Origin of the sequence: methanotrophic endosymbiont of Bathymodiolus puteoserpentis (Logatchev), assembly GCF_900128525.1 — a bacterium.
Classification (GTDB): domain Bacteria; phylum Pseudomonadota; class Gammaproteobacteria; order Methylococcales; family Methylomonadaceae; genus Methyloprofundus.
The window spans coordinates 1-57,671 of record NZ_FQTQ01000063.1; the positions used below are offsets into that span (position 1 = coordinate 1).

Here is a 57,671-nt window from a genome sequence, read left to right on the forward strand (position 1 = left end):
TATTTGTCGTGGCATATCTTGCTCATTTTTGACTAAAAACAAGCAAAATATGAGGGCAAGCCATTAAAATTCAAGGGGAAACCACGAAACGGCAACAGCCCCTAGTATAGACTTAAAATTTTTTAGTTTAACTTGAGATTCTGGCGCGCCATCCTCTCTCATGAAATATTTGGGGTTCCTGGCGTCAAATATTTATTCATATACGGAGCGATTGGATAAGCCTCAGTACGCCCTGCGTCCGCTTCATAAAAGCACAAAAGCCGCTACGTTAAAACTCCACAAATGGCTTGACGGCTGTCTGGATAACCACTAGCCTCCCTCGTGCACTACTATCGTAGTACACTTCGGATTGGTGAAGGTGTTTTTTGAAGGTAATTAATTTTAAATACTTAGCATTCTACGTGCGATAAAAAACTTTATTTTTTGTATTGGATTGCGGTTTCCCATCCACAAATAGCCTTTTTTTAGTTTATTTAGCCTAGCATCGTAACAAGTGTAATGGGGCAGGGGTTTTAGTTCGCTGGGGTGTAAGATTGCCAATAAGGTCTGTGTGATAACCATGCCTGTTGCTAGTTTGCAACCGCTAGCAATACTCGGCGCTTTACGGTTAGCCAAATCGACTGTTGTTGAATCAACATATTTAAGGTGAAACCCAGCAGGCGCACAGCCTAAGGACATTTTTAGAACCTGCAGCTCTGTAGAGGCATTGTAATCAAGGTCAAAATATTCATCAAATGACATTCCTTCTGGTGTGTACACCAGCATGCCTACACCAAAACCTAACGGGACTCCAAATATCGCGGGTATCCCTTGTTCCATACAGGCGTTTATAATCATGCGGTGCACACTGATTTCAAAAAATTCTACTGCATCTACAAATACATCCACATTAGCTAAAAAATCATCAACATTATCTTCGTTAATGCCTTCTCCGTAGGTTTTTATATTTGCCTCAGGATTTATATCTAAAGCAAGCTCATGCATAACATCCATTTTTTTTCGATTGACAGTCGATATGGTCGCGCCATATTGTCGATTAAAGTTACCTATTTCAAACTCATCGAAGTCTGATATTTTAAAATTACCTACTCCAGCACGTAGTAATGTAATCAAGTAATCGCCACCTACGCCCCCCATGCCTGCAATGGCAATAGTGGAATTTTTCAAGCGTTGTTGCTCTTCAGTACTTGTAATGCCATGATTTCGAGAAAATGCTAAGTTATAATCAAAATTTTCCATCGTATTACCTTAATCTATATTATTGGAAGAGTTTCTTGTCATTGTGTTCATATATCCAGAGCAGGCTACAAATCACATAGAGCCGAAAAGTTATGGCATCTGATATTAAGTCTAAGACCTCCCTTACATTGAGAAGCTACAGTGTAAACTGAAAATCAAAAATGCCGATATATACTTCGCGTTATTATGACTACAAGTGACCTAATGCCTAATTTTCTTCCAATTTTTTCAAAAGAGCTATTGCGGCATTTTTTTCTGAAAAAATTTGATCAGCGTTTACTATTTGATTCAGAATGTCGATGGCCTGTTTTTTGTCGCCGTTAGTAGCGTATGCTTCGGCTAGATGATACTTAATATCATAAGCCATGGGGGGCAGTTTACTTGCTTTTTCAAGAATATCAATGCCTTGCTGTAAGTTGCCAACTTTAGTTAGGACTACACCGTAAGTATCTGCAATAGCGGCAGAATTCGGTGCTAATTTATAAGCTTGTTCGGCAAGCTTTAAAGCCTTAGGGTTGTTTTGTTGATGATAAGCCCATGCTAGGTTATTGAGTACGAGAGCATTGTCAGGCATGACAGCAAGTATACTTTTATAATGCTTTTCAGCTTCGATTAAGTTGTTTTGTTGCTGATAAAGAGTCGCTAGTTTGAAATGGGCGGCTAGGTTTTTATTATTCTTTTTTAACTCTTTATTAAGGAAATTGACGGCCTCAGATTGCTTTCCTTTTGAGACCATTATATCTGTAATAATATTGAGTATTTTCTCCGTAGGTTTTATTTGGTAAGCTTGTTGAAAAGCCGATAGTGCTAGATCTGGATTTTTTTTAGATAGGTAAATTTCACCTTCGACTAGATGTAAAAATCCAGATTTTGGAGCCAGTCTATTAACCTTAGCTGCTACTTCTTTTGCTTCTCGATAATGCTTAAGTTTAATTAAATAAACAGTCTTTTGAGATAGGACTTGTAAATTGTCAGGAGCGATTGATGATATTTCGTCAAGTAACTTAAGTATATTTTTTTCTTTTTCGGGTTGACCTACTAGTAACTTAATGAGGAGCAGGCGATCAGGGATATTTTGTTTATCTTGATTAATCAGTTTTTTTAAAGTTTTCTCAGCTTCTTTTTTTTGATGATTGATAAGTTGTGCATTGGCTAGTAGTGAAAGGGCAGAGCTTTCTTTTGGGTAGCGAGTAATAATATCTTTTGCTAATGGGAGTAGTTTCTGGGGTTGCTTCTGAGTGATATAGAATTTTCCAAGATTATTTGCAAGCGCTACTTCTATTTTAATATTTCCTTGATTTCGTTGTTTGGCCGTTAATAATGCTTTTTCTGCTGCTAATGGTTGATTTTGTTTGAGCGCAATATCAGCTAATATATAAAAAGCATAAGGTGTTTTATTATTAATACTTAGAGTTTTATAGGCATATTCTTTGGCACGTTTGAGATTCCCTGTATCAAGTGAAATCTTGGCGATAGTAAGATGTGCTTTTAGATTCTTTGGATCTAGATCAATGGCTTTTTGGTAGCTTTTAAGCGCATGTTCTGGTTGTTTATTGGTGGATTCTAATAGTCCTTGTAAATTATAAAACTCTGCTTCTTTAGGATTATTTTTTAATAAGGTATTTATTTTTTTTTCTGCTTCTTGAAATTTTTGATTTTTAATGAGTTCGAGTGCTTCAAGATAGTCTCTTTTCTGATCGTTGATTGCTTGCTGTGGTGTAGGGTCAAGGGTAAAGAAAGAATTGCCGAGTTGGGTGTTTGGGAGAAGAAGTTGATCAGTTTTTTGCTCCTCTAATAAATCATAAGTAGCGCTTTCGACTGTGAAGCTTAAAAGCAGTAGGCTGACGGTTGTAAGACTTTTCTTGATGATGTTCTTAATCATTAGAGTACCTTTATATTGAGGTTTGAATTTTTATATTCTTCGTATTATCTTGTTTAGTCTAGCAGTAGCTTATAAAAACAATAAACTGTATATTCAATTTTTATCGTTCCCTATTTTTATTAAACCATTAAATTGAATACTGAATTCAGTATTTGTTTTAGATTATACAGAATACTGACTAGGCGATAAAACCTTCTCTGGGGCAAGGTTGGATTTAATCGTGCATGGTATCAACTTATTTAGATTTTGGTAGCTAATCTACTGACTGCAGCCCAAGGCGATAAGGGGTTAGTCAGGGTGTGTCAGTTTTTTTAACAGTTTGTCATGACGGGCTTTGTCACGTCTTCTCTGCCTGCTATCCAACCATTTTAAATAGGTAGTACCTAAACGAACAAGTCTTTTTATCGTGCGGTATTTTTTTTCCAGAATGACGCGACGGTTAATTTAATCAATTTGTCGTTTAGCATGCTGAGTTAATAAGGGAGACTCAAGTAGTTGTTAGTTAAAGGCATAATGCGTTATTTTTAACATAACTTATAGGCGTTTTGAAAATTCTATTAATACTGGACTGGGCGAATATTGAAGCCCGTACTATATCATAAGTATTTGTTTTATCTGATATTAGTTGGTTTATTTTCCTGAGATAAGTACAGGTTTTGCGTGTGTAAATAATTAAACTATGTTATTTAACGAATGAAATTAGCTATCTACCATAGTTTTTTATATACTGCCAGACAGTCGCAGCGGCATAATATAATATTTTCATTACTTTAGTTTACATAGATTAATCGGTATTGATAAGTAAAATGAAAGTATAGGTCGCGTGAATATTTTTTGTGTTCTGGAGTCAGGTTATGAGCTTATCATTACAGATTTTTCCTCAAATTAAACACAGTGGTAATTTAGGGTCTGCTCTATTGAGTGGACATGATGAAGAAAGTAAGCAAGAAGCGCTAGAGGCTATTGATATATTAGTAAAATATAAAACAATCGTCCATGAATTTACAGATGAGATTGTTAGTTTCTGGCCATTGCCTCGAAGAGTAATGGATCGTTATCAATTTAGTGATGTTGAACAGTTTAATGATTGGTTAGATGACCAACGCTAAGATGGCTATTTTCTTTGTGTAAACTTAAGGTCTTCATTTTTAGCTGAGCTTATTTATTTGGGATGAGCAGATTCCTTGCTTTGAAAAGTCAATAGGCACAATGATAGATAAGGTAAGCTGAGATTAATCATGCAGTATCCTAGCTTACGACTTATGTCTTTAATTTGAGTATTCATGGCTTAAGCATTAGTCCATACTTAAATAGCGCTCTCCTGTATCATGCATCATCGTGACGACTGTTTTGCCTGCACCGAGCTTTTGGGCAATACGCAGTGCAGCACAAACACTTGCTCCTGTTGAAATTCCCGCTAAAATGCCTTCTTCTTGAACAAGGCGCAGGCGCATAGCAAACGCTTCTTCGGTGCTGACTAACTCAATACCATCGATTAAATCGACATCTAGATTTTTAGGGATAAATCCAGCGCCTATGCCTTGTATTTTATGTGGGCTATGCTGCCCGCCAGAGATGATTGGTGATTCTGTAGGTTCAACCGCAATCGCTATAAAATCATCTTTCCTTGACTTAATAATCTCGGAAACACCTGAGATAGTTCCCCCTGTACCGACACCACAAACAAAAGCATCAATATTGCCATCAGTTGCTGACCAAATTTCTTGAGCTGTTGTTTTGCGGTGTATATCTGGATTAATCGGGTTTTCAAATTGTTGTGGCATAAAGGCATTATCGGTTTGCGCTATAAGTTCCTTAGCTTTTTTAATTGCGCCTGTCATGCCTTCCGGGCCTGGTGTTAATACAAGTTTTGCACCGTACAGAGCTAATAATTGACGGCGCTCTATAGACATGGTTTCTGGCATGGTTAAAATACACTTATAACCACGCGCTGCGGCAACCATAGCTAAAGCAATCCCCGTGTTACCAGAGGTAGGTTCAATAATAGTCCCACCTTCTAATAATTCCCCTGATTTTTCTGCTGCGATAATCATCGCTAAGCCGATACGATCTTTTACTGAACCGCCAGGGTTATTGGATTCAATCTTTAAAAAAACAGTGGCTGACCCTGGAAGAACAAGGCGATTTAATTTGACTAAGGGGGTATTGCCGATGAGTTGTGTGATGTCATGTACTGATGTCATATTTTACCTTTATATTACTGATAGTTAATATGTGATTACTTACTATACAATTTTATACGCTATAATGCTCGATTAGTCATTTTTTTCATTGGCAATTGCTGTATGGATTGCTAATATAGATAAATTATTTGATCGATCGTTTAGTGACAATGCTGTTAACTATCAATTACACCCATTCAGGTATAAGTACACTGTGAGCGGGATCAAGTTAAATTAATTCTATATTTTATGCAGGAACTAAGGTATGCCAAGGAAAGCTACGTAGAAATACGAGCTTTTTTTTTGTCTGAAATCTTAATTTATAAAAATATAGGCTGCGAGTTGAAAGCAAGGCACTGATTGTTACCGCTATATTTCCATGTAAACATGGACATGAGCAGCTCTTGGGTGTCCGGTTATGAGTCGCTAATATATTACTAACCTTTTTTTGAGGAACGAGCTTATGCAAGACTATTTACCTAAAATTCAAGCCCTGCTTTCTGACTGGTATTTACTGACGATAAACAATCCCTTGTATGCTGGGGCATTAGTGTTAACTGTTTGGTTGTGCTTAGTCTTTTTTTATAATATCAAAATTCTTTTTTTAAAAAAGAAACAAAAGCTAAGTGAGCAGGGACGTATTGATTTACAAAGTCAGTTAGAAACGACTCAGCAAGCATTAAAGCAAAGTGAAGAGAAGTTAGCTGATAGCACCCAACAAGCAGAGCAAAATACACAGGCTGCCGCTGACTTTGTTGAACAAGTGAAGGAGAGAAATCTTGCGATTGTTGCTGCAATTAGATCATTAGCAGCGAAATTTGATTTAAATGAGCAGTTAGTTGGTTCTGATAGCGATATGAAAGCTGAATTTATTTGGCAACAACAAGATAATATTGTGGCTCAGCTGGCTGAGCGTTTAGAAGCAGCACAACAAACGAATAATGAGCGTGAAACGATTCATCAGCAAGAAATTGACCAATTGCAGGAAAAGGAAGCTTTAATTAATTCCTTGCATGCAACATTAGATGCGCAAACTAAGCAATTTGCACAATTAGAGCAAGCCTTAGAAGTGCAAAAGTTAAGACAACAAGAGCAACAAAATGAAGCGCAGCAGTTACTAGCGAATACTTTGGAGAAACACCAATTAGATTTCACTCGACTTCTGAATGACTTAAAAAATCAAAAAAGTGTACAAACTCAATCTGTTAAAGAGGTACCGGTTGCCGAGTCTACAAAACCAGAACCTGTCGTTGTCGAGGAGCTAGAACTTGTAAGCGAGCCTGAGGCACCTATTTCAGAGCCTATTATTCAGCCAGTTAGTCCTATAAGCACTGATATTCAGGTTGACACGGTGACTCCTGAAGTTATTGAGCCTTTAGTTAATGAAGCGCCAGAAGTAGATATTCCTGCTGCAAGCCCCACCCCAGATAAAATAGACGACCAAGCAGCAAAGATTGAACCAGTCGTTCCACCTAAGCCTGTAAGCGCGCCAGACATTGTTCAGCCAGACATTGTTAATATTATACGAAAAGAAACGCCTGTTGTTGATAAAATGGAGCCTGAAGAGATAAATTATAATGCTTCTAGCCTACATTTAGGGGGGGCTTTTAAAGGGCTATTAGGGAAAATAACAGCTAAGAAAAAATCGAAAGATAAGCCAGCAGTAGAGCTAAGTGAGCAAGTCGAAAAGAAAGCTAAAAAATCTCCACTTAAATTAAAAGGGCTTTATAATAAACTAGCTTCTAAAGGTAAATAGTCGCCTTATTTTCTCTTGATGATCTATTGGAATAGAATAGATCATCAATATATTTCACAACGTTCGTTTTTAAAGTGAACTATGTCACGCTGGAAAGCCCCTCTCCCGAAATCCTCTCCTTATATAACGCCTGCAGGCTATCAACGTTTAGAACTGGAATTAAAAAACCTCTGGATTAAACGCAAAGAAGTCGTTGAGGCTTTATCAGCTGCAGCTGCGGAAGGTGATCGTTCAGAAAATGCGGAGTATATCTATCGAAAAAAAGAATTACGTGGCCTTGATCGGCGTATACATTTTTTACAAAGGCGTATGCCGCTATTGAATATTATTGCTGATAGCCCCGCTGATCAAGATAAGGTGTTTTTTGCTGCTTGGGTATTGTTGGAAAATGATAAAGGGGATGAGCTACTTTATCGAATTGTTGGAGCAGATGAATTTGAGGTGGATAAGCGTTATATCAGTTTAGACTCGCCATTAGCACAAGCTTTATTAAAGAAAACCTTTGATGATGAAGTGCTGATTCGTAATGAGCATCAGGCAGTGCGTTATTCAGTATTGGATATTCAATATGGGAATGAGTTTGTTGTGGATTAATTTTTTGGGTAGTTGGGAGTGAGAATTCAATAATACCCTCGTTCCTTATCAGTTTTTTTGAATCATTTTTTATAAACGTAATGAATAAGGAATGTGCATGAAATAACTTAGGCAACTTATAAAGTTGTTGCGTCAGGAATGGCAGTATAATTCCATTGCCTTATAATTCTTAAATTGAACTTGCCTAAATTAATTTGTGCTCATTCCTAAGATATTTAATAAGAGTTTTATCACTAATTTTTTGGCAGCACTCTTAATTGCAGCAGGCTATTTTTCACCGGTTTATCCAGAATTAATTAAAGCCATTGGTTTTTTTGCTTTATCAGGTGCTTTGACTAATTGGATAGCCATTCATATGCTATTTGAAAAAGTGCCTTTACTTTATGGTTCCGGTATTATCCCTAACCGTTTTGAAGAATTTAAAGAGTCTATCAAGCATTTGATGATGCATCAGTTTTTTACCTTAGAAAATGTTGAGCAGTTTATAGAAAGTGAAGAGCAAGAAGGAGAAAAGATCTTGAATCTTGACCCTTTATTGGCGGCCGTTGATTATGATCGTATCTTTGAAGGTTTGATTTCTTCCATTATGGAATCATCTTTTGGTGGTATGTTACAAATGATGGGAGGGCAGGAAGCACTTATCCCTTTAAAAGAGCCGTTTACTGAAAAGATGAAGGTGACTTTAACAGAAATGGTCGAGTCAGATAAATTTAAGGCAGCCTTAAAACAAGGATTAAATGCGCATCAAATTGGTGAAGATATTTTAACTAAAATTGAAACAGTGATTGATAAGCGTCTAGCAGAATTAACGCCTCAGTTAGTTAAAGAAATGGTACAAGCTATTATCCGCGAACATTTAGGATGGCTAGTCGTTTGGGGCGGTTTTTTTGGTGGTGCGATGGGAGCTGGTTTTTACTTTGTTTAAAGCGGAGAGTAGGAGAGAGATGCTGTTGAATTTAAGCCCTCTTGCTGGATAAATCCGTCAGGAATCAGTTTAACTTTATTGAGTTTAGTCTCTCTCAATAAGCTCTTAGGCATAAATATGGAGCATTGTTACCTGAAATCTTCGTTCAAAGGATGTTGAGAAATTAGTAGTTTACTATTTCAATGCGAATTAAGAGCTGAAATTTATAGATATTTGATATCAAAAGGTGAGACACCTGCGCTTGCTCTTCAATCGTTTGCTATATTCTAAGTATTTGATTTTACAATTCCGGTTTAGCTCTTAATTTATATTTAAAATAGGTTCAGAATGTATAGAAATAAACGATAATGTTACAAAGTAAATCAAGCAATACCAAGGATGTACCCTGTCGAGCTGTATGTATTGCTCCTATGCTCGACTGGTCTGACCGACACTGTCGCTATTTTCATCGTTTACTGTCTAAGGAATGTGCATGAAATAACTTAGGCAACTTATAAAGTTGTTGCGTCAGGAATGGCAGTATAATTCCATTGCCTCCTATGCTCGACTGGTCTGACCGACACTGTCGCTATTTTCATCGTTTACTGTCTAAGCACATTGTTTTATATACTGAAATGGTGACTACCGGCGCTTTAATAAATGGCGATGTGCAGCGACACTTAGATTATTCTCCACAAGAACATCCACTTGCTTTGCAATTAGGTGGTAGTTCTGTACATGATTTGGCCTTATGCAGCAAAATGGCAGAAGATTATGGTTATGATGAAGTAAATTTAAATGTTGGCTGTCCGAGTGATCGTGTACAAAATGGGCGTTTTGGTGCCTGTTTAATGGCAGAGCCTGAGTTAGTAGCGGAATGTGTTGCTGCAATGCAGCAGGTGGTTAATATCCCGGTCACGGTAAAAACACGTATAGGTATTGATGATAAAGATTCTTATGCAGAGCTAGTCAATTTTATTAGTAAAGTGGCTGATGGTGGTTGTGGTACTTTTATTCTGCATGCACGTAAGGCTTGGTTGTCGGGCTTATCACCTAAGCAGAATAGGGATATTCCTCCTTTACGCTATGATATTGTGCAGCAAATTAAACAAGATTTTCCACGTTTAGAAATTATTATTAATGGCGGCATTAACTCCTTAGAACAAAGTGCCTTGCTAATGCAGGGCGTAGATGGTGTCATGATTGGTCGAGAGGCTTATCATAACCCTTACTTGTTAGCGCAAGTAGATAAACTGGTTTACCAGCAAAATACCCTTGTTAAAACACGGGAAGAGGTAGTCTTTGCTTTATTGCCTTATATACAAGAGCAATTGGCGGCTGGAGTGCGCTTGCATAGTATAACGCGGCATATATTAGGTTTATTTCATAGTGTTCAAGGAGCAAGAGCATGGCGTAGACACCTAAGTACCTTTGGACCAAAGGCGGGTGCAGATGAGAATGTTGTCTTACAGGCATTAGAATTAGTGCAGGGATGATGTATACTTAATAATTATTTTATTTTAGAGACGAATAATGGAAGAACATTTCAGCAAAATTATTGAAGCAATTGGCGAAGATGTCACACGAGAAGGTTTAGTTGATACACCTAAAAGAGCTGCCAAAGCTTTTGAATTCTTAAATAATGGCTATAACAAAACCTTAGAAGAAGTTTTGAATGGGGCTATTTTTGAAGCCGACACGGAAGATATGGTGATCATAAAAGATATTGAGCTTTATTCTTTATGTGAGCATCATTTATTACCTTTTGTTGGTAAATGTCATATTGCGTATTTACCACAAGGTAAAGTATTAGGTTTATCTAAGCTAGCTAGAATAGTTGATATGTATGCACGTCGTTTGCAAATTCAAGAAAAGTTGACTAAGCAAATTGCGGATGCGGTTGATACAGCTGTGGGGGCTAAAGGTGTAGCTGTTGTGATTGAAGCAAAGCATATGTGTATGATGATGCGGGGTGTTGAAAAGCAGAATTCAGTCATGACAACATCCGTAATGACGGGTATTTTCCGTAAAGAAATGAGTACCAGAGCAGAATTTTTAAGTTTAATTAATCGCTAAAGGAATCGCTGTTGTGGCTCAAAAAAAGCGTGGTATTTTAATTGTTAATTTAGGCTCTCCTAAGCACTTAACAGTGCGCTCTGTTAGGCGATTTTTACGTAAATTTTTAAGTGACCCCCGAGTCGTTAATTTACCGCGCTCGCTTTGGTGGGTAATTTTAAACTTTTTTATATTACCTTTTCGACCTTTTAAGTCTAAAGCTGCTTATGCTGAGGTTTGGACGGATAGAGGCTCGCCACTCACTTTTTTGACGCAAGATTTAACCGATAAAGTTTCTGCACATTATCAGAGAAATCCACATGTCACTGTTGCCATGGCGATGAGTTATGGGGCGCCGTCACTAACAGCTCAATTGCATAAATTACAAAAAGCGGAGTGTGAGCAGGTCACTATTGTGCCTTTGTACCCACAATATTCTTCAACCACGACTGCCAGTGTGTTCGATGCCGTTGCAACAGAATTAATGCAGTGGCGCTATATTCCTGAATTACATTTTATTAGTGATTATCATCAACACCCTTTATATATAAGTTCAATTGCTGGTTCTATTCAGCAAGTGTGGGAAAAACAACCTGCTAACGAGCTTTTATTAATGTCATTTCATGGTCTACCGGATGTTTTAACTAAAAAAGGCGATCCTTATTATTATCAATGTATTAAGACAGCGGAATTAATTGCTCAACAGCTGAACTTGGAAGAGGATAAATGGCGCGTGGTATTTCAATCGCGTTTTGGTAAGGCAAAATGGTTACAGCCTTATTGTATTGAAACCTTAATGGCTTTGCCTGAGGAAGGCTTTAAATATATTGATATTATTTGCCCTGGCTTTGCGATTGATTGCTTAGAAACTTTAGAGGAAATTAATATGACTAATAAAGAAATTTTTCTTGAAGCAGGAGGGGAGCAGTATCGTTATATTCCCTGTTTAAATGATTCAGAAGAAAATGTGCAACTTATGGTCGATTTAATAGAAAATAAGGCGAATTAATTATGCGTGCTTATGATCCAGATAATTGCGCTTTCTGTCGTTTAATGCGCAGCCTAGCTTTTACCGGTGTAGGTATGGGAATTGGCAGTGGCACAGCCTATCTATTAGGTGCTACGCAGGAAAATATTATGATGTCGGGAATAGTGGTCTCTGCCATTATTGTTTTTGGTCTATTAGATAAAAATAAGAAGAAAAAATAATATGACTATTTTAAAAGCGTGGAATGGGCAGTGGCCTGAAGTTCGAATTAGCCAACCAGCAAAAACAGGTGCAGGCGTACTAGATGCCGGCGCATTTAAAAGTATTGAGGTTGATCATGTTTTCAATACCATTAATTATGCGCAAACGACGATTGGGCAAGCGGTATTGTATCGCTCTTTAGCGCAACCCTTGGATAGTTTACAAGCGATTGTAGATAAGCAAGAAGCACTTAAAGAAATACAAGAAAATTCTGAGTTAAAAGCGACTTTCCAGCGTTTAGTGGCAAATGCTAAAAAAGATGAAAAGTCTTTTTATCAGCTGTTATTTGCTAAATTTTTAGGTACAGGTGGAACAGCGAGAGATGATGTAGAGATTGAGGGTTATGGTTATACGCAATATAGGCGCGGAACTCGTTTTATATTAGGTTTTGTCGCTGGCTTATTGGCACTTGAGAAACCGAAAAGTACTTATCTTGATACGCTGCTGAACGAGGTTAAAGCATTTACTAAAACACGTGCTTATTCATTAATGTCAGGTCCTGCTTATATTACTGAAAAAGGAATACAAAGCAAATTAGATAGAAAACGCTTAAGTCCAGCTATTATTTTTAAACCGCGTATTTTTAAGCCATTATTAATTGGCTTGATATTTGCCTCTTTAATTGTCGTTAATTTATTCGTGCCGATTGGTTTACTAAGCTTTTCGCCGATGTTCGCTATTTTTCTTGTGCCGCTCGCTTTAGTTTATTTTCCTGTTATTGGCGGCTTTGATCGGGACAGTTGCATTAAACCTTTGCGTGAAGAATATCGGCAATCGGATGACGTAGCTAAGGTGTTAGATGCTCTAGGTAAGGTTGATGAGCTATTATCCTTAGTGCAATATGCGGAGTCTAATATTAAGTCTATGGTTTTGCCCGAGTTGATTGCTGCAGAGCATCATAAAATCAATTTGAAAAATGCTAAAAACCCAGTCTTAAGCAAAGTTGACCCTACTTATGTGGCTAATGATTTTTCTATTGATACTGAAAAATTAGTGTTCATTACCGGCCCGAATAGTGGTGGTAAAACGGCATTTTGTAAAACCTTAACGCAAATTCAGGTGCTGGCACAGATTGGTAGTTATGTCCCCGCGACGCAAGCAACACTAACGGTTGCAGACAGGATTTTTTATCAAGTCCCTGAAATTAGTCAGTTAGATGATGGTGAGGGGCGTTTTGGTACAGAATTAAAACGTACTAAAGATATATTTTTAGCAAGTACAGCGAAAAGTTTAGTCGTTTTAGATGAGCTATCTGAAGGGACAACTTTTGAAGAAAAAATGGAAACTTCAGCGAATATATTGAATGGTTTCTATCAAAAAGGTAACAATACGATTCTCATTACCCATAATCATCAGTTAGTTGATTACTTTCTTGCAGAGCATAAGGGGGTCGCTTTACAGGTTGAGTTTGTTGGTGAAAATCCAACTCATAAGCTAATTCCAGGAATCTCACGCGTTAGTCATGCGCATCGAGTGGCAAAGAAAATTGGTTTCTCCAAGGAAGATATTGCGGGTTATTTGGCGGATAACTAAGCAAATGCGAGCGTTGTTAATTTTTATTAGTTTGTTGGTGGTTGCATCTGCTGTTTCGGCTGATGTCTATAAATATACTGCTGCTGATGGTAGTGTTTATTATACTGATGAACCTAAGCATAAAAAATATAAACTGATTATTCGTAGTAAACCTAAGGGTTATGCGGGTGCATTTAAACATTTACAAAAAAACAAAAAGAAATATACGCCTATCATTGCGGCCGCAGCTAAAAAGCATGGTTTAGATCCAAAATTAGTACATGCAGTTATTCATGCAGAATCGGCTTATGATGCAAAAGCTATTTCTAGTGCTGGGGCAGTGGGTTTAATGCAGCTAATGCCAGCGACGGCACGTCAATATGGTGCCACAAACCGTAAAGATCCGAAGCAAAATATTTTTGCTGGCACTCGATATTTAAAGTATTTGTTGGGTTTATTTGATAATAATTTAAAGCTTTCTATTGCTGCCTATAATGCGGGGGAAAATACGGTCAAAAAATATCATAATCAAGTCCCACCGTATCCCGAAACTCAGAAATATGTAAAGCATGTTCTAAGTCTGTATAAGAAAAGTCATGGTTGATGCTAATGTCACTTTGACAGCTGAATCTTTAGTGCAGGGCAGTATTACTTTGTTCTCTTTGCCTGATATCTATCATCAAATAGAAAAAATGGTCAATGACCCAAGGTTTACTGCACTTGAGATAGGTCAGGTTATTGCTAAAGATCCTGCGCTTAGTATGCGTTTACTTAAATTGGTTAATAGTTCTTTTTATGGTTTTCAATCGCGTATTGATACGATTAGTCGGGCGGTTACGATAATTGGTATTAAGGACTTACAAAGCTTGGTCTTAGCCACTTCTGTGGTAGATGTGTTTAATGATATACCTAGCGATTTGGTAGATATGACTGATTTTTGGTTGCAAAGTGTTCAGTGTGGGGTAGTCGCTAAATTGTTAGCGAAAGAAAGTTCGGTTTTGCATGCAGAGCGTTTATTTTTAGCTGGTTTATTGCATAAAATTGGTACCCTAGTTCTCTATCAGAAGCTTCCTGAGTTGTCGTCAAAAGTGCTTAAATTGGCTGATTATAATGCCGAGCTAGTGCCTGTTATTGAGCAAGAAATGATCGGCTTTACTTTTGCTGATGTTGGGGGTGAATTAGCTAAGTCTTGGGCTTTGCCTGATTCTTTGCATGAGGCGATTGCTTATCAATTAACGCCTGAAGTAGCTTTAGCACACCGCTTAGATGCTCAAATACTGCATATAGCGACTATTTTTTGTACGGCGCTGGTGTATGACCAAGATTTGGTTAGTGAGTTGTGGGAAGCCATTCCTTTTGAGCGTAAGTCGCTAATTAGCTTAGATCAGAAGCAGTTTTTCACTCTGTTATTGCAAGCACAAGAAGATGTCAGGCAATTCTTTGAGTTATTGGCGTCAGGAAAGAAGTTTTATTAATTTTAAGCGTCTAAACTTGCTATAATAAGCGGCTGCTGCAATTCATGTTGATCTGGTTATAAAAGGCTAGATTATTTAAGAAACACTTGCCGATAAATCGAATTATTAGCTTTTTTATATAGATGGACCCATGTCAGAATTTGCCAAAGAAATTACCGTAGTTAATCTCGAAGACGAGATGCAGAAGTCATATCTTGATTATGCAATGAGCGTTATTATAGGACGTGCACTTCCTGATGTCAGGGATGGTCTGAAGCCAGTTCATCGACGCGTTTTATATGCGATGAGTGTATTAGGTAATGATTGGAATAAGCCTTATAAAAAATCTGCCCGTGTCGTTGGGGACGTGATCGGTAAATATCATCCTCATGGTGATACGGCGGTTTACGATACGATTGTACGTATGGCACAACCGTTTTCTTTACGCTATATGTTGATTGATGGTCAAGGAAACTTTGGCTCGGTTGATGGTGATTCGCCTGCTGCAATGCGATATACCGAAGTGCGTATGGCAAAAATTGCGCATGAAATGTTAGCAGATTTAGATAAAGAAACGGCAAACTTTGCCTCTAACTATGATGACTCGGAATCAGAGCCTGTCGTTTTACCTGCAAAAGTTCCCGCTTTATTAGTGAATGGTTCTTCTGGTATTGCTGTAGGTATGGCAACCAATATTCCCCCCCATAATTTGGCTGAAGTTATTAGTGCCTGTTTGGCACTTATTGATAATCCTGATGTTAGTATTAAAGATTTAATGGAATATATTCCAGGGCCTGATTTCCCAACGGCTGGGATTATTAATGGTATTTCTGGGATTTATGATGCCTATACGACGGGGCGAGGGCGAGCACATATCCGTGCGCGCAGTCATTTCGAAGATTTCAAAGACGGCAGTAGGCAAGCGATTATTGTTACCGAGCTACCCTATCAAGTTAATAAAGCCCGTTTATTAGAAAAAATTGCTGAATTAGTTAAAGAAGCTAAAATCGAAGGCATTTCAGGTCTGCGTGATGAGTCTGATAAAGATGGTATGCGTATGGTTATTGAGCTACGTCGTGGTGAGGTACCTGAAGTTGTGTTGAATAATTTATATAAACAAACACAGCTGAAAACTGTATTTGGTATTAATATGGTTGCCATTTTAGATGGTCGGCCAAAGTGCATGAATTTAAAAGAAATTCTGCATGCGTTTGTGGATCATCGTCGTGAAGTGGTGACACGTCGTACCATTTACTTATTACGCAAGGCGCGTGAACGTGCGCATGTATTGGAAGGCTTGGCTGTCGCTATGTCCAATATCGATGAGATGATTGCTTTAATTAAAGCGGCTGCAAATCCTGCAGAAGCTAAAGCCGGGCTTTTATCTAGAAATTGGGATGCTGGTTTAGTTGCTATTTTATTAGAAAATGCTGATGAAAGTCGTTCGAGACCGGATGGTTTAGAGTTAATCTTTGGTATACATGGGGCTGAATATCGTCTTTCTGAGGCGCAAGCTTCGGCTATTTTAGATTTACGTTTACATCGCTTGACAGGTTTAGAACAAGAGAAAATCGTCAACGAATATAAGCAATTATTAGAATTAATTGATGGCTATCTGGAAATTATAGGCAGTGCAACTCGTTTAATGGAAGTGATTCGTGAAGAATTAGAAAATATTAAGGAAGAATATGCTGATGAGCGTCGTACTGAGATTGTCAGAGATGTTTTAAGCTTGTCTGAAGAGGACTTTATTACTGAAGAAGATGTGGTTGTTACTATGTCACATGAAGGTTATGTGAAAACCCAGCGACTTGAGGATTATCAGGCACAACGTCGTGGTGGTCGTGGTAAATCTGCAACAGCGACTAAAGAAGAAGACTTCGTTGAAAAATTAGTAGTTGCTAATACACATGATACGATTATGTGCTTTTCTTCTGCTGGTAAAGTTTACTGGCTAAAAGTGTACCAGCTGCCGATTGCAAGTCGTGCCTCGCGCGGTAAGCCGTTTATTAATTTATTGCCTTTAGAAAAAGATGAGCAAATCAGTGCCATGTTGACGGTGCGTGAGTTTAGTGAAAACCAGTTTGTATTTATGGCAACAGCAGCCGGAACCGTTAAGAAGACACCTCTAAAAGAATTTGAGCGTCAAAGATCTAACGGTAAAATTGCCATTGATTTACGTGAGGGTGATAGCTTAGTCGGCGTTGCTGTGACTGATGGCGAACAGAATATTCTGTTATTTAGTAGTAATGGTAAAGCAAACTGCTTCAGCGAAACGGATGTTCGCTCTATGGGGCGTACGGCAACGGGTGTTCGTGGTATGCGTCTTGGTGAGGGGCAGAAGATTATTTCTATGATTACATCTTCGGAAGGTACAGTACTCAATGTTACTGAAAATGGTTATGGTAAGCGTACTAAATTAGAAGAATTTACGCGTCATAAGCGTGGCGGTCAGGGCATGATTGCAATGCAAACGTCTGAACGAAATGGCAACGTAGTTGGGGCTGTTTTAGTTTCAGATAATGATGAAATTATGCTAATTACGAGTGGTGGTGTATTAGTGCGTACCAGAGTTAATGAGATTTCAATTGTAGGTCGTAATACCCAAGGTGTTAAAGTTATTCGTTTAGATGCGACGGAAAAATTAGTAGGTGTTGATAAAATTGATGGTTTAGTTGAAGAACTAGATGAGTCAGTTGATACTGAGGCTCAGGAAATAATAGATGAGCCACTAGATACTCTAGACCCTCATAAGGGTGAGCCTGAAAATGAGTAAAACCTATAATTTCAGTGCTGGGCCCTCTATGCTGCCTGAATCTGTTTTACAGCAGGCTCAAGCTGAAATGCTTGACTGGCAAGGCTCGGGTATGTCGGTGATGGAGATGAGTCATCGTGGCCCTGAATTTATGGGTGTTGCTGAGGTTTTACATCGTGATTTAAGAGAGTTAATGGCAATCCCTGATAATTACAAAATATTGTTTTTACAAGGTGGTGCTACTGCACAGTTTTCATTTATTCCGACTAATATTTTAGGCGACAAAAATAAAGCTTGCTATGTTAACACAGGCGCATGGTCGGGAAAGGCGCTAAAAGCAGCTAAAAATTATTGTGATGTTGTTGTTTCCGCTAGTGCTGAAACGAAGAATTTTACTGCTATACCTGATCCATCAACATGGAATATAGATCAGCAAGCAGCTTATTTGCATTACACATCGAATGAAACCATTCATGGTCTTGAGTTTGCCAATATTCCTAATGTGGGTAGTTTGCCCTTAGTTGCGGATATGTCGTCTAATATTTTATCGCGTCAGATTGATGTCAGTAAATTTGGCCTGATTTACGCGGGTTCTCAGAAAAATATGGGGCCTGCCGGGGTAACGGTTGTCATTGTTCGAGAGGATTTACTGGGTAAGGCGCAATCAACGCTGCCTAATGTGTTTAATTATCAACAGCAAGTGAAGTATGAGTCCATGCTTAATACGCCAGTAACGTATAGTTGGTATTTAGTCGGTTTAGTTTTGCAGTGGTTAAAGGCGCAAGGTGGAATTGCCAGTATCGAACAGGTCAATCAACGCAAAGCACAAAGTTTATATGCGGCTATCGATTGCTCTAGCTTGTATAACAACGCTGTTGCTATTGCTGACAGGTCGCGTATGAATGTCCCTTTTATTCTTGCTGACAAGGGGCTAGAGTCTGTTTTTCTTAAGGCCGCTCAAGAACAGGGATTTTTGGCATTAAAAGGACACCGCTTATTAGGCGGGATGCGTGCAAGTATTTATAATGCCATGCCTGAATCAGGCGTGGAGGCTTTAGTTCAGTTTATGGCTGAATTTGAACGAACTCACTAAATTACTTTATATTGACGCTATGAGTAACGTAACTCCCCTTTCTGAGTTAAGAGATCAGATTGATGCTATTGACCAGGAAATATTGCAGTTAATTAATCAGCGCGCTGCGTTGGCCGAAGAGGTTGCAAAAACAAAGATAGCTAACGGTGAAGAAACTTGTTTTTATCGTCCTGATCGAGAAGCCTTAGTGCTTAGGCGTATTCAAGAGTTAAACCCAGGGCCTTTAAGCGATGATACAGCAGCCCGGTTTTTTCGTGAGTTAATGTCTGCCTGTTTAGCCTTGGAAAAGCCTTTACACGTAGCTTATTTAGGACCGGAAGGTACATTTACTCAGCAAGCTGCGTTTAAACATTTTGGTCAAGCAGTAAAAGCTGAGCCAGTATCTACAATTGAAGCAATTTTTGAGTCGGTAGAAAGTGATCATTGTCAATTTGGCGTAGTACCTATTGAAAACTCCACTGAAGGGATGGTAACGCATACTTTAGACCGCTTTGTCACATCGCCATTACAAGTTTGTGGTGAAGTTGCACTTAGAATTAATCATAATCTATTGTCTAATGTTGAAAATTTAAGTGAAATTACTGAGGTTTTTTCGCATAGACAATCATTAGCACAGTGCCGTAAATGGTTAGAAGAAAACTTACCCAATGTTCGTTGTACGGAAGTCAGTAGTAATGCAGAAGCTGCTAGAATTGCATCATCACAACAAGGTGCAGCAGCCATTGCAGGGGAATTGTCGGCAGAAATTTACAGTGTTAATTTGCTAGAGTGCAATATTGAGGATGAGTTAAATAATACTACCCGTTTCGTTATTGTCGGTAATTTAACAGCTAGCTCTACAGGGCAAGATAAAACCTCATTATTGATTTCTACAAAAAATAATCCTGGGGCTTTATATAGTATTTTAGAGCCGTTTGCTAAACATAATATTGGTCTCACTAAGATTGAGTCTCGCCCGTCGCGCCAAGGATTGTGGGATTATCTGTTTTTTATAGATATTGATGGACATAAAACGAATCAGAATGTTGTTCTAGCATTAGATGAATTGCAGCCTCGCGTTACTATGATTAAGGTTTTAGGGTCTTACCCTAAGGCAGTTTTATAGCTAATAGTTAATCTATAGGACGGATTTTTATCCGCCTTTCCCCCAAACAATATCAATAAATATATGCAAAGCATCAGTGCATTAGCCACTTCTGGCGTACAAAAATTAGTTCCTTATCAAGGCGGAAAGCCTGTTTCTGAGTTACAACGTGAATTAGGGCTAAGTGAAATTGTTAAACTGGCTTCTAATGAAAACCCTTTAGGCCCGAGTACAAAAGTGCTGGCCGCGATACAGGCAGGTTTTTCGGAATTATCGCGCTATCCTGATGGCAATGCTTTTGCATTAAAAGCGGCCTTGTCAGAAAAATATAAGCTAACAAGCGAGCAGATTACTTTAGGTAATGGCTCTAATGAAATTTTAGAAATTTTAGCGCGAGCTTTTTTAACCACAGATTCAGAAGTAGTTTTTTCGCAACATGCGTTCGCTGTTTACCCTATAGTAACGCAATCGGCTGGCGCAACGGCTAAAGTAATTCCTGCGATTAATTATGGCCATGACTTGTCGGGTATGCTTACGGCAATGACTGATAAAACGCGCTTAATTTTTATTGCCAATCCGAATAACCCTACTGGAACTTACCTGACCGAGCAGGCTTTAAGTAAGTTTTTGGCGGCAGTGCCTGAGCAGGTTATTGTCGTTTTAGATGAAGCCTATTTTGAGTATATTTCTAAAGAAGATTATCCCAACTCAATTGCGTGGTTAGCGCAATATCCCAACCTAGTGATTACGCGTACCTTTTCTAAAGCCTATGGTTTAGCAGGCTTACGCATAGGCTATAGTTTATCGAGTCCTGAAATGGCAGATATTCTTAACCGCGTACGACAGCCATTTAATAATAACGCTTTAGCCTTAGTGGCAGCAGAAGTTGCATTAAGTGATACTGATTATTTGCAACAAACAGTAGCGCTTAATAATGCTGGAATGAAGCAATTAACAAAGGCCTTTGTCGATCTAGGATTGTCTTGGGTTGCATCAGTAGGTAACTTTGTCTCGGTTGATTTAAAGCGTGATGCGAGTGCAATAAATACCGCACTATTGCATAAAGGTGTGATTGTTCGCCCTGTCGCTAATTATGAAATGCCTCATCATTTGCGTATTAGTATTGGTACTCAAGCTGAAAATGAATTTTTTATTCGGGCTTTAAAAGCTGTTTTAGCCGATGTTTAATAAACTCTGCATTATTGGTGTAGGGCTGATTGGTGGCTCTATTGCGCGAGCAGCAAGAAAGCATAAACTATGCAAAGAGATTAGTGCTTATGGTCGTGAGCAAGACAGTGCTAACTTATTACGCGCGCAAGAATTAAAAGTTATTGATAGCTATAGCTTTGATTTGGCTGAGGCTGTCACAGGTGCGGATTGCATTATGATTGCTACGCCTGTGGGAGCGATGCCTGTTATTTTTAAGCAATTAGCGCCTTGCTGGTCTGATGAGGCATTATATATGGATGCCGGCAGTACTAAAGGTAATGTCGTTGCAGCACTACAAGACGTATTTGGCTTTATTCCCACTAATTTTATTCCGGCGCATCCGATTGCAGGTGCGGAAAACAGTGGTGTAGAAGCCGCTTTAGATGATCTATTCCAAAATAGACGCTTGATTTTAACGCCTGCTGAGCAAGCTGATCCTGATTTTTTATGTGTAGCACAAAACTTTTGGCAAGCCATTGGCAGTGATGTTTCACTGATGAGTGTAGAGCAGCATGATGCCGTATTAGCCGCGACTAGCCATTTACCGCATATTTTGGCTTTTTCTTTAGTTGATTTATTGGGTAAAAAAGATGAAACGGTGGATATTTTTAAGTATGCTGCCGGTGGATTTAAAGATTTTACCCGTATAGCATCAAGTGACCCAACCATGTGGCTGGATATTTGTATGGCCAATAAAGCACACATAATGCCTTTGATTCAAGAGCTATGCATGGAGTTGCAAGGCATAAAGCAAATGCTTGAGCAAAACCAAACCAAAGAATTGTACGATACTTTTACATACGCCAGAAATGCGCGCCAACGTTTTTTAGATCAATACCAAAAATTATGACTCAATCGATTACTTTTACCGTTCAACCAGGCGGTCATTTGCGCGGTGAAGCGCGTGTGCCTGGTGATAAATCAATTTCCCATCGCTCTATTATGTTAGGCTCATTGGCTGAAGGCATCACTCATGTATCTGGCTTTTTAGAGGGTGAAGATGCCTTGGCAACTTTGCGCTCTTTTCAAGCAATGGGAGTTGAAATTGAAGGGCCTATTAATGGTAATGTGACAATTCATGGTGTCGGACTAGATGGTTTGACAGCACCTAAAGACCCTCTATATTTGGGTAATTCAGGTACTTCAATGCGTTTGTTATGTGGTTTGTTAGCCGGTCAAAAATTTGATGCGGTATTAACGGGTGATGAGTCATTGTCAGGCCGCCCTATGAAACGTGTTATTGACCCTTTAAGTCAAATGGGTGCAGTGATTGAGAGTGCCGATCAAGGTAGGGCACCATTAACAATACGAGGACAAGCTGGTTTACATGGCATTCATTACGATATGCCTATTGCAAGTGCTCAGGTTAAATCTTGTTTATTATTGGCCGGTTTATATGCAGAGGGCGTTACCTCGGTTGTGGAGCCGGCGCCAACGCGTGATCATACGGAAAGAATGCTTGTGGGCTTTAGCTATCCAGTTAAGAAAGAAGGCAGTCAAGTATCAATATCAAGACAAGTTAAATTAACGGCAACTGATATTGATGTGCCTAGCGATATTTCTTCGGCGGCTTTCTTTTTAGTGGGTGCTTCTATTGCTCCGGACTCAGACTTAACCTTAAAGCATGTGGGTGTAAACCCAACTAGGACTGGGATAATTGATATTTTAAAGCTCATGGGGGCGGATATCGAATTAAGTAACCAACGTACAGTTGGCGGTGAACCGGTGGCTGATATTCGGGTACAAAGTGCACAACTAAAAGGTATTGCCATTCCAGAAAACTTAGTAGCATTGGCAATTGATGAGTTCCCCGTGATATTTGTTGCGGCAGCTTGTGCAGAAGGCGAAACAGTTTTAACAGGTGCAAAAGAATTACGAGTCAAAGAAAGTGATCGTATTCAGGTAATGGCAGATGGGTTAAAAACACTCGGTGTTAATGCGAAACCTACAGAAGATGGCATGATTATTCAAGGTGGAGTGATAGGTGGAGGAAAAGTCATTTCTCATCATGACCACCGTATTGCTATGGCATTTGCAATTGCGGGTTTGCGTGCAAACGATGCTATTCTTATTGATGACTGTGCTAATGTAAATACTTCTTTTCCAGGCTTTGTTACCTTAGCAAGTCAGCTCGGGCTAGATATAAGCAGTGAGGAAAAAGTATGACGATTCCTGTTTTAACCATTGATGGGCCTAGTGGTGCTGGTAAGGGGACGGTAAGTCGTGCAGTTGCCAAAAAACTAGGCTGGAATTATTTAGATAGCGGTTCAATTTATCGCTCACTCGCTATTTCGGCTATGGATAAGCAAGCTGATTTAGCTGATAAGGCAGCCATTGCGCAAATCGCACAAGAAATGCAACTAGCATTTGAGTGCAATGATTCGCTCACTGTGAAGTTGGATGGTGTCGATATTACCCATAGATTACCTAGTGAAGAAACGGGGGCAGTAGCTTCCACTATTGCAGCGTATCCTGAGGTGCGAGCAGTTTTATTGCAAAAACAAAAAGATTTTCGTCGGTTACCGGGCTTGGTCGCTGACGGCAGAGATATGGGGACTGTGGTTTTTTCTGAGGCTCCTTTTAAAGTGTTTTTAACGGCGAGTGCTGAAGAAAGAGGCAAAAGACGATTTAAACAGTTGAAAGAAAAAGGAATTGATGCTAATCTTGATCAAATTACTCGAGAGATAGAGTTGCGTGATCGTCGTGATAGCGAACGAAAAGCAGCTCCGTTATCCATCGCTGAGGATGCTTTATATTTGGACTCATCTGCTTTAAGTATCGATGAGGTTATAAATAAAGTCCTGGCTTTGATTATTAAGTAATACTTTTGGTGGTTGTGTGATGATATACAGCTATTTTTTTAACTACAGAGATAGAGATCAGGATTACATATACTGGTCTGGGACATAAATACAATGAGCGAGAGCTTTGCTGAATTATTTGAAGAAAGTGTAAAACAAACGGAAATGCGCGCAGGCGCAATGCTAAAAGGTACAGTCGTCGATATCGATAACGATAAAGTTATCGTTAGTGCGGGGTTAAAATCTGAAGGTGTCATTCCAAGGTGGCAGTTTTTAAATGCTGAAGGTGATCTTGAAGTTGCTATTGGTGATGAGGTTGAAGTCGCTTTAGATTTAATCGAAGATGGATTAGGTGCAACTTTACTTTCACGTGATAAAGCGAAGAAACACCAAGCTTGGGGTGATCTTGAAAAAGCCTTTGAAGGCGAAGAAACTATTGTTGGTCGTATTAATGGTAAAGTTCGTGGTGGTTTCACGGTTGCTGTTGGTGCACTACGTGCTTTCTTACCAGGCTCATTAGTTGATGTTCGTCCTATTCGAGATACTACGTTCCTTGAAGGACGCGATCTTGAATTTAAAGTTATCAAAATCGATCAAAAACGTAATAATGTTGTCTTGTCTCGTCGAGCTGTTGTAGAAAAAGAATACAGCGCAGAAAGAGATGAGTTACTGAAAACACTGGAAGACGGTGCGGTCATCAAAGGTATTGTTAAGAATTTAACAGACTACGGTGCATTTATCGACTTAGGTGGTATTGATGGTTTATTGCATATTACTGATATGGCATGGCGTCGTGTTCGTCATCCTTCTGAGTGTGTTGAGATTGGTCAAGAAATCGAAGTTAAAGTTCTTAAGTTTGACAAAGAAAAAACACGTGTTTCATTAGGTATGAAACAAATGGCAGAAGATCCATGGCATGATATTGCTACTCGCTACCCAGCAGGTACACGTGTAACGGGTAAAGTTAACAACTTAACTGATTACGGTTGTTTTATTGAAATTGAGGAAGGTGTTGAAGGTTTAGTGCATGTTTCTGAAATGGATTGGACTAACAAAAATGTTAACCCATCTAAAGTCGTTGCTTTAGGTGACTCTGTTGAAGTTATGATCCTTGAAATCGATGAAGAAAGACGTCGTATTTCTTTGGGTATGAAGCAGTGCCGTACTAATCCTTGGGATGAGTTTGCTGCTACACATAACAAAGGTGATAAAATTTCAGGTAAAATTAAATCAATTACTGATTTCGGTATTTTCATCGGTTTAGATGGCAATATTGATGGGTTGGTTCATATGTCTGATATTTCTTGGTCAGATACACCTGAAGATTCTATTCGTAATTACCAAAAAGGTGATGAAGTAGAAACCGTTATTTTAGCAGTTGATGCTGAACGTGAGCGTATTTCTCTAGGTATCAAACAACTAGAGCAGGATCCTTTCCAGAATTACATTGCTATTAATGAAAAAGGTAGTATGGTAAAAGGTGTTGTTAAAGAAGTTGATGCTAAAGGTGCTGTTATTACTCTAGCGGAAGGTATTGAAGGTTACTTACGTGCTTCTGAAATTCAACGTGATCGTGTTGAAGATGCGACTAAATTGCTTTCTGTAGGCGACGAAGTTGAAGCTAAATTTATCGGCGTTGATAAGAAAAATAAATCTATTTCTTTGTCTATCAAAGCAAAAGATTCTGATGAAGAAGCAACAGTTATGAAAGAGTACTCAGAAGCTGCAGCTGGTACACCAACTATGGGTGATTTATTCAAGCAATTGGATAAATAATACCTAAAGGGAGGGGCTTAGTTATAAAAGATTAAGTCCCTTTTTTTTGCCTGAGTTTTAAGGCAATAGTAAACCTGACATAGGGTTTATTGAATTGGTTTTAAAAGTCAATTGAATATTTTAGGACATAGCGTGACAAAATCTGAATTAATTGAGCAATTATCTAAAAAACAACCCCACCTTGCCTTGCAGGATGTTGAGCTGGCAGTAAAATGTATCTTAGAACAAATGAGTCAATCATTAGCCACTAATGAGCGTATAGAAGTGCGTGGTTTTGGTAGTTTCTCTCTGCATCATCGTAAACCAAGAATGGGGCGTAACCCTAAAACGGGCGATGCGGTTTCTTTAACGGAAAAATATGTGCCACATTTTAAGCCGGGTAAGGAATTGCGAGATAGAGTTGATGAAACTCGGCATAAATATAAAATAACTGACTAATACTGAGTTTGAGAGAGATGTTATGATGCGGATTATAGTGCTAGCTTTTTTTTTATTAATTGCGGTTATCGCACTTGCCTTCTCATTACTTAATTTTCATTTAGTAGAAATTAATCTTTATATTACAAGTATTAAAATCCCTTTAGCGGTAGCTTTAACGATAGAGTTATTTGCCGGTATTTTTATTGGGTTTTTAGCTGCATTTATTCATATTTTGAAGTTAAAATCTCAATATAGAGTATTAAGTAAAAAAATCACCAAAACGAAAACAGGCAAATAAAATAATATAAATCACCCACGTTCCTAATTTTGTGGGTGATTTATAATGTATTTTAAATTAAAATTGAGCGGCAATTGTCGCTTGGATTTTATCAGCCATTACTTTACTGTTTTCGGCATCACGAATAGGCCGGCCAACGACAATATAATCTGCGCCATTCTGAAAGGCTTGTTCGACACTGACCACGCGTTTTTGATCATCATCAATACGGTTATCAACAGGACGTACACCTGGAGTAATTACAAGTAATTTGTGATCTAAATTTTCGCGCAATAAAGGTACTTCTAGCCCAGAAGAAACAATGCCATCGCAGCCTATGCTTAATGCACGTTTAGCACGTGATAAAACTAACTGTTGAACATCGCACTGAAAGCCTAAATCATCTAAATCACCACGATCCAAGCTAGTTAACGCAGTGACTGCTAATACTTTCAAATTACCTTTTTCCTTTGCCGCTGCTTCCATAATCGAGTCATTACCATGAATCGTCGCCATATCAACACCTTTACTGCTGAGAGCTTTAATTGCGCGAGCTACAGTTTCTGGAATATCAAAAAATTTTAAATCGACAAATATTTTCTTATTTTTAGATTTTAGCCATTCAATAAACGCAAAATAGTCACCGGACATGAAAATTTCCATACCGACTTTATAAAAAACCACTGAGTCTCCTAGCTTTTCAACCATCGCTTGCGCTTCAGGGATGCTGGGAAAATCAAGCGCCATAATCAGTCTTTCGTTAGTTGGAATGGGTTTAGTTGAAATAAATTCTTGAGTCATAATTACTGTTCTAATAGGGGGGTTATAAAAGTATATAATGCAGGTTTTTTTACGCGTAGGGAATCAATGCTAGCGCTCTATCTAAGTTATCTTTGGTGTTGTAAAAATGCGCAGAGAAACGAATACCACCGCCTCGTATAGCGCAAATAACATGGTTAGCTTGTAAATGGCTATATAGGGTTTCGTTGGCTATCGTTTTATGTTTGAATACAACGATACCGGATTGTAATTGTGCATTTTTCTGGGTCAACAGCTCTAAGTCAGCACGGCTTTGAATAGCACTCATTAGGTGTTGTGCATTAGCTAATATTTTTCGCTCAACTTCGGACATACCTATTTCGAGTAATAAGGATAAGCTAGCAGATAATGCGTGTATGCCAAGCATATTAGGACTACCACATTCAAAACGCTGTGCTGTCGGGTGAATTTTCCAAGGTTTATTTTCATAGTTATGGATATTTTCCATCATATGCCAGCCGTATTGAGTGAGCTTTAGTTTTTCTCTTGCTGTGGCTGAACTATAAAAAACACCTAAACCTTCTGGGCCAAGCATCCATTTATGACCGTCAGCCATAACAAAGTCAGCCTGGCACGTTTGTACATCAAATTGCACCGCACCTAAGCTTTGAATAGCATCTATACAGAATAAAATATTATGGTCTTTGCAAAATTGACCAATTTTAGCTATATCTAAACGCAGACCGCTGGCGAATTGTATGGAACTAATGGTAATTAAACGTGTATTCTGATCAACTAAAGCAAACAATGCATCTTCGGGTGATTTTTCACTGCTTAAATTAGCCTCACGGAATTCGACACCTTGATTAGCTAAAGATTGCCAAACAATACGGTTAGAAGGGAACTCCTCATTACTGGAAACAATATTATCACTGACTTGCCAATCTAAGCCATAAGCTACGAAAGACAAAGCTTCAGAGGTATTTTTGACTAAAGCAATATCATTTTGACTGGGAGCGTTCAGTAAAATCTGTAATTGCCTGCGTAATTTGGTTTCTTTTTTTAGCCAGTCTAGGTAAAAAGAAGATCCATATTGGGCGTTTTGTTCTGCAAAATTTTTGACTGCTATACTAGTTCGTTTTGGCCAAGGTGCAACAGCAGCATGATTTAAGTGTATAAGTTCAGGTGATAGTGGGAATTCAGGATGATTCATAGGGGTTAGATTTTAGGTGAACGCGGTAAGTATCATATAGCGAATCTGGTAGGCATTCAAAAAATCCTAACTAGAAATTTTAGAGCTAGATACCATTTGTTATTCTAGCATGTGATATAACACGCATATTTTACCAATAAACTAAAATTATACTCAATTTGAGCTACACTTTATCAAATTGAACGAGGAATACAGATGCAAGAAATTAATTCGTTGGTCGTAAGTGGTAAGGTTCTCACCTTGAACTTTTCGGATGATATTTTTAATGAGCCGAGTTTTTTATTGGAAAATAATAAGCAACTTTATTTTTATGGTGCTAATGATGATATATTAAAGCATTTGGTTTATACCATTATAAAGCAACCTCGAAATTTACTTGTCCATCTGCAACGAATCATATTGTGTTATGAGAACAATAGTGAAACGCAATTGTCGGCAGCTTTAATGGATTTCTTTATTGTTTTAGAGGGAAGGGGGAGTGCTATTAAACAGAGAATGTTAGCTGGGGCAAGAAAACATTTATCCCCTTTACTGTTTGGGCAATTACAGACTTATCTCAATACAGCTCAATTAATTCAAGGTAATATGTATAGCGTTTTAACTCCAGGCCGAGAATCTAACAATAAATTGATTTTGGTACAAGGGAATGAAGGCGATAAAAATGAAAACCATGACCCCTTACAAGTTGCACGTGATTTTGTTGAATATAGTCAGTTAGGGGAGGCAGTTAAAGTGTTAGAGTCGGCGATAATAGAAACACCACAGCGTAGCGAACTACATGCCGACCTGATTGAGTTATACCAGTCCACTGATGACCTAGAAGGTTGTAACAAAATGCAACTTGCTTTGGCAAAAATTAATCATCCTATGCAGATACAATGGGATGCTCTAAATTCTTACTTTAATCAATAAAATGAAAAGTAAACCGATTGATCGCTTAGCTGTTGCACTTTATGGGATGGATGGTAGAACTCATAAAACAATGGCTCTGTTTATTCAGGGGCCATGTAAAAGTATCGCTCAAATTGTTGATGAGCCTGAAGCTAATGTTGATATTATTGATGCAGATGCAATGGATGCGAGAGTGACTTTAGATCATTGTTTAGCGCGCAAGCCTTTAAGGCCTATTATTATTTTATCCCTAGAAAAATTAAAGATAGAACATACAATTTTTGTCGAAAAGCCTGCTAAAACTGAAACTATGCTCGCGGCTTTTAAAGAGGCTAATGATTGGCTAAAAAAGGAAAAGAAAAAAACCACAAAATTAAACCAAACAGAAGAATCTACCTATCCAGAAGTAAAGCTTGAACAAGCTAAAGTTAGTAAGGTTAAACCTCCTACAGAAAAACAAGCCCCTTTTGAATTAGCCACTGAGAAAAAAATTTTTACTAATCCTATAGAGCAGCAGAAAACGGCAAAACATAAAGCTGCCATGATGATTGATGAGCAGAATTTTTCCAGTTTTATCGGTATAATAAGAGGGGTTGACTTTAATGATTCTGAACAGTGGCGTAACGCAAGGTACAACCCCAAGCGGTACTATCAAGGCTATGTGCAATCCTCTATTCAAGTGGCTTATGAAAAAAAGCAGGTTATTAAACTTAACTCTGGCTGGAAGCCGCTTATTATTTTTCCATATAGTCATGAACTTTGGTTGAATGCGGATGACCAACAATTGCGTGCTTTTGCGGCTGTAGAGGTTAATCCGACGCCTGTATCGGGTGCTAAGGTTATGACTTTGTCGAAAGTTAATCCAAAAAAAGAAGATTGTTCCAGTGAATTAGATAAATTTCAGGAAATGAATTCCTTTATCTGGAAGTTGGCATGCTGGACATCTAAAGGCCGTTATCCGCAGGCACTAAATTTAACTGAGCCTGTTTACCTTAAACAGTGGCCTAATTTTACGCGCCTTTTGATTACGCCACATGCAATGCGTATAGCTGCCTTATTAACTACGGGGCCTAGGTCAGTGCTAGAGATTATTCATGGCCTTAAAATTAAGCCGCAATATGTTTTTATCTTTATAAGTGCAGCTTATGCTATTGGTATTTTAGATCAATCTAAGAGACTGGCAGATGAAATTATTACAGCTGAAGTGCCAACAAAAAAATCAGTAAAAAAGAAAAGTATTTTCAGTCGTATTTTAAATAAGCTTAGAGGATAGTAAGTAAGCATGAGTCAATATAAAATAATTTTTACTGGTCCCGTTGGTGCAGGAAAAACTACAGCCATTAGTTCTCTCAGTGATGTGCCACTGGTGAAAACCGATGAGGCGGCTAGTGATATGACCAAGGAACGAAAGGCTGAAACTACAGTTGCTATGGACTATGGCATTATGCATATAAACGAAGGTGAAAAAATTCATTTATACGGCACACCGGGTCAAGAACGTTTTGATTTCATGTGGGATATTTTAACGGCCGGAGGCATTGGCTTAGTTTTATTATTAGATAATTCACGCACTGATCCTTTTAAAGATATGCAGTTTTTTTTAAAGTCTTTTGCGGGCTTTATTCAGAAAACAGGCGTTGCCATTGGCGTAACTCAAATGGATATCAGTACACAGCCAACGATTGATAATTATCATCAGCAATTAAAGGAACTTGATATGAGCATTCCTGTCTTTTCTGTAGATGCACGAGAGAAAAAGGATGTATCTATTTTAGTGCAAGCTTTAATGTTTTCTTTAGATCCTGGCATAGAGGAGTAGCTTAATGAGTGATACTAAACTGGCAGAGGATTTATATATCTATTTGACGCCTGCAGGCTGTTATTATGCAGTCTCTGCAGTAGAAGAGGATTCAGTTAGAAAGTTTTTGCGCAATTTATTAGTACAATCTAAAACGCCAAAATTAGATATGTCGAGTTTACAAGGATTAATGAATAATGATAATTCTGAAAAATGTATTGCATTATTGCAGCGCTGTCAGCAATTAGGTTGGGTACAAGGTATTAAAGAAGAACGTGAAGTTCCCACAGGCGCATTAGAAGATTTATTACCTGAGTTATTGAGTAAAATTTCAGAAGAAGGAAAAGTGTTATTAGCGGATGACCAAGGCTTTTATTTGGCTTGTAATGGCTATGCACATGAGGTTGCAGAAGAGATTTCAGCTCTAAGTGCCGAAATCTCTATGGTCCATGCACGACGTACTGGACTATTAATAAAAAATTTAGGTTTAAATAGTCAAGCTTGGGGGGTTATTAATGCATCAGGTCATAGCCAATTAGGTTTGTGGCCTTTATTTATTGGTGATACCCGTTTTGTTATTGCTATTTCAGGTGTACCACATTTTAATCAACCTGAGTTTATCAGTTTGGTTTGGTTTTTAAGTGTTCGTTATGTCAAAAATAAATAATTTATTATTTAAGAAAAGGAAAGGAAAAAATTATGCGTGAAGAAATGTTAACTTCTACATTAAGTGAGTTAAATGGTACTTCTGCTGATATTGAAGCATCGGGTATTATTTCTACCGATGGTTTAATGATGGCTTCGGTATTGCCCGCTAATTTAGATGAAGATAGAGTCGGGGCAATGAGTGCGGCTATGCTATCTTTAGGGGATAGAACGGCACAAGAATTAGCCCGCGGGACTTTAGAGCAAGTATTAATTAAAGGTGATAAAGGCTATGTTTTAATGACCTATGCGGGTGATGAAGCAGTACTAACGGTACTTGCTAAATCTAATGCAAAATTAGGTTTAATTTTTCTGGATGTTAAACGTGCAGCGGAAAATATTGCTGAATTATTAAGTTAAAAGGTGGGCAGGCTATTTCACTGCAGCACTCTTTTTATCAATAATAAAATAAGGCATAACTATGTTGCATGATATGAAAGCAGAAGATATTACTGGCGACTTTACCGAAGTAGTACTCGAGCTATATGGTGGCTTAAGTAGGAAAATTTTATATACTGAAATTGAAACACCTTATCCTGACGGTAAACTGATCGTTTCTACTACGGATACAAAAGGACATATTATCCATGTTAATCGTTCATTTGTAGAGATGTCTGGCTATGAAGAAAATGAGTTAATTGGTGCGCCCCACTCAATTTTAAGGCACCCTGAGATGCCACCAGCGGCTTTTAAAGATTTATGGGATACGGTAAATAAAGGCGTGAAGTGGCAAGGGTTTGTTAAAAACTTACGCAAAGATGGTGGCTATTATTGGGTTAAGGCAACTGTTATTCCAAATGTAAGAAATGGTGCAGTGGTAGGCTACACATCCGTGCGTCGAAAACCATCCAAAACCAAAGTAGAAGAGTGTATTAAGCTCTATCCTACTTTATTTTAAAGGCGGAGAGGCTTATGTCTTATCAATTTACGGTTAGTCCTGATTTTACGCCAGACCACCTTTCTGGCTGGTATATTTTTAATACTTGGTTACAAAAACAAACAGACAATGCGATTCATTTGGAAATGTACAATGATTTCCATGATCAACGTGCAGCCATTCAACAAAATAATGTCGATTTGATTTATGCCAATCCTTTTGATGCAGCTATGCTGGTGCGAGAAAAAGGATTTAAGCCTCTAGTTAGACCTGTAGGTGTGTCAGATGAAGCGATTATTGCCGTGAATGCTGATAATCACGTTGAAGATGTTGCACATTTAAGTGCTGGTACTAAAGTTGCAGTGACAGAAGACCCTGATGTACATATGATAGGTATGATAATGTTAGAGCCGGGCGATTTAGATACAAGTAATGTCGAAATGGTACCTTGCGATACCTATGTCTTAGTTGCTAAGCATTTATTGCAAAAAAATGCCGATGTAGGGATCTTTTTGGCTGAGGCATACGATGACTTATCTAATATGATTAAAAAACAACTACGAATATTAGTGCGCAGTCAAATCAGTGTTATTCATCATTCTATAATGATTGGTCCTAGGTTATTAGATCAGCATGAAAACATACAAAAAACTTTAGTACAAATGGCTGCTGATGAAAAAGGTAAAAATGTGTTAGATAGCTTAGGTTTTACAGAATGGCAGGTGGTTGATGATGAAGAAATGGAATTTATGATTGATCTTATGGATACATTGACAATGTAATGGAATTTAAAGACAAATTAGTCGTAGCGGTTTCTTCAAGAGCTTTATTTAATCTTGATGAATCCCATCATATTTTTGAAGCAGAAGGTAAAGAAGCTTATTGTGCTTATCAAGTCGCACATGAGGACGATATTTTAGAGCCAGGTTTTGGTTATGATTTAGTTAAAAAGCTTTTGGCAATTAATGCTTTGACGGATAGAAAAAAACCTCTAGTAGAGGTTATTTTATTATCTCAAAATTCAGCAGATACAGGGTTACGTATTTTTAATTCGATTAATCATTATGAGTTAGATATTACCCGTGCAGCATTTACCAGTGGTGCTACGCCTTTTGGTTATATTCCGGCCTTTGGTGCGCATTTATTCTTATCTGCCAATGCCCAAGATGTCACTAATGCATTAGCGGCTGGTTATGCTGCGGCGACAATTTTATCTGGTGTACAGCATCCATCTACTTGTGAGCAGTTACGTATTGCATTTGATGGTGATGCAGTGCTTTTTTCTGATCAATCTGAGCGCATTTATCAGCAGCAAGGGTTAGCAGCCTTTGCTGAAAATGAAAAAAATTCGGCACATATTCCGTTAACGGATGGACCTTTTAAAGGTTTTTTAGCGGCATTACATTGCATACAGGCTCAATTTCCAGCAGATTTATCACCGATTCGTACAGCATTAGTTACAGCGCGTTCAGCACCGGCTCATGAGCGAGTGGTGCGTACTTTACGGCAATGGAATATTCGTATTGATGAGGCTTTATTCTTGGGGGGAATGACAAAGCAGGCATTTTTAACGGCCTTTGGTGCAGATATATTCTTTGATGACCAAAAAAGTCATTGTGAAGCCGCAGCACAGCATATTTCTACCGCACATGTGCCGCACGGCATCTCTAATCCGGTTGTCCCTGAATCTGGTACATCATAAAATTCTCAGTGCTTTCATAAAGCCTAGCTAGGATAAAAGTTTGCTGATTTAGCTTGATTGTCGATGCTGTAGAGTACTTGTTTGGCATGACGAATAGTAAAGTCTCATCGTTAGGGGTTTTACACGTGATCGCTTTTTGTGTTTTATTTTGATTTATTATGGTCGCTATTTTAAGTTCTGAACCGATTTTTTCGACCAGTATTTGGTAGCTTTGTTTTTCATTTTTGAGTTGCGAGATAAGTCTAATAATACCTAATTGCAACTTATGATCACCATCAATAATAATGATATCTTCTGCCGTGCCTGAGAAAGAATTAAGCTCAACTAACAGAAAGTCTGAATCTAAACCTTCTTTTATTAAGGCGATCGGCTTAGTATTTATCAGTGCTTTATTATTTTTCCAGATACCTGTTGAAGATACTTTTTCTAGTTTTTTTTCGTAGTCAAAAGGTTGTAGTTCTAATTTATCTGCAAGTGATAAAAGTTGTTCCGATGTTTGCTGTATTTTGCTAGTACGCTTGTGCTGTTCAATTAACTCATAGACTGCGTTAATGCCATAGGCTATTTGTTTGCGGATAGCTTTTTCTTTACTGAGCTGAGGAAGTAACCTCTTTTGTGCAATCAGTTTTGCAATAACTGAAAAACTTTTTTCTTCCAGAATTGGGTGTAACAATTGATTATCTAAGTATAGCGTACTAAATTCAGCATCAATACCAGGGTTAGTAATTTTTGCTAGACCTGGCAGACTATAGTTCCAGCTATGTGTACAAGTCTCTGTGTATTGATGTTTGATTATAAGCTGGTCGCTGTATTGATCAAGCAAGGTATGTAGGCGTAATATTTCATTTTGTTTTAAGTAATAGGGTTTACATAGGTTAAATAATAGAATAGTTCTAATATTTTTACTAACGGTGTCTTGTTGGTTGAAAAAGGCCGTAGAATCATTATTTAGCGCTTCAAGTAAGGCTTTATCACTTGCAAGTTGGTATATTTGTCCAACGATTTTCCATATTTCTTGCGATGGGCGTTCATAAATTAAAGTGCTTTGTGTTAAGCATAAATCACAAATTTTTATACATCGGTTTATGTGTAAAGCAAGTTCTGTCTCTAGACTCAGCTGGTAATGCAAGAAAGCTAAATAGCGTAATGAATTGATGCTGAGGCGTGCTATTTTGCGTTTTGTTGCATCTAAACGGTCATCCGTAGTGCAAAATAGGGTCTGCAAATCAGTGCATAACTGAACTGTGATAGGTGTTAGTGCATCTAACAGTGTTGCCAAGTGTTGTTGATATTGAGCAGGGGATTTATTCAGGTTTTTAAGAACAGTATAAATTTTATTTACTGTTTGCACTGTTTGTTTTAAATTAAGCGAATCTAGCCATTGAGTAATAGAAGCTGTATCTATTGAAAATGGAAGAGTATGTGTGTTTCCCATATATTTTATCAGCTTAATTTGTGATGCTTTTTGGTGTTTTCTATATTTTTAATAGATTGATTGTAACGTGTAAAAATTGCAAATAATGTGTATTATTCCACAATAAAATATAGACTTAAAAAATAAAGGCTTAACGCGCCACCACTGGCGCGATAAAGGTCATGTAGGGTGTGCCGACGATAGGAAGCGCATCATGTAAATAATGCGCTTCATTCCGGAGTATCTACAACACTCTTTGTACCCGGTAACAATGAGAAGTTACCTTTTAGAGATTAAAAAATTTAAGAGGTACAGTGCTAGTTAAGGCGTACTGCTATCTCACCACCTTTAGTCATTTTAACGGCACAGAATTTAAATTCTGGAATTTTAGCCGATGGATCTAGTGCTTCATTGGTAATTAAGTTAGCACTTGCTTCGTTGTAGCAGAAAGCCATAAAAATAGTACCTTTTTGTATATCTATATCGGCACGCGCATAAGCAGAAATTTTACCGCGTCTGGACTTAATGGTAATGATTTCTCCAGGTTCTACGCCCAATTTTTGTAAGTCTTCTGGGTGTATCATGACCACTGGATCTGGCTCAATCGCATTTAAAGTTGGAGAATGGCGTGTCATACTGCCAGTATGCCAATGTTCAAGTTGACGACCTGTGATAAAGATAGTCGGATACTCTGCATCAGGCATTTCATCGGCATGAATATACGAAGCAGGGACAAATTTACCGCGCCCTGACTCTCTAGGGAAGCCATCGGTAAAAATGACTTGCTCGCCCGGATCACCAACATTTTCTAGTGGGTAGGTTAAAGAGTCTTCATTTTCTAATCTATCCCAAGTCATCCCAGCAATACTTGGCATGGCTAGACGCATTTCATTAAAGACATCTTCAGGTCCCTTATAATTCCAGTCACAGCCCAAGCGGTTAGCAATTTCTTGTAAAATCCATAGGTCTTGCTTGGCATCGCCTGGTGGATTAACCGCCTGCCTACCCATTTGTACGCGACGATCCGTATTGGAGAAGGTGCCAGTTTTTTCATAGAAAGCAGAGGCAGGTAAGATGACATCTGCAAAACCAGCTGTTTCTGTCAAGAAAATATCCTGGACAACAAAATGCTCTAGTTTTGAGAGGGCTTCACGCACATGATTTTGATTTGGGTCAGACATGGCAGGGTTTTCACCTTCGACAAACATACCAAAAATTTCCCCATCTAAAATCGCATGGATCATTTCTACCGTCGTTAATCCACGTTTAGAATCTAATGCCACGCCCCATAATTTTTCAAATTTTGCTTGATTTTCAAAGTGCTCAACAGGCGCATAATCAGGGTAAACCATAGGTATTAAACCTACATCCGATGCACCCTGTACGTTGTTTTGGCCACGTAGAGGGTGTAAGCCCGTCCCCCGTCGACCAATTTGCCCTGTCATTAAGGCTAAGGCAATTAAACAGCGCGCATTATCTGTGCCATGAATATGTTGAGAAACCCCCATACCCCATAAAATCATCGAGGCTTTTGAGCTTGCATATAACCTTGCTACTTCACGTAAGGTATCGGCATCAATTCCACAGATAGGAGCTACTTTTTCAGGGCTGTAGTCTTTTAAATGCTTTTTCATAAACTCAAAATCTTCGGTGTACTGAGCGATGTAATCATCGTTTTGTAAACCTTCTTCTAAGATTATGTGCATAAGGCTGTTTAGCATAGCCACATCGGTATCAGGACGGAACGCTAAATGATGTGAGGCATATTTAGCAATTGCCGTACGATTTGGATCCATTAAGATAATCTTGGTACCCGTTGTGGTCGCATTCTTCATAAAGGTTGCGCCAACTGGGTGGTTTACCGTTGGGTTAGAACCAATAATAATAACTACTTCCGCTAATTTTACATCTTCAACAGGGTTAGATACCGCACCTGAACCTAAGCATTCTAATAAGGCAACCACCGAAGAGGCATGGCATAAGCGCGTGCAATGATCGACATTATTAGAACCAAATCCTGTACGGACTAATTTTTGGAATAAGTAGGCTTCTTCATTACTGCCTTTTGCAGAGCCTAAACCGGCTAATGCTTTTTTACCTTTTTCTTGACGAATTTTTTTCAAACCGCCTGCGGCAAAGTCTAAAGCTTCATCCCACGTCGCTTCACGGAATACACTGTCCAAGTCATTTGGGTCTAGTAATTCAGTCGTTTTCGCTACACCTTCACGCCTAATTAATGGCTTAGTTAAACGTAGAGGGTTGTGGATATAGTTAAAGCCATAACGCCCTTTAACACAGAGTCGGTATTTATTCGTATCACCATCACGGCCTTCGGTATAAAGAATTTTATCGTCTTTTACATGATATTTAATTAAGCAACCCACGCCGCAATAAGGGCAAGTTGAATTAACAGTTTTATCAGGTGTTTCAAGGCCAACATTGTTCGCTGGCATTAATGCGCCCGTTGGACAAACTTGTACACATTCACCACAAGCTACACAGCTACTAGCTGCCATAGGATCAGCAATATCAAATACGATTTCAGCGTGAGCGCCACGGTTAGCAAAACCGATAACATCGTTCATTTGCTCTTCACGGCAAGCACGTAAACAGCGTGTACATTGAATACAAGCGTCCATATTCACAGCAATTGCTGGGTGTGATAAATCCGCGGCTGGTTGTGCACGTGATTCAAAGCGTGGTTCGCCTACCTTGAGTTTTTGTACCCACTGGTCTAATTCAGAATCAAGCTTGTAAGGTGAGCCAATTTGTTCAGGCTGGTCTGATTTTAGTAGCTCAAGTACCATTTTTTGTGATTTAAGCGCACGTTCGCTGTTCGCTTGTACGTTCATGCCTTCGGTAGGCATGCGACAACAAGAGGGGGCTAAGACACGTTCGCCGTCAATTTCTACCACACAGGCACGGCAATTACCGTCTGAGCGTAAGCCTTCTGTGTAACATAGGTGAGGGATTTCTTTATTGTGTCGTTTTGCTGTCTGCAGGATGGTTTCATCCGCAAACGCAGAAATAGCTTCACCATCGAGAGTGAAGTTGATCATAGGGTTGTTTAAAGTATCTGGATTTGCAGCCATGTCTATTTACCTATTATTTAATCTCTTCAGGGAAGTACTTAATCGCACAGCGTAATGGATTTGGAGCCGCTTGGCCTAAGCCACAAATTGAGGCATCGACCATCACTGAAGATAACTCTTCTAGTAAGTCCGTATCCCAGTTTTCTTGTTCCATGAGTTTCGCTGCTTTTGCAGTACCTACGCGACAAGGTGTACATTGACCGCAGGATTCTTCTTCAAAGAATTTCATGGCATTGATTGCTAATTCTTTAGCGCTATCTTGTTTAGAGAAAACAACGACAGCTGCAGAGCCGATAAAACAGCCATGTTCATTAAGTGTATCAAAATCCATAGGAATATCAGCCATTGATTCAGGCAAAATACCTCCTGATGCACCACCTGGGAAATAACCGTAAAATTCATGCCCGTCTTGCATGCCACCACAGAATTCTGCAATTAATTCACGCATCGTTGTGCCTGCTGGTGCCAAATGCACGCCTGGCTTATTAACACGACCTGAAATAGAGAAGGAACGTAAACCTTTACGTTCATGACGACCGTGTGAAGTAAACCACTCTGGACCTTTTTCTACAATGTCACGTACCCAATACACAGATTCCATATTGTGCTCCAGAGTAGGGCGACCAAATAAACCAACTTCAGCTAAGAATGGCGGGCGTAAGCGAGGCATACCCCGCTTACCTTCGATAGACTCAACCATCGCTGATTCTTCACCACAAATATAAGCACCGGCACCACGACGTAAGTGAATCGGAGGTAAACCAGAAATGCTATTTTCTAAATTAGCAATTTCTTGCGTTAGAATTTCACGACAACCTGCATATTCATCACGTAAATAAATATAAATTTCATCACAACCAACACACAAAGCGGCAATTAACATACCCTCTAAAAAGCGATGAGGATCTGACTCTAAATAATGACGATCTTTAAAGGTACCTGGCTCGCCTTCATCAATATTGACTGCCATTAAGCGTGGGCCATCAAAGCTACTAACAATACGCCATTTTCGACCAGCAGGAAATCCAGCTCCACCTAAACCACGTAGACCAGAATCTTCCATTTTTTTGATGATACTTTCGGCCTCAATAGAGCCGTCTAAAACGCCTTTAAGTGTTTGATAGCCATTACCTGCAATATAATTATCATGACTAATATAGTCACTGACTGGTGCTGCAATTTCTTTTTTCTCAACTGCAGTAAGCACATTAATCGGTGTTGCTTCATCAATTGGATTTTGACCAACAACAGCGACTGGGGCGTGTTGACAGCGACCTACACAAGGCACTTTTTGAACGCGTACATTATCTGGGTTTAAACCATTTTCTAGCGCAGTAATCAGGTCATTTGAACCAGCCATCGCGCAAGAAAGGGATTCACATACACGAACAGTTAAAGGGGGAGGGGGCGTTTGACCTTCTTTGACGATATCAAAATGATGATAGAAAGAAGCCACTTCATAAATTTCCGCGGGAGAAAGCTTCATTTCATGCGCGAGAGCGACGAGGTGTTTAGATGAGATATGTTGATATTGATCTTGAATTTTATGTAAATGTTCAATCAATAAATCGCGCTGACGGGATTCACCTGCCAACAGTGCCTGAACTTCTTCTAGTGCCTTTAGATCAATCGCATGGCCTTTAGGGCCTTTGCGTTTCTTTTTGGTGATTTGATCTGGGCTTATTGTAATAACTGCCACTCGTATTTCCTCCAGCTCTTTCCGTTTATTGAAGATTGCTCATAAATGTGTGCCAAAACTTTAATCATTATTATATTTCGGCAAATTTTATCCACTTTAACAAATCTGTCATATTAAGTTCAAGTAATCTTTTCTTTAGATGAATATCAAAAAAAATGATATTATCCATTTTAATATCATTTAATACATAGATACACTGATAATGACCTTGAACCCTCAACATTTATTGACTTTCTCAGTGGTTGCGCGATTAAAAAGTATTACCTTAACTGCACAGCATTTACATATCGGTCAGCCTGCTGTTTCGGGCCAGTTAAAACTTTTGCAAGCATTTGTAGGCGAGCCTTTGTATGAGCGTAAAGGACACCAAATTGAATTAACAGTCGCTGGCGAAGGACTGTTAAAGTATGCAAATCAAATGGATACTTGCTATATGCAAGCGCATGAATATGTACGTAGTTTGCAACAAATCAGTACAGGCACCTTGCGCATAGGTGCAACCATGACGATTGCTAGCTTTTATTTGCCTAAGTACGTCGTTGAATTGCAATCTCAGTACGAAGGTGTACAGGTTTTTATAAAAACCTTGGATACTAGTGAAACTTTAGATAATTTATATAATTTAGACTTAGGCTTTATTGAAGGGTCATTGCAGGGTGTGGAATTGCCGAGTAATTATCAGGTTATTGCTTGGCAGCAAGATGAAATTGTCATTGTTATACCAGATAATCACATATTATCATTAGAGTATCCTGATTATGTGCCCTTAGATGTATTTACTGAACACCAAGTCATTTGGCGTGAGTTAGGCTCAGGGGCTAGGCAAGTTGTAGAAGAAGCCTTAATCAAAGCTGATATTAATGCCCCCGTCAATATTGAAGTAACCGGCGTTTCTGCCGTTAAAGAGTCCGTGCGTGCAGGTTTAGGTATTGGCTTTTCTTCTGCGATGGCGCTAAAAAATGAGGCAGCAGGGCTAACGTCTCGCAGGATAGGGAGCGCAAAAGGACTGACTTGGCAATTAAATATTATTGCACCTAAGTTGGCATTGCAGTCGCGTGCTATTCGAGCTTTTTTATCTTTGTGCATGAAAGATAAGGGCTGACTTGACATCCACTTATCATTATAAGGAACAAATTGTTGTGCGTTATTTATTTCTCCTACTATTTGTTATCACAAGCAATGCTGCCATAGCAGCATTTAGCATAAAGCAAGTTGCCCAAGGCATCTATGTTCACCAAGGGCCGATAGAATTACCTGATGTACGTAATCATGATGCCATTGCTAATATAGGTTTTATAGTGGGTAAAAAGTGTGTTGCGGTCATTGATAGTGGTGGTAATCCAGCGCAAGGGCGTTTGTTAAAATCGACTATTCAGAAAATAACAGCCACCCCTATTTGTTATGTAATTAATACTCATGTACATCCTGATCATATTTTTGGAAATAGTGCCTTTCAAGATATTGCTAATATAAAGTTCATTGGTCATGAAAAACTCAGTAGAGCGATGGCGGCAAGAGGGGCATTTTATATTGCACGTTCTATGGAACAAATAGCGGTTAATTTGACTGAAAAAGACATTATTCCACCGAGTATTTTGGTTAAAGATTTTTTAAAACTTGATTTAGGTGGGCGGGTACTAGAATTAAAAGCCTATCCTACAGCACATACTGATAATGATTTAACGGTGTTTGATAAAAAAACCAACACCTTATGGATGTCTGATCTGTTATTTGTCGGGCACTTACCTGTATTAGATGGCAGTTTAAAAGGCTGGTTAAACGTGATTGCTGAATTAGAAAAGCAGTCTTTTGATGTCGTTATCCCAGGGCATGGACCTATTGATCGTGATTGGCCGAAAAGTGTACAAGCAGAAAAACACTACTTACAAAAATTAGCGACCAATGTGAGAGCTAAAATCAAGCAAGGCAAATATTTAGAAGATGTTTTGCAAGATGATGATTCGATATTTAAAGCTCAGTGGCAATTATTTAATGAATTCCATAAAAAGAATTTAAGTAGTGCGTTTGCTGAATTAGAATGGGAAGATTAGCATTTTAGATTAACGGCGCAAGCGCCGTTTATTGTTATATCAGGAAATAGGAACCTTTTATGAAATTACGAAAATTACTCTGCCTAGTTTTAGTATTTTTACTACCGGCTATGGCATATGCTGCAAAAGATGAAAATCTTTGGAATCAAGTTTTGAAGCAGCAATTCTTTGCTGGGAAACAGCTATTAAAAGGTGATGATATTATTCAGCTAAGCACGCCAGTACGTGCCGAAGATCCTGCTTTAGTTCCGATAAAAGTAACAGCGAGCTTCTTACAGACTAAAGAAAAGTATATTAAGCGTATTTTATTAGTGATTGATAAAAATCCATTTCCTTTTGTCGGTGAGTTTGAATTTACCCCCGATAGCGGCAAGGCGGATATTGCTATGCGAGTTCGAGTGAATACGTACAGCTATATACGTGCGATTGCTGAAATGAATACCGGCGAACATTATATGGTTAAAAAGTTTGTTAAAGCGAGTGGAGGCTGTTCCGCGCCGATTGGTGCAGATTATGATGCGGCTATGGCACGTTTAGGGAAAATGAAATTTAGACTTGATAAAAAAATCCAAGATGGCAAGCCAACTATGGCGCAATTACTCATTAGCCATCCTAATATTACTGGTATGCAAATGGATCAGGTGACACGATTTAAGCGTCGCGCACATTTTATTAAACAGATAAAAGTCACGTTTAATGAGAAGCCGATTCTAACGGCTAAAACGGATATTGCGATTAGCTCTGACCCTAATTTTCGGTTTTACTTTGTACCTACAGAGGCAGGGGAATTAAAAGCAGAATTTACCGATACGTCTTGTGAAAGTCCAGTTAGTCGAGATGTTTGTGAACCAGGGAAGTCTTATACTCAAACATATAGAATTATCCCTTAACTGCCTTTCGGAGAAGTAGCCACTCCTATCTTGTTAAAGCTATATTTGAGGAAGAGGGTGTTAAAATAGGTGGGGATCTGAACGGCTATTAAAAAAAGCTTAACGCTCCACCTTTATTGTTTTATTTTTTAATTCATCATTCTCTAATTGCCAGCTGACTTTGATATTAAAACGCTGTTCATTGCCATCTTGGGCGGCACTTAACTTGAGTTTCATCAAACCTTCAGGTTGAAAGATAATCTCATCTTCTTCATCGCTAAATTTTAGTTTACCTTTACCTAAGCTCTCACTAATAGCGGCGAGAATTTTTTCGATGCTTTTGGCATCTTGTAAGGATTCATGTCGAAAACTTTTCTTTTCTTGTTTCATGACTGAGTGAGGGGAGGTTGAAAAAGTTTAATATAGGGATAATCGGTACTAATACCTAGTACGCGGCCTTGTGGTTGGAAAATGGTAACGGCAGCTCCGTGACCTTGCTGTGTACCGATATGCTCTTTCTTGCGTGTATTTCGGTCAACCGAGGCATCACATTCAAAATTGACCATGCCTTTGCGCAGCATAATACGTTGACCGTAACGTAAGTTTTTATGCCCGTGAACAATGGCATAAATGCCTTTTTCACGTAACATTTTATTGCCTTGTTTGGTCATTGGCATATCAATATCACGATATTTGGTACGTATAGTATTGGCTAAAGGGCCATAGTAAAAATCAAAGATTTCATCATGTAGGTGTTTTTTGAATTGCTGGTTTAGGTATTTAACCCCTTTTTCACAAACCATATGGGCAATATGATCATCTATACCTGCATGGACATATAAAAAAGAGCCTTTATGTAGCGCTAAGCGCATTTTCTTAAAATACCAGTGAAATTCACCGTCTTTATCTAGAAATAATTCCTGCCATTTGATTGCTGCAGCATAAGCAATACGTAAGTCTAGGTCGGCTTTATGCAGGTCTTGTTCAAATTCATTGATTTTTTCACGTAAACGTTTAATTTCCTTGTTAATGATTTTTTCTGACAAAATACCTTTTGCAGCTTTAGGGAAAGTATCAAACCAGTCCTCTGAAGGGTATAAGCGTTTACGACACTCCTGTTCATTAGGCACATGTTTTAGTGCATGTTTACCTTGTAAATATTCCTGCTGAATTTCTTTTAAAAAGGGAATCGCTTTAGCACCCATACGAATGAAGAAGTGCTCGCTTCTTGGGTCTTTATTTAAATTAACGGCATGTATTCCTAATTTAACGCGAATATCATGATTACCTGCAAGAATATGTACTTTGGCACCGCTCTTAATTAATAAACGAATGCAGCGTAGCAGCCTTAAATTACTCGGGCCTTTATCAAAGCAATCACCCCCAATAACAAAATGCGCTTTGCGACCTGCAGACGTTAACTTAAATTGCTGGTCATAAGCTCCCGTTTTTTTGATGCCACCAGAGGCAACGAGTGAGGCAATAAAGGCATCAGTATCGGCATGTAGATCAGAAAAGAAAAAAATTGGGGATTTGGGCCATATCCAAGGATTTTCGTGTAAGGTTTGTTGCAATTGCTCAACGAGTCCAACGGGGCTACTGAAATCTTTACCGGAAGAATGAATTTTTCCTAATGGCCAGTTTTGCACTTTTTTAGGTAGCAGGGTACGAATCCATTTTTGGCCTTTATAGATAGGTAATTTAAGTGTATTAAGCATAAGTTTTAATCCGTAAATTGACTGTGTGCTTTTCTAATTTTCCATGCGCCGGCGATATGCTGCCAGTTATTTCCCGCTTGATATTCAATGAAAATAGGCTGGCAATGGAACATACTTAATTGAGCAATTTGCTCATATTGTAATAAGCCTAAATGATAGGCGGCATGACGAAAAGCGGCACCATGGCCAACAAATATTTTGATTTGATCCACTTGGCTTTGCTGGTACAGTGCCTGCATTTCTACTGTTAATAAATTAGCCACGCGTTGACCTGCATCGAGTAAAGACTCGGCTCCTTGAAACGGTAAGCAAAAATGACTATCAGATTTCCAGCCTTTCGGTAAATTTGCATAGCGGGGGTCTTGTTGGACTATATCAGTAATTTGTTGCATTGATAAATTAGCCGCACTACCCACGCCACGTTCTGCTAATTCAGTGTACTCTTGTATGGAGTATATCGAGCCATTTAAGCCTTGAGTTAAGGTGTTTGCTGTCTGCCAAGCACGTAATAATCTTGATGACGCAATCACAGGGTTAATCTGACACTTAAACTGGGTGCATCGCTCTTCTATTAAGTCAGCAAGCGTATTAGCTTGGAAAAATCCTTTTTCTGTTAAAGGAAAAGGTTGATGCGCACTGGGTGTATCAGTTAGTTGCTGATAATCACCATGCCTAATCAAAGCGGCAATAACTTTTGCCATTATGCTTTCTTGCTGCTTAGGTTCGCGGCTAGTGTTGCAAACATCGTTTGTAGCGACTTTTGTTTAACCACTGAGCTTGCTTTTTTTAGAGATAACCATTGCCGTCTGCGATGATTTTCTTGCCACTCATGGTCATCTACCATGTCTGTTACTGCCATTGGGTAAACTTGTACTGTACAAGTGCCACCCCATTTTTTATGTGGATAGTGACCAATCATGTGCTCACTGATAATACCGCGTACACCTGCCTCTTCCCAGGCTTCAATTGCCGCTGATGCGGGTGCTGTATAACCTGGTTCAATAATGCCTTTGGGAATGCCCCAATGATGATTGCCGCTAGAGGAAATAATTAAAATTTGTAATTTACCTTTTTCTATGCGGTAAGGAATCGCGGCTGACTGAGAATAGTAATAAGTGGGCCTTTTACGTTTCTCTAGCCCACTCAAGCCATTAAAAATAAATCTTTTCGGTAGTGTCGCAGGGCGAGTGATGGATTCGACGGTGGCACAGCCTTTATGTAGTAAGCCCCAATGATCTGGCATGCTTAAAATAGCTAAGGTAGCCGTAGGTAAAAGCTTTCCATCTTCAGGTCTTTGTAGCTTACCGTTATGCAGGTTCTCGATTAAGTTTTCTAAACTGGGATTATGGCCAATTAATAACACGCGTGCTGAGGATTCTGGACAATCGTTGAGTACATTCTTCAAATCGGTTAATCCTGCTGCATAAATACGCTCGTCAAAGTGAACGTGTTTAGCCGTTAACCCCATCGCTTTGGCAAGTTTTTCGGCGGTATTCTTTGCACGTTTTGCGGGGGAACTGATAATAAAATCAGGAATTAGGCCTTGTTGCTGTAACCAAGCGCCCATACGCTGGGCATCTCGCTTACCGCGATTTTTAAGCGGCCTCTCAAAGTCACTGGCATCAATATTCCAATCAGATTTACCATGCCGTAATACCAGTAATTGCCTACTCATTATTCTGCCTCTATGCTAATGTTTTGCTGGAAATAAGATTGTAGTGCTGCAAAATCAACTTTACCACTGACTTCATAAACTCTGACTTTAGATAAAATATCCAGGTAATTTTGTTCGTTTAATTTAGCATTTTCAGTTAAGAAATGACCGGCCTTATTTTGATAAAAAGGTCCGGGTGACTTCATAATCGGAGCTAATAAATCGCGTCGGTTATTGAGGTCAACCTGAGTGACTTGGCAAGTTTGTTTGCTGTTATGTTGCCAGTTTAATACGATAAAGGCTTGTAAAGGCTTGGCAGTCGCAATGCGATCTTTGCCGTAAATACTGACAATATCAACATCGTATTTTTGCTCTAAATCCCAAAGTTGTTGCTGCGGTAATTTAAGTAATTGTTCACGGCTCTTTTCAGGTATTAATCCTTGTAGGCGTGGGTTGGTTACAATAGTGCCAGGATTAATGCGAGGTAATTTGGCAATACCTTCGGCTTCTACGCCATTTTCATCGCGAATAAATAAACGGTCATTGCTTAAGAAATTGATGTTTTCATTATCCATTAAGCGCAGCATAAAAGTAGATTTTCCGCCGCCTGAAAAAGCAGCAATAGCGTAGGCCTTATTGTTATACACAACCCCAGCAGCATGACAAATCAACCAATGATGTTGTTGCAACCAATTCATGTGCTGGTTATTAATAAAATTAATCACTTGATTTGTGTTTTCTAGGCAAGGGCCAGCTGCAATTCTCTGAGTTTCACTTTGTAAAAATACCATGCCGGTACGAAATTTACGAATGAGTCGACCCCCTTCAATATTGTAAAAAACATCTTTTCTACCTTTTTTTCCCGCTTCTCTTGGCCAATTTTGAAAGGGGTATTTTAAGTTTGGCTCAGGGCAATCAATCGTGATAACGGTCATATCTACTGCGGTAGGAGCAATAGTAATATGTCGAAAATAGTGAGCGAGTTCGTCAAGCAGGGGCGAAGAATTGCTTTGTAATTGAATAACAGACTTCCCGCATTGGAGATATAATGTGCGCTCCAATAGAGTATAGTTTTGTATTAATTCAGCACTTACAGTTTGTAATGAGGTGTTCGATGTAATCACGTATTTATTGGTTTTGTTAAGTAATCGTGCAAAATTATGTGCACAAAAAGTAGATTCGAATTTACAAACCCTGTGAGATTTTAATGCGCTTTTTTAGCAATGGCGGACTAAAGTCCGCCCTACCGTTTTTAGGTATCTATGCATTCATTAGTCTGTTTTGGGCTAGTATTGTTGGTTCTACTAACGTCGGCTTAGGGCTCTTTAATGCTGTTAGGACATGCTCGACATAAAGTGTAGCAACATCTAGGTTTAAACCTTCTTTTCCACCGCGAAAGCCACCAAAAGCAGAGACTTCAAAAACAATGGCAGAGTTTTCCGTTTCAGCGACATCTACGGTGGTGTAAGTCATGCCAAATAAATTTTGCGCTTTGGTCGCCATGGCAATAATTTCATCTGATGGCTCGGCTGCTGCATAGCTGCCGCCACTATTAATCGTAGTATTCCATGCATCTTTTTTACCGACTCGAGCATAAGCACCTAAATAGCGCCCGCCGAGAAACATTAAGCCCATATCACGGCCACCTAAAGCAACTTTTTGCTGGATATACATCATTTTGTTATCCGTTTTAAAGGCTTCGACTGCTTTGCGTATTTTTGCTTTGCCATCTTTTTTACTAATGACGCACATGCCGCGAGCTTTAGTTGAATAGAGCGGTTTGAAAATAGCTTCACCGTATAATTCAACGGTTTCAATGGCAGTTGTGATATCTTCGGTAATCATGGTTTTAGGCATGGGAATATTTGCATTACGCAAAGTGACTGTACAGCTTAGGCGGTTAATTAAGCGTAATATTCTTCCCGGGTTGCTACAAACTTTAACGCCTGAATTTTCTGCAATACGTAATAACTCTAAGCGATCTAAACTATTGGGTGAATAATGATGGCCTATTTTTTTAATAATAATGGCGTCTAAATCGCACAAATTATGCTGTTGATAATTAAGTGAATTAGTTGCTAAGTCTAAAGAAACATCATCCATATCAATGACTAAACGAAACCCTGTTTTTGTCTCAATTGCATCGGCTAGTGTTTCAGTGGACCACTTTCCGGGCAAGCCGACAACGCCTATTCTTAATTTATCCAATAAAAATCTCCTTAATGGGGGCACGGTAAGCCTCTCTATGTTTGGTATTCAAGTTGAGTACCTGTTCTAGTAATAGTCGGGAACGGTAAAACATGGCTTTAGCCAAAGTTTTATCCAAGGTGAAACGAGTGGAGCTGGCTAAAGAACGTGCTAGGCCTAAAGCTAGCCGAAGTTCAAAAGTATCATCTTTATGTTGTCGTGCAAATTCGGCAGCAAATTGATAGATTGCTAGGTTAACTTGTAAGACGCGCTCTTTATGCGTTTGATTAAGTGCTTTTAAGCGATAATTCGAGACCATAAAGACGGAAATATCTTGGACATAATCCATAAAACAAGAGCGGTGTAAGTCGATAAAGTTAATTTTATTATATTGTGGGTCATAAATAATATTATCAGTATTAAAATCACCATGTATATAGACAGAAAAAGGAGCAGCAAGTGTTTTCTCTAGTTTATGTGCTTGTTGCAATAATTCAGAAAATGAAGGAATACTGATGCCTGCAATGTACGTATGTTGTTGCTGAAAGCTGGGGTGAATCGCATAAACATCCGATATACGTTTTTGTAATTGCTCTATATATTGTGCATTGACAGGGCTTTTTCGTTGAGTCTTTTGCCAAATATCAGAGAGTGTAAGGCAGAGCTGTTTTAGTGATGTCTTTTGTAATTTGTCAGAGCCTTGTAATAATATATTTTCAAAAGTACTCCCCGCTAAATGTTCAATTAATAAGGCAGCAGACTGCCCTTTTTTTTGATAAGACAGTATTGCAGGCGCAATGCCAGGGTATATCTTATGCCAGCGTTCCACGCATTGATATTCTTCTTTAAGTTTTTGTTTTTTGCCTTCTTTAAAGATAGCAATAATATCTTCTTTATTAGCTTCACTAACCCCTGATATAGCACTGCCTGAGCGAGTTTCAGCTAGGGTATCCAAGACTAGGTTTTTGCTGGCACCCTTTTTATGTAAATGATCTACACAGCGGGATAATGAGTCATAGCGGTCTACGCTAATCGTTTGGCCTAAGTTGTTCGATAATGTCGCATCGCAAATTTTCAGTAGGGCATCGCCCATAGATTTAATACTTTTTAGGACAAATAGAGCGGCAATAAGCTCATCAGTATGTTTTTTTGTTTTAAGTGCTTTACTATATTTATTAATGAGTTGCTCACAATGATGACTTAATTTTTGTTGAATTTCTGCTATTTTAAGTGCTTGTTGTGTGTCACGATCTTGATTGGCGCGTGCAATGAGGCTAATACCTAAAGCAACACGATCAAGTAGTTGCTCATATTCATCACCAAAGTCATAATCGTTATTCTGAAATCCAGTAATGTGGTGTGTGCAGTCTAAACATAACTCAGCAATGCGCTCTAAGTTATTGGCGATATTATTAATCGAGCGGAAGGTAACAGCATTGCTTTCATTATCACCGGCTTTAAGGCGTTCTTGGTAGCTGTCATTATGTAAACGTATTTTTAGGTTATGAATATAGCCGATGCGATCAAAACTAGTGCTAATAGTACTGGTTTCCGTATTGGCAATATAATTTTGCAAATTGGCTATTTGTGTACCGACCTCAACAATAAGAAAACATAGGTTGCTACGCTGATTTTTTTGTAGTTGAGTGGACAATTGGTTTTTCCTAGGTATAGTTTTTGTGATATTTCGGTTGGTTTAAATAATCGCCCAGGGGCAATCGTAACAGAGGGTATCGGTGTTATTGAGACGTTGTATAATTAAATTTAACTATTGCTTGGTTTGCATTGGATAATATGCGTGAGTTAAGTTGATCTGGGTCAATATGATTTTCACGATCATTCTGGCCGATTAAGTCTTCACGTATATGTATAGTAAGACGAGCCAGTGCACGAGAAATAATATCTGACTCTATTGAATTCAATGTCATGTCTGATACCGTTGAGGAAATCTCTGATACGAAACGGCCATATTCCTCCAGAACCGAAGGAGAAGCTGCAATCGCAAGACGGTGACTAAAAAACTCTAGGTGTAATAAATCCATCTGGCTTAATTCAGCCTTGCCTAGGACTTTCTCAATGTCATCGATAATAGAGAGATAAAGCTGCGATTTCAACTCCATATAGCGTACACTTTGTTCCTTTTTAAGCTCGACTTCAGTTTGTTTGTTAAGCAGTAAGGCGGTGATCAGTACCGTCATTAACGTCCCCATGACGATTAATACAACTTCCTGCGCGAAAGGCATTTCATCTGTAATTTTATATTCGTAACGTAATAACAGATAACCACCAATAATAATGATGGCGGTTAATAACAACAATACAATCTTATAAATAGTATGACTCAATTTCATTATGATTAATTTTATTTGGGTTATGCACTTATGATTTGAATTCAGGTGAAGGTAATAGGTAACTTAAATTCTTAATAGCAGATTATATGAAAATCTGTACCAAGCAATAAACCAATGAAATAGGAAGAACTATAAAATTATTTATTGTCAAGACCGTTTTTTGTGTAAATAAAGTGAAATTTCTATTTTCAATTGATCGTCGCCAAAATTTCTTGCCATAAAGCCTGGTAAGCTTCTGTAGATCGACTTTTATTGGTGTAGCCACCTAAAGGCATGCGTTCCAAGCCCATACGCTCAATATCACTCGCATAAGGGATGGCTGTTTGTAGTATATCAGGGTGCTTTTCTGACAATGTTTCCATAATTTCTCTATGCATTTTTTTGCGACGATCAGCCATAGAGAAAAAGGGGATAAGCTTTAAGTCTTTCAGCTTATTTTCTTTTATAAATGTTTTTAGTTGCTCTAAAGTGCGTAGTGATAAAGTTGTCGGAATAATCGGTGATAACAAAATATCTGATGTTTCAAAAATAGCTTCCGATAAAAGGGAAATATTAGGTGGGCAATCAAGAAAAATAAAATCGTAAGAATCGCTGAGCGGTTGTAGTAATTTCTTAAGTCGCTGAGTAGGTTTTTTACGTGTATCAAGAACTAAATCTAAATTTCTAAATGAAAAATCTGCAGGTAGTAAATCAAGGTTTTCAAAATCAGTGGCCTTAATTAGTCCATCTAATTCACGTTCGCCTGCAATAAGCTCTTTGCTGCCACCTTTTATTTTAGGTTTTACTCTAAAATAATAACTACTGGCACCTTGTGGGTCTAAATCCCAAACTAAAGTTCGATAGCCACTTTGCGCGGCAAGATAAGCTAAGTTGACTGCGGTGGAAGTTTTGCCTACACCGCCTTTGATACTGTATGCTGCAATGACTTTCATGATTTTTTTACCTCAATTTGAGGTGCGAATAAAGATTTAAAGACAATTCTATTTTCTTCCTGCTTAAAAAGTTTATATTGCTTGGCAAAGTCATGACGCGCTGCATTACGCATGCTATCTAAATATTGAACTAAAACACCCATAGCTAAAAAGGTATTAGATTCAACTTTATTGGCCATCATTTCTGCGCTAAATTTCTTTAAGCTATTTTCTTGTACTTCATAATCCTGGAAATCGCCCAATACTGATTGAAAGCCTTTTAAGGCTTTAATAAGTGCTTTAATTTCATCGGCCGGGTAAAGGCTTTGGAAAAATTCCATTAAATAACGTAGCTTTTTACACGTTTTTCTTAAGTCATGCAATGATTCTGCTGGAGAATCTTCAGTGATTTCATTTGCCTCTTTAATTAGACGTTTATACACTTTCCAAATACGTTGGTCAGCTAACTCTTTGATCGTTAGGTTTGCTGCATTGCTACAACCTTTTTCAGGTAAAGGCTCTTTTAAGAACTGTTCCCATGCAAGCAGTTGTTTAATGTAATTTGGATTTTTTAAGTGAGTGGCTAATTCAGTTTGTGCTTGTTTTTGCTTTTGTTTCAGAAAAGTATAGAGCGGGGTTATATCCTCTTGTAAAGATTTGGGTAAGGCAGCTTTATATTGTTGATAGTTAAGCAGGTAAACATCTAAATCGCGTGTGGCGCTGGTGATTTGTCCAAGCCAAGCAAAAAAACTAGCGTACTGGGTGACTATTGAATCAGGAAATACATTTTTAATTTGGCTTAAGCCAGCACGCGTACGTCTGATAGCAACACGATAATCATGTAAAAATTCGGTATCAATATCAGCGATAGTGCCCGCTTCATTGATTTTTATAGATTTAAGTAAAGCACGATAAATAACTTTGCTGGCTCGGTCTGCACGTAGCTCTGGATCAAGTTTTATCACTAATTTAGAGCTATAGTCTTGTGCTTTTCGCCCTTGTAGTTTTAATGCGCTGTTTAATATGGAGCTTTGTGTCGGTACTAATGCTAGAGATTTTTCTAATAGTTGGCTGACTCGAGCCACAGCTTTTTCATAACCTTTTAACGGTTGTAAGCTAATGCGACTGCCTAGATTTTCATAGGCTTCAAGCTTAATACGTACTGTGGTTTTTTGATCTTTATTTAAAACATTTATATGGAAGATCTGATACGGTAATTGACAGAGTGGTAATAAAGCACGCATTTCTAATATTGGGTCTAGCTGGGTTTTTAATCGTCCATCTTGGAATTGATTACTAAAGCTAGGGACTTCTTGTTGATTTTCTAAGGCAAGACATTTGCCAGTATTTCTGTCTATTAAGCTAATATGTGATGCTGATTTAGACTGGTTTAATTCACAAAGTATACCCGCACTATAAAGACGCCAGTCAAAGCTATCGTAAAAGGTTTTGGTTGCGTATTGTTCTGAGGCTATTTGAAAGTCAATCTTTTTACCTAACTTACTTAAAAATTTTTCCGCTGCCATATGTTCAGGCAACTCAAAGTGTAGAGGTAGTGCTGTCATTTGAATTTATGTGGGTTAAGTTGAAAAATAAGGTCCATTACTTACCTATAAATTAACGTCATATTGTAGATAGACCTTATAAAGGCTAAAAGCTGTACTTGTTTATACGTCGTGTAACGTTAACGTTTCTTTGTAATCATATCAGACTTAAAAGATATTTTAGCATGCTATATTGCTAAGGATTATGACAGTAATAAATAAATGCACCTGACAGTGTAGTGCATTTATTTATTGAATTATGTCATTTAAGAAATTAAGCGTTAGGCTTTTTCGCTAAAGGAAGCTTTGCGCCTATCTGAGGATACGCGGCGGTTGACGATCTGTTTCATACGTTTTGATGAGGTACGGCGTGTAGGTCGTTTTCGCCTTTCTGTTTTGACTTCCGGCGGTTGCTCTTCTTCATCAATAATAGTGGCATAGCGTATTACTTTTTTGGGCTTAGTGATGGGGTTGACTGCGGGGACATGAATATAGGGGATTTTAATCATAGCTTTAAACCTTATTATGTATATAAACAAGTTATCGGCATGGAAGGAAAAAAATTAATACTAAAATAGTAAGTTATTGAGTAAAAATAGAAAGAGCTTTACAAAATAATATAAGTATATTATAAAAGACTTAATCTTTTTGCCCCCAAGCGCTAGTTAAAAACTATACACTTTTAGGACAAGGTTTTAGTATTCAAAAAGCATTTCGGAGCGATATATTGCATTATTTTATAATGACTTTTAGTCGTTATGAAAATAACCTATGGGTTTTTAGTCCATAGTTTTGAGTTACCTTACTAGGAGACTACTATGAAGAATAACGTAAATATTCAGCGCCGCAAACTTTTAAAGCTTGCAGGTATTAGTGCAGCAGCATTAGCCACATTTCCTAGTCTACTTAATGCTAAAACAATGCGAGTGGGACGGCATGCATCTCCTGATTTTAACCCAGATATAGAAATTAAACTGACAGGCAAAGTGAAGTACGTGCCGATTTTTAATGGTCCACAAACTCGTGTCTGGAAAGTTATAGGTGAAGTTTTAAAAGGGCCTGCAAAGACCATTACCAATGAAAAGAGCTATCTTGCTCCAACGATTCGTTTACATAAAGGTCAGAAAGTTCGTATCTACTTAAATAATGAATTACCTTCTGCGACAATATTACACTGGCATGGACTACATGTACCTTCTGAAATGGATGGTAATCCTATGTATGCTATTGACCATGGTGAGACTTTTGTTTATGAATTTGAAATACTCAATAGAGCGGGAACTTATTGGTATCATGCCCATACCCATAGTTTAACAGCTAAACATGTCTATTCAGGGCTTGCAGGTTTTTTTCTTGTCAGTGATAACGAAGAGCAATCGCTTAAATTACCAAGTGGTGAATTTGATGTACCTTTAGTTATTCAAGATCGTAATTTTGATCAACAAAATCAGCTTAAATATGCTGGCGGCATGATGATGAAGATGCATGGTTTTTTAGGCGATCAGATTTTGGTGAATGGTACACCGGATTTTGAATTACCTGTGGCAACACGTGCTTATCGAATGCGTTTACTAAATGGCTCTAACTCACGCATCTATAAATTAGCTTGGGATGATGGCACACCAATAAAAGTTATCGCTACAGATGGTGGTTTATTAGAGCATGTTGAAACGCTTCCTTATTTAACACTAGCTCCTGCGGAGCGACGAGAAATCTGGGTTGACTTTAGCCATAAAAAAGTTGGCACGGAATTGACCTTGCGTAGTTTAGAATTTTCTTCTAGTGGCATGGGAGGAGGCATGGGTATGATGGGTGGCGGTCGTCGTGGCGGCATGATGGGGGGAATGGGTGGCGGCGGAGCACATGCAGGAGAAGATTTTTCTGTACTTAAAGTGCGGGTTAGTAAGAAAGTATCCAGCCATGATGTCTTACCGAAACGATTGAGCAAAATAACGCCTTTACGTTTAGCCGATGCTGAAAATCCTCATTCACCACGCCGTATCACTTTATCCATGCGTCATATGTCTGCCTTGTTAAATGGTCGCTCTTATAAAATGAATGATATTAGGGCAGATGAAATTTTTCATGTCAATACTTTGCAATTAATGGAGTTTGACAATGGTTTTCATCACGGCATGGGTGGAATGGGTGGAATGGGAATGCCGCATCCTATGCATTTACATGGAGAACAATTTCAGGTGGTTAAACGGGAAGTTAGAAATAAATCCGGTAAAGGGTACGCCTCAATTTCTGCAGGGTTTTTAGATAAAGGCTGGAAAGATACTGTATTAGTTATGCCGGGTGAAAAGGTAACTATCTTAAAGCCATTTAATGACTTTACTGGACCATTTATGTATCACTGCCATAATTTAGAGCATGAAGATATGGGGATGATGCGTGACTTATTAGTGAAGTAACCATAAAGTATTAGTTAATAATGTTTTGTCGATCGCCTATCTTTGATAAGCGCGATCAACATAGTCAATGCCAAATCAAGGAGTGAATATGTCAAAAAGCACACAGATTAATATTAAAGGGATGCACTGTAGTGGCTGTGAGTCAGTTATCGAAGATGCGTTAATGGAAGTTTCTGGTGTTATCGAGGTCAAGGCTGATTATTCAGCAGCCAAATGTTCTGTAGACTATGATGAGAGCAAGGTCAGCCTCGATGATATTTATCAAGTTATTGAAGGCAGTGGCTATCAAGTCGAGCTAACGCCAGATGATAAAGGTTCATTTTTTGTAAAATTGAGTTTGTCCTTATTAGCTTTAGTCGCTATCGTTTTATTAATGGTTTTTTCGCGAAAATTATGGCATCAGTTTAGTGTGCCTGAGATTAGCTCGCAACTAAGCTATGGAATGATTTTTGTGGTTGGCTTAATTACCGGCTTACATTGTATTGGTATGTGTGGCAGTTTTGTCATTAGTTATACTGTGAAAGATGCACAACAAGGTCAAGCACCTTATTTATCGCATATCTTATATGGTGTAGGTAAGACTTTATCTTATGCTATGTTTGGCGCGATATTTGGCTTTATAGGCTCCGTGATTAGCATTACTCCCTTTATTAGCGGTATGAGTATTTTATTGGCTGGTACATTTTTAATTTTATTCGGCCTGAATATGCTAAATGTGTTTGCTGTGTTAAGGCGGATACGATTTAAACAGCCAGAAGCGATGACGCGCTATGCTATGAAAAAAAGGCGTAATGCACGTAGTCCTTTTTTTATTGGTTTTTTTTCCGGTTTTCTTTTAGGCTGTGGCCCCTTACAAGCAATGTATATTATGGCTGCTGGTAATGCTGACCCTATTGAAGGGGCTAAATTTCTAGCTTTATTTGGCTTAGGAACGTTACCTGCGTTATTGAGTTTTGGCATGGCAGCGCATTTGCTTTCTGAGAAAATGACACATCGTTTTTTACAAGCATCGGGCATTATCCTGATTGTTATGGGAACAATGATGCTCAATAAAGGCTTAATGAAAACTAAATCAGGTTATGATTTTCAGTCAATTAGCACGAGACTAAGTCAAAAAATGATCAATGAATAATTACACAATTCTGCGTATTTCTATGGTTAGCATTTTAATTTCTGGGAAACTTTTGTTAGGTTTTTATGGCTAAAAAAACTTCAAACCAAGAACGTGTGTTTCGGGCATTAGAATTTATAAATCTTGGCTATAAAGACTATATTGGTGCAAGAACTTTGTTGTTAAATAAACTTCCTTTACAAGGTGCAACTCTTGGTAGTTCAGCTGTTGAAAAATATATTAAAGCTCTTTTAGCTGTTCGTGGTGAAAATACTCAAGGACATTTAAAAAAAGCACATATTTCTTCACTGAAAAATTATATTCCTGATTTAACAAAAAAACTAAATTCTGAGTTTTTAGATTTTTTAAGGAAGTGTTATTCATTACGATATACAGATGGCTTACCACAAAATTTCAATATTTCTGTATATGCAAGAGAAACTTTAGCTGAGTTAGATTACACTA

General features: G+C 38.5%; 54 protein-coding genes (1 of these 54 running past the window's edge). 35 read left to right on the forward strand and 19 right to left on the reverse strand.

The genetic code is table 11. The features are described 5' to 3' along the window. Positions 1 to 381 precede the first annotated feature (381 nt). Together BQ7314_RS04970 and BQ7314_RS04975 are read right to left on the reverse strand one after the other, a co-directional pair. Positions 382 to 1,239 carry a ThiF family adenylyltransferase gene (locus BQ7314_RS04970; RefSeq protein ID WP_174482607.1) on the reverse strand — a complete coding sequence of 286 codons (858 nt, stop codon included), beginning with the start codon at positions 1,237 to 1,239 and terminating at the stop codon, positions 382 to 384. Between the two features lie 208 nt (positions 1,240 to 1,447). Then, positions 1,448 to 3,121: a tetratricopeptide repeat protein gene (locus BQ7314_RS04975; protein WP_174482608.1), complete on the reverse strand. Its 1,674-nt coding sequence runs from the start codon at positions 3,119 to 3,121 to the stop codon at positions 1,448 to 1,450. An 854-nt stretch (positions 3,122 to 3,975) separates the two neighbouring features. On the opposite strand from BQ7314_RS04975, the gene BQ7314_RS04980 reads away from it, so the two are divergent. Next, complete coding sequence (locus BQ7314_RS04980) at positions 3,976 to 4,230, forward strand: hypothetical protein (RefSeq protein WP_174482609.1); 255 nt, start codon at positions 3,976 to 3,978, stop codon at positions 4,228 to 4,230. 186 nt (positions 4,231 to 4,416) lie between these two features. On the opposite strand, the gene cysK is transcribed toward BQ7314_RS04980, so the two are convergent. Beyond that, positions 4,417 to 5,325, reverse strand: coding sequence for a cysteine synthase A (cysK, locus tag BQ7314_RS04985; RefSeq protein ID WP_174482610.1), 909 nt, complete (start codon positions 5,323 to 5,325; stop codon positions 4,417 to 4,419). 442 nt (positions 5,326 to 5,767) lie between these two features. Here cysK and BQ7314_RS04990 point away from each other — a divergent pair, with 442 nt between their 5' ends. From BQ7314_RS04990 to BQ7314_RS05085, 20 genes are all read left to right on the forward strand, one after another. Next, a complete protein-coding gene (locus BQ7314_RS04990; RefSeq protein WP_174482611.1) occupies positions 5,768 to 7,060 on the forward strand; it encodes a GumC domain-containing protein in 1,293 nt (430 codons plus the stop codon). A gap of 81 nt (positions 7,061 to 7,141) precedes the next feature. Continuing rightward, a complete protein-coding gene (locus BQ7314_RS04995; RefSeq protein ID WP_174482612.1) occupies positions 7,142 to 7,654 on the forward strand; it encodes a GreA/GreB family elongation factor in 513 nt (170 codons plus the stop codon). 202 nt (positions 7,655 to 7,856) lie between these two features. Then, on the forward strand, positions 7,857 to 8,579 hold the full coding sequence (locus BQ7314_RS05000; protein WP_174482693.1) for a DUF445 domain-containing protein: 723 nt from the start codon (positions 7,857 to 7,859) through the stop codon (positions 8,577 to 8,579). A gap of 539 nt (positions 8,580 to 9,118) precedes the next feature. After that, the gene (gene dusA / locus BQ7314_RS05005; protein ID WP_174482613.1) at positions 9,119 to 10,054 is read left to right on the forward strand and encodes a tRNA dihydrouridine(20/20a) synthase DusA; all 936 of its coding nucleotides are present in this window, start codon (positions 9,119 to 9,121) and stop codon (positions 10,052 to 10,054) included. Between the two features lie 37 nt (positions 10,055 to 10,091). After that, complete coding sequence (gene folE / locus BQ7314_RS05010; RefSeq protein ID WP_174482614.1) at positions 10,092 to 10,634, forward strand: GTP cyclohydrolase I FolE; 543 nt, start codon at positions 10,092 to 10,094, stop codon at positions 10,632 to 10,634. Between the two features lie 13 nt (positions 10,635 to 10,647). Further along, a complete protein-coding gene (gene hemH, locus BQ7314_RS05015) occupies positions 10,648 to 11,622 on the forward strand; it encodes a ferrochelatase (RefSeq protein WP_174482615.1) in 975 nt (324 codons plus the stop codon). 2 nt (positions 11,623 to 11,624) lie between these two features. Further along, entirely contained in the window at positions 11,625 to 11,822 is a 198-nt protein-coding gene (locus BQ7314_RS05020; RefSeq protein WP_174482616.1) for a hypothetical protein, read from the forward strand. A gap of 1 nt (position 11,823) precedes the next feature. Continuing rightward, positions 11,824 to 13,395 (forward strand): MutS-related protein, encoded by a 1,572-nt coding sequence (locus BQ7314_RS05025; RefSeq protein WP_174482617.1) that lies wholly within the window; start codon positions 11,824 to 11,826, stop codon positions 13,393 to 13,395. A 4-nt stretch (positions 13,396 to 13,399) separates the two neighbouring features. After that, positions 13,400 to 13,978 (forward strand): lytic transglycosylase domain-containing protein, encoded by a 579-nt coding sequence (locus BQ7314_RS05030; protein ID WP_174482618.1) that lies wholly within the window; start codon positions 13,400 to 13,402, stop codon positions 13,976 to 13,978. Continuing rightward, positions 13,971 to 14,849: an HDOD domain-containing protein gene (locus BQ7314_RS05035; protein WP_174482619.1), complete on the forward strand. Its 879-nt coding sequence runs from the start codon at positions 13,971 to 13,973 to the stop codon at positions 14,847 to 14,849. Before BQ7314_RS05030 ends, BQ7314_RS05035 begins: the two co-directional genes overlap by 8 nt. A gap of 130 nt (positions 14,850 to 14,979) precedes the next feature. Further along, entirely contained in the window at positions 14,980 to 17,604 is a 2,625-nt protein-coding gene (gene gyrA, locus BQ7314_RS05040; RefSeq protein WP_174482620.1) for a DNA gyrase subunit A, read from the forward strand. After that, complete coding sequence (gene serC / locus BQ7314_RS05045) at positions 17,597 to 18,676, forward strand: 3-phosphoserine/phosphohydroxythreonine transaminase (RefSeq protein WP_174482621.1); 1,080 nt, start codon at positions 17,597 to 17,599, stop codon at positions 18,674 to 18,676. The genes gyrA and serC overlap by 8 nt, the downstream gene beginning before the upstream one ends. Before the next feature lie 19 nt (positions 18,677 to 18,695). Continuing rightward, positions 18,696 to 19,781: a prephenate dehydratase gene (pheA, locus tag BQ7314_RS05050; protein ID WP_174482622.1), complete on the forward strand. Its 1,086-nt coding sequence runs from the start codon at positions 18,696 to 18,698 to the stop codon at positions 19,779 to 19,781. A gap of 63 nt (positions 19,782 to 19,844) precedes the next feature. Next, positions 19,845 to 20,948 (forward strand): histidinol-phosphate transaminase, encoded by a 1,104-nt coding sequence (gene hisC, locus BQ7314_RS05055; RefSeq protein ID WP_174482623.1) that lies wholly within the window; start codon positions 19,845 to 19,847, stop codon positions 20,946 to 20,948. Beyond that, the gene (locus BQ7314_RS05060) at positions 20,941 to 21,819 is read left to right on the forward strand and encodes a prephenate dehydrogenase (protein ID WP_174482624.1); all 879 of its coding nucleotides are present in this window, start codon (positions 20,941 to 20,943) and stop codon (positions 21,817 to 21,819) included. Before hisC ends, BQ7314_RS05060 begins: the two co-directional genes overlap by 8 nt. Next, the gene (aroA, locus tag BQ7314_RS05065; RefSeq protein ID WP_174482625.1) at positions 21,816 to 23,135 is read left to right on the forward strand and encodes a 3-phosphoshikimate 1-carboxyvinyltransferase; all 1,320 of its coding nucleotides are present in this window, start codon (positions 21,816 to 21,818) and stop codon (positions 23,133 to 23,135) included. Before BQ7314_RS05060 ends, aroA begins: the two co-directional genes overlap by 4 nt. Then, on the forward strand, positions 23,132 to 23,791 hold the full coding sequence (cmk, locus tag BQ7314_RS05070) for a (d)CMP kinase (RefSeq protein ID WP_174482626.1): 660 nt from the start codon (positions 23,132 to 23,134) through the stop codon (positions 23,789 to 23,791). Before aroA ends, cmk begins: the two co-directional genes overlap by 4 nt. A 93-nt stretch (positions 23,792 to 23,884) precedes the next feature. Then, complete coding sequence (rpsA, locus tag BQ7314_RS05075) at positions 23,885 to 25,546, forward strand: 30S ribosomal protein S1 (RefSeq protein ID WP_174482627.1); 1,662 nt, start codon at positions 23,885 to 23,887, stop codon at positions 25,544 to 25,546. 132 nt (positions 25,547 to 25,678) lie between these two features. Further along, positions 25,679 to 25,984, forward strand: a complete 306-nt coding sequence (locus BQ7314_RS05080) for an integration host factor subunit beta (RefSeq protein ID WP_174482628.1) — start codon at positions 25,679 to 25,681, stop codon at positions 25,982 to 25,984. A gap of 22 nt (positions 25,985 to 26,006) precedes the next feature. Further along, positions 26,007 to 26,264 (forward strand): lipopolysaccharide assembly protein LapA domain-containing protein, encoded by a 258-nt coding sequence (locus BQ7314_RS05085; protein WP_174482629.1) that lies wholly within the window; start codon positions 26,007 to 26,009, stop codon positions 26,262 to 26,264. Positions 26,265 to 26,321: 57 nt separating this feature from the next. Here BQ7314_RS05085 and pyrF read toward each other — a convergent pair whose 3' ends face one another. Together pyrF and BQ7314_RS05095 are read right to left on the reverse strand one after the other, a co-directional pair. Continuing rightward, a complete protein-coding gene (gene pyrF, locus BQ7314_RS05090; protein ID WP_174482630.1) occupies positions 26,322 to 27,044 on the reverse strand; it encodes an orotidine-5'-phosphate decarboxylase in 723 nt (240 codons plus the stop codon). 49 nt (positions 27,045 to 27,093) lie between these two features. After that, positions 27,094 to 28,215, reverse strand: a complete 1,122-nt coding sequence (locus tag BQ7314_RS05095) for an aminotransferase class V-fold PLP-dependent enzyme (RefSeq protein ID WP_174482631.1) — start codon at positions 28,213 to 28,215, stop codon at positions 27,094 to 27,096. 195 nt (positions 28,216 to 28,410) lie between these two features. On the opposite strand from BQ7314_RS05095, the gene BQ7314_RS05100 reads away from it, so the two are divergent. From BQ7314_RS05100 to BQ7314_RS05135, 8 genes are all read left to right on the forward strand, one after another. Further along, positions 28,411 to 29,127, forward strand: a complete 717-nt coding sequence (locus tag BQ7314_RS05100; RefSeq protein ID WP_174482632.1) for a type IV pilus assembly protein FimV — start codon at positions 28,411 to 28,413, stop codon at positions 29,125 to 29,127. A gap of 1 nt (position 29,128) precedes the next feature. Next, the gene (locus BQ7314_RS05105) at positions 29,129 to 30,379 is read left to right on the forward strand and encodes a hypothetical protein (RefSeq protein ID WP_174482633.1); all 1,251 of its coding nucleotides are present in this window, start codon (positions 29,129 to 29,131) and stop codon (positions 30,377 to 30,379) included. Between the two features lie 9 nt (positions 30,380 to 30,388). Continuing rightward, positions 30,389 to 30,925 (forward strand): GTP-binding protein, encoded by a 537-nt coding sequence (locus BQ7314_RS05110; RefSeq protein WP_174482634.1) that lies wholly within the window; start codon positions 30,389 to 30,391, stop codon positions 30,923 to 30,925. Positions 30,926 to 30,929: 4 nt separating this feature from the next. Continuing rightward, positions 30,930 to 31,571 (forward strand): hypothetical protein, encoded by a 642-nt coding sequence (locus BQ7314_RS05115; RefSeq protein WP_174482635.1) that lies wholly within the window; start codon positions 30,930 to 30,932, stop codon positions 31,569 to 31,571. A 32-nt stretch (positions 31,572 to 31,603) separates the two neighbouring features. Beyond that, complete coding sequence (locus BQ7314_RS05120; protein WP_174482636.1) at positions 31,604 to 31,969, forward strand: roadblock/LC7 domain-containing protein; 366 nt, start codon at positions 31,604 to 31,606, stop codon at positions 31,967 to 31,969. A gap of 61 nt (positions 31,970 to 32,030) precedes the next feature. Continuing rightward, positions 32,031 to 32,507, forward strand: a complete 477-nt coding sequence (locus BQ7314_RS05125; protein WP_174482637.1) for a PAS domain-containing protein — start codon at positions 32,031 to 32,033, stop codon at positions 32,505 to 32,507. Positions 32,508 to 32,521: 14 nt separating this feature from the next. Continuing rightward, a complete protein-coding gene (locus BQ7314_RS05130; RefSeq protein WP_174482638.1) occupies positions 32,522 to 33,268 on the forward strand; it encodes a phosphate/phosphite/phosphonate ABC transporter substrate-binding protein in 747 nt (248 codons plus the stop codon). Beyond that, the gene (locus BQ7314_RS05135; RefSeq protein ID WP_174482639.1) at positions 33,268 to 34,188 is read left to right on the forward strand and encodes a 5'-nucleotidase; all 921 of its coding nucleotides are present in this window, start codon (positions 33,268 to 33,270) and stop codon (positions 34,186 to 34,188) included. Before BQ7314_RS05130 ends, BQ7314_RS05135 begins: the two co-directional genes overlap by 1 nt. Here the strand turns inward: BQ7314_RS05135 and BQ7314_RS05140 are convergent. The 3 genes from BQ7314_RS05140 to BQ7314_RS05150 all read right to left on the reverse strand — a co-directional run bounded on the left by BQ7314_RS05140 (position 34,154) and on the right by BQ7314_RS05150 (position 40,393). Further along, positions 34,154 to 35,623 (reverse strand): hypothetical protein, encoded by a 1,470-nt coding sequence (locus BQ7314_RS05140; protein WP_174482640.1) that lies wholly within the window; start codon positions 35,621 to 35,623, stop codon positions 34,154 to 34,156. The genes BQ7314_RS05135 and BQ7314_RS05140 overlap by 35 nt on opposite strands. Before the next feature lie 296 nt (positions 35,624 to 35,919). Next, the gene (fdhF, locus tag BQ7314_RS05145) at positions 35,920 to 38,694 is read right to left on the reverse strand and encodes a formate dehydrogenase subunit alpha (protein ID WP_174482641.1); all 2,775 of its coding nucleotides are present in this window, start codon (positions 38,692 to 38,694) and stop codon (positions 35,920 to 35,922) included. 13 nt (positions 38,695 to 38,707) lie between these two features. Further along, positions 38,708 to 40,393 carry an NAD(P)H-dependent oxidoreductase subunit E gene (locus BQ7314_RS05150; protein ID WP_174482642.1) on the reverse strand — a complete coding sequence of 562 codons (1,686 nt, stop codon included), beginning with the start codon at positions 40,391 to 40,393 and terminating at the stop codon, positions 38,708 to 38,710. 202 nt (positions 40,394 to 40,595) lie between these two features. Between BQ7314_RS05150 and BQ7314_RS05155 the strand changes: the two genes are divergently transcribed. The 3 genes from BQ7314_RS05155 to BQ7314_RS05165 are packed head-to-tail and all read left to right on the forward strand — an operon-like array spanning position 40,596 to position 43,334. Then, positions 40,596 to 41,495, forward strand: coding sequence for a LysR family transcriptional regulator (locus BQ7314_RS05155; RefSeq protein WP_174482643.1), 900 nt, complete (start codon positions 40,596 to 40,598; stop codon positions 41,493 to 41,495). Between the two features lies 1 nt (position 41,496). Further along, positions 41,497 to 42,444 (forward strand): quinoprotein relay system zinc metallohydrolase 2, encoded by a 948-nt coding sequence (locus BQ7314_RS05160; RefSeq protein ID WP_245394918.1) that lies wholly within the window; start codon positions 41,497 to 41,499, stop codon positions 42,442 to 42,444. A 59-nt stretch (positions 42,445 to 42,503) separates the two neighbouring features. Next, positions 42,504 to 43,334, forward strand: coding sequence for a quinoprotein dehydrogenase-associated SoxYZ-like carrier (locus tag BQ7314_RS05165; protein WP_174482644.1), 831 nt, complete (start codon positions 42,504 to 42,506; stop codon positions 43,332 to 43,334). A gap of 99 nt (positions 43,335 to 43,433) precedes the next feature. Here BQ7314_RS05165 and BQ7314_RS05170 read toward each other — a convergent pair whose 3' ends face one another. The 11 genes from BQ7314_RS05170 to BQ7314_RS05225 form a co-directional block, all read right to left on the reverse strand. Beyond that, entirely contained in the window at positions 43,434 to 43,703 is a 270-nt protein-coding gene (locus tag BQ7314_RS05170) for an amphi-Trp domain-containing protein (protein WP_174482645.1), read from the reverse strand. Then, a complete protein-coding gene (locus BQ7314_RS05175; protein WP_174482646.1) occupies positions 43,700 to 45,031 on the reverse strand; it encodes a metallophosphoesterase family protein in 1,332 nt (443 codons plus the stop codon). Before BQ7314_RS05175 ends, BQ7314_RS05170 begins: the two co-directional genes overlap by 4 nt. Before the next feature lie 5 nt (positions 45,032 to 45,036). After that, complete coding sequence (locus BQ7314_RS05180) at positions 45,037 to 45,732, reverse strand: histidine phosphatase family protein (protein ID WP_174482647.1); 696 nt, start codon at positions 45,730 to 45,732, stop codon at positions 45,037 to 45,039. Continuing rightward, positions 45,732 to 46,706 carry a histidine phosphatase family protein gene (locus BQ7314_RS15990; protein WP_342590395.1) on the reverse strand — a complete coding sequence of 325 codons (975 nt, stop codon included), beginning with the start codon at positions 46,704 to 46,706 and terminating at the stop codon, positions 45,732 to 45,734. The genes BQ7314_RS05180 and BQ7314_RS15990 overlap by 1 nt, the downstream gene beginning before the upstream one ends. Then, positions 46,706 to 47,809, reverse strand: coding sequence for an HprK-related kinase B (locus BQ7314_RS05195; RefSeq protein WP_217423829.1), 1,104 nt, complete (start codon positions 47,807 to 47,809; stop codon positions 46,706 to 46,708). Before BQ7314_RS05195 ends, BQ7314_RS15990 begins: the two co-directional genes overlap by 1 nt. Before the next feature lie 136 nt (positions 47,810 to 47,945). Next, a complete protein-coding gene (locus BQ7314_RS05200) occupies positions 47,946 to 48,893 on the reverse strand; it encodes a GAK system ATP-grasp enzyme (RefSeq protein WP_174482649.1) in 948 nt (315 codons plus the stop codon). Beyond that, a complete protein-coding gene (locus BQ7314_RS05205) occupies positions 48,886 to 50,526 on the reverse strand; it encodes a phosphotransferase (protein WP_174482650.1) in 1,641 nt (546 codons plus the stop codon). Before BQ7314_RS05205 ends, BQ7314_RS05200 begins: the two co-directional genes overlap by 8 nt. Before the next feature lie 85 nt (positions 50,527 to 50,611). Further along, complete coding sequence (locus BQ7314_RS05210; RefSeq protein WP_174482651.1) at positions 50,612 to 51,223, reverse strand: hypothetical protein; 612 nt, start codon at positions 51,221 to 51,223, stop codon at positions 50,612 to 50,614. 188 nt (positions 51,224 to 51,411) lie between these two features. After that, complete coding sequence (locus tag BQ7314_RS05215; RefSeq protein ID WP_174482652.1) at positions 51,412 to 52,155, reverse strand: ParA family protein; 744 nt, start codon at positions 52,153 to 52,155, stop codon at positions 51,412 to 51,414. Further along, the gene (locus BQ7314_RS05220) at positions 52,152 to 53,699 is read right to left on the reverse strand and encodes a CHAD domain-containing protein (RefSeq protein WP_174482653.1); all 1,548 of its coding nucleotides are present in this window, start codon (positions 53,697 to 53,699) and stop codon (positions 52,152 to 52,154) included. The genes BQ7314_RS05215 and BQ7314_RS05220 overlap by 4 nt, the downstream gene beginning before the upstream one ends. A 260-nt stretch (positions 53,700 to 53,959) precedes the next feature. Beyond that, entirely contained in the window at positions 53,960 to 54,187 is a 228-nt protein-coding gene (locus tag BQ7314_RS05225; RefSeq protein WP_174482654.1) for a hypothetical protein, read from the reverse strand. A gap of 309 nt (positions 54,188 to 54,496) precedes the next feature. Between BQ7314_RS05225 and BQ7314_RS05230 the strand changes: the two genes are divergently transcribed. From BQ7314_RS05230 to BQ7314_RS05240, 3 genes are all read left to right on the forward strand, one after another. Then, the gene (locus tag BQ7314_RS05230) at positions 54,497 to 56,095 is read left to right on the forward strand and encodes a multicopper oxidase family protein (protein ID WP_174482655.1); all 1,599 of its coding nucleotides are present in this window, start codon (positions 54,497 to 54,499) and stop codon (positions 56,093 to 56,095) included. Positions 56,096 to 56,183: 88 nt separating this feature from the next. Next, on the forward strand, positions 56,184 to 57,227 hold the full coding sequence (locus BQ7314_RS05235; protein ID WP_174482656.1) for an urease accessory protein UreH domain-containing protein: 1,044 nt from the start codon (positions 56,184 to 56,186) through the stop codon (positions 57,225 to 57,227). A 65-nt stretch (positions 57,228 to 57,292) separates the two neighbouring features. Then, positions 57,293 to 57,671, forward strand: the 5' portion of a protein-coding gene (locus BQ7314_RS05240; protein WP_174482657.1) for a HEPN domain-containing protein. 305 nt of this gene lie beyond the right edge of the window; the window shows 379 of its 684 coding nt (coding positions 1-379); its start codon is at positions 57,293 to 57,295; the stop codon falls past the right edge of the window.

Excerpts from the sequence above, each read along its gene's own strand:
- pyrF (WP_174482630.1), bottom strand. The coding sequence starts at position 27,044 with ATGACTCAAGAATTTATTTCAACTAAACCCATTCCAACTAACGAAAGA.
- BQ7314_RS05225 (WP_174482654.1), bottom strand. The coding sequence starts at position 54,187 with ATGATTAAAATCCCCTATATTCATGTCCCCGCAGTCAACCCCATCACT.
- BQ7314_RS05135 (WP_174482639.1), top strand. The coding sequence starts at position 33,268 with ATGGAATTTAAAGACAAATTAGTCGTAGCGGTTTCTTCAAGAGCTTTA.
- folE (WP_174482614.1), top strand. The coding sequence starts at position 10,092 with ATGGAAGAACATTTCAGCAAAATTATTGAAGCAATTGGCGAAGATGTC.
- BQ7314_RS05220 (WP_174482653.1), bottom strand. The coding sequence starts at position 53,699 with ATGACAGCACTACCTCTACACTTTGAGTTGCCTGAACATATGGCAGCG.
- BQ7314_RS05115 (WP_174482635.1), top strand. The coding sequence starts at position 30,930 with ATGAGTGATACTAAACTGGCAGAGGATTTATATATCTATTTGACGCCT.
- BQ7314_RS04990 (WP_174482611.1), top strand. The coding sequence starts at position 5,768 with ATGCAAGACTATTTACCTAAAATTCAAGCCCTGCTTTCTGACTGGTAT.
- BQ7314_RS05125 (WP_174482637.1), top strand. The coding sequence starts at position 32,031 with ATGTTGCATGATATGAAAGCAGAAGATATTACTGGCGACTTTACCGAA.
- BQ7314_RS05230 (WP_174482655.1), top strand. The coding sequence starts at position 54,497 with ATGAAGAATAACGTAAATATTCAGCGCCGCAAACTTTTAAAGCTTGCA.
- BQ7314_RS05100 (WP_174482632.1), top strand. The coding sequence starts at position 28,411 with ATGCAAGAAATTAATTCGTTGGTCGTAAGTGGTAAGGTTCTCACCTTG.
- BQ7314_RS05215 (WP_174482652.1), bottom strand. The coding sequence starts at position 52,155 with ATGAAAGTCATTGCAGCATACAGTATCAAAGGCGGTGTAGGCAAAACT.
- pheA (WP_174482622.1), top strand. The coding sequence starts at position 18,696 with ATGAGTAACGTAACTCCCCTTTCTGAGTTAAGAGATCAGATTGATGCT.
- gyrA (WP_174482620.1), top strand. The coding sequence starts at position 14,980 with ATGTCAGAATTTGCCAAAGAAATTACCGTAGTTAATCTCGAAGACGAG.
- BQ7314_RS05085 (WP_174482629.1), top strand. The coding sequence starts at position 26,007 with ATGATGCGGATTATAGTGCTAGCTTTTTTTTTATTAATTGCGGTTATC.
- aroA (WP_174482625.1), top strand. The coding sequence starts at position 21,816 with ATGACTCAATCGATTACTTTTACCGTTCAACCAGGCGGTCATTTGCGC.
- BQ7314_RS05110 (WP_174482634.1), top strand. The coding sequence starts at position 30,389 with ATGAGTCAATATAAAATAATTTTTACTGGTCCCGTTGGTGCAGGAAAA.
- BQ7314_RS04970 (WP_174482607.1), bottom strand. The coding sequence starts at position 1,239 with ATGGAAAATTTTGATTATAACTTAGCATTTTCTCGAAATCATGGCATT.
- serC (WP_174482621.1), top strand. The coding sequence starts at position 17,597 with ATGAGTAAAACCTATAATTTCAGTGCTGGGCCCTCTATGCTGCCTGAA.
- BQ7314_RS04975 (WP_174482608.1), bottom strand. The coding sequence starts at position 3,121 with ATGATTAAGAACATCATCAAGAAAAGTCTTACAACCGTCAGCCTACTG.
- BQ7314_RS05155 (WP_174482643.1), top strand. The coding sequence starts at position 40,596 with ATGACCTTGAACCCTCAACATTTATTGACTTTCTCAGTGGTTGCGCGA.
- BQ7314_RS05025 (WP_174482617.1), top strand. The coding sequence starts at position 11,824 with ATGACTATTTTAAAAGCGTGGAATGGGCAGTGGCCTGAAGTTCGAATT.
- BQ7314_RS05210 (WP_174482651.1), bottom strand. The coding sequence starts at position 51,223 with ATGAAATTGAGTCATACTATTTATAAGATTGTATTGTTGTTATTAACC.
- BQ7314_RS05175 (WP_174482646.1), bottom strand. The coding sequence starts at position 45,031 with ATGCTTAATACACTTAAATTACCTATCTATAAAGGCCAAAAATGGATT.
- BQ7314_RS05060 (WP_174482624.1), top strand. The coding sequence starts at position 20,941 with ATGTTTAATAAACTCTGCATTATTGGTGTAGGGCTGATTGGTGGCTCT.
- BQ7314_RS05020 (WP_174482616.1), top strand. The coding sequence starts at position 11,625 with ATGCGTGCTTATGATCCAGATAATTGCGCTTTCTGTCGTTTAATGCGC.
- BQ7314_RS05120 (WP_174482636.1), top strand. The coding sequence starts at position 31,604 with ATGCGTGAAGAAATGTTAACTTCTACATTAAGTGAGTTAAATGGTACT.
- BQ7314_RS05035 (WP_174482619.1), top strand. The coding sequence starts at position 13,971 with ATGGTTGATGCTAATGTCACTTTGACAGCTGAATCTTTAGTGCAGGGC.
- hisC (WP_174482623.1), top strand. The coding sequence starts at position 19,845 with ATGCAAAGCATCAGTGCATTAGCCACTTCTGGCGTACAAAAATTAGTT.
- BQ7314_RS05095 (WP_174482631.1), bottom strand. The coding sequence starts at position 28,215 with ATGAATCATCCTGAATTCCCACTATCACCTGAACTTATACACTTAAAT.
- dusA (WP_174482613.1), top strand. The coding sequence starts at position 9,119 with ATGCTCGACTGGTCTGACCGACACTGTCGCTATTTTCATCGTTTACTG.
- BQ7314_RS05130 (WP_174482638.1), top strand. The coding sequence starts at position 32,522 with ATGTCTTATCAATTTACGGTTAGTCCTGATTTTACGCCAGACCACCTT.
- BQ7314_RS05235 (WP_174482656.1), top strand. The coding sequence starts at position 56,184 with ATGTCAAAAAGCACACAGATTAATATTAAAGGGATGCACTGTAGTGGC.
- cysK (WP_174482610.1), bottom strand. The coding sequence starts at position 5,325 with ATGACATCAGTACATGACATCACACAACTCATCGGCAATACCCCCTTA.
- BQ7314_RS04980 (WP_174482609.1), top strand. The coding sequence starts at position 3,976 with ATGAGCTTATCATTACAGATTTTTCCTCAAATTAAACACAGTGGTAAT.
- BQ7314_RS05140 (WP_174482640.1), bottom strand. The coding sequence starts at position 35,623 with ATGGGAAACACACATACTCTTCCATTTTCAATAGATACAGCTTCTATT.
- cmk (WP_174482626.1), top strand. The coding sequence starts at position 23,132 with ATGACGATTCCTGTTTTAACCATTGATGGGCCTAGTGGTGCTGGTAAG.
- BQ7314_RS04995 (WP_174482612.1), top strand. The coding sequence starts at position 7,142 with ATGTCACGCTGGAAAGCCCCTCTCCCGAAATCCTCTCCTTATATAACG.
- BQ7314_RS05180 (WP_174482647.1), bottom strand. The coding sequence starts at position 45,732 with ATGGCAAAAGTTATTGCCGCTTTGATTAGGCATGGTGATTATCAGCAA.
- BQ7314_RS05030 (WP_174482618.1), top strand. The coding sequence starts at position 13,400 with ATGCGAGCGTTGTTAATTTTTATTAGTTTGTTGGTGGTTGCATCTGCT.
- BQ7314_RS05170 (WP_174482645.1), bottom strand. The coding sequence starts at position 43,703 with ATGAAACAAGAAAAGAAAAGTTTTCGACATGAATCCTTACAAGATGCC.
- fdhF (WP_174482641.1), bottom strand. The coding sequence starts at position 38,694 with ATGGCTGCAAATCCAGATACTTTAAACAACCCTATGATCAACTTCACT.
- BQ7314_RS15990 (WP_342590395.1), bottom strand. The coding sequence starts at position 46,706 with ATGAGTAGGCAATTACTGGTATTACGGCATGGTAAATCTGATTGGAAT.
- BQ7314_RS05105 (WP_174482633.1), top strand. The coding sequence starts at position 29,129 with ATGAAAAGTAAACCGATTGATCGCTTAGCTGTTGCACTTTATGGGATG.
- BQ7314_RS05165 (WP_174482644.1), top strand. The coding sequence starts at position 42,504 with ATGAAATTACGAAAATTACTCTGCCTAGTTTTAGTATTTTTACTACCG.
- rpsA (WP_174482627.1), top strand. The coding sequence starts at position 23,885 with ATGAGCGAGAGCTTTGCTGAATTATTTGAAGAAAGTGTAAAACAAACG.